The 57,048-nt window shown below is 74.4% G+C and carries 52 protein-coding genes and 1 tRNA gene (2 of these 53 running past the window's edge); 32 read left to right on the forward strand and 21 right to left on the reverse strand.

The genetic code is table 11. The features are described from left to right. The 4 genes from DQ241_RS18145 to DQ241_RS18160 all read left to right on the forward strand — a co-directional run. Positions 1-1,372 carry the 3' portion of an ABC transporter substrate-binding protein gene (locus DQ241_RS18145; protein WP_113831608.1) on the forward strand. The gene continues 272 nt to the left of window position 1, outside the view, so only the last 1,372 of its 1,644 coding nucleotides appear in the window; its start codon lies beyond the left edge, outside the window; the stop codon is at positions 1,370-1,372. A 103-nt stretch (positions 1,373-1,475) separates the two neighbouring features. Beyond that, a complete protein-coding gene (locus DQ241_RS18150) occupies positions 1,476-2,579 on the forward strand; it encodes an ABC transporter permease (protein WP_113831609.1) in 1,104 nt (367 codons plus the stop codon). A 1-nt stretch (position 2,580) separates the two neighbouring features. After that, complete coding sequence (locus tag DQ241_RS18155) at positions 2,581-3,645, forward strand: ABC transporter permease (RefSeq protein WP_113831610.1); 1,065 nt, start codon at positions 2,581-2,583, stop codon at positions 3,643-3,645. Then, positions 3,642-5,339 carry an ABC transporter ATP-binding protein gene (locus tag DQ241_RS18160; protein ID WP_113831611.1) on the forward strand — a complete coding sequence of 566 codons (1,698 nt, stop codon included), beginning with the start codon at positions 3,642-3,644 and terminating at the stop codon, positions 5,337-5,339. The genes DQ241_RS18155 and DQ241_RS18160 overlap by 4 nt, the downstream gene beginning before the upstream one ends. Positions 5,340-5,346: 7 nt before the next feature. Here the strand turns inward: DQ241_RS18160 and DQ241_RS18165 are convergent, their stop codons facing one another. After that, on the reverse strand, positions 5,347-5,721 hold the full coding sequence (locus DQ241_RS18165; protein WP_113831666.1) for a Rieske 2Fe-2S domain-containing protein: 375 nt from the start codon (positions 5,719-5,721) through the stop codon (positions 5,347-5,349). Positions 5,722-5,829: 108 nt separating this feature from the next. Between DQ241_RS18165 and DQ241_RS18170 the strand changes: the two genes are divergently transcribed. Further along, complete coding sequence (locus tag DQ241_RS18170) at positions 5,830-7,812, forward strand: TPM domain-containing protein (protein ID WP_158545973.1); 1,983 nt, start codon at positions 5,830-5,832, stop codon at positions 7,810-7,812. Between the two features lie 19 nt (positions 7,813-7,831). Here DQ241_RS18170 and DQ241_RS18175 read toward each other — a convergent pair whose 3' ends face one another. From DQ241_RS18175 to DQ241_RS21185, 3 genes are read right to left on the reverse strand one after another with little or no spacing between them, the layout of a single operon-like run. Further along, on the reverse strand, positions 7,832-10,339 hold the full coding sequence (locus tag DQ241_RS18175) for an FtsX-like permease family protein (protein WP_199584712.1): 2,508 nt from the start codon (positions 10,337-10,339) through the stop codon (positions 7,832-7,834). 3 nt (positions 10,340-10,342) lie between these two features. Then, positions 10,343-11,044 (reverse strand): ABC transporter ATP-binding protein, encoded by a 702-nt coding sequence (locus tag DQ241_RS18180; protein WP_370444387.1) that lies wholly within the window; start codon positions 11,042-11,044, stop codon positions 10,343-10,345. Positions 11,045-11,103: 59 nt separating this feature from the next. Beyond that, positions 11,104-11,322, reverse strand: coding sequence for a hypothetical protein (locus DQ241_RS21185; protein ID WP_233492541.1), 219 nt, complete (start codon positions 11,320-11,322; stop codon positions 11,104-11,106). Positions 11,323-11,477: 155 nt separating this feature from the next. Here DQ241_RS21185 and DQ241_RS18185 point away from each other — a divergent pair, with 155 nt between their 5' ends. The 3 genes from DQ241_RS18185 (at position 11,478) to DQ241_RS18195 (ending at position 14,215) form a co-directional block, all read left to right on the forward strand. Then, on the forward strand, positions 11,478-12,749 hold the full coding sequence (locus DQ241_RS18185) for a sensor histidine kinase (protein WP_199584713.1): 1,272 nt from the start codon (positions 11,478-11,480) through the stop codon (positions 12,747-12,749). Then, a complete protein-coding gene (locus DQ241_RS18190) occupies positions 12,737-13,393 on the forward strand; it encodes a response regulator transcription factor (RefSeq protein WP_113831614.1) in 657 nt (218 codons plus the stop codon). Before DQ241_RS18185 ends, DQ241_RS18190 begins: the two co-directional genes overlap by 13 nt. Positions 13,394-13,465: 72 nt before the next feature. Then, positions 13,466-14,215 (forward strand): VOC family protein, encoded by a 750-nt coding sequence (locus tag DQ241_RS18195; protein ID WP_113831615.1) that lies wholly within the window; start codon positions 13,466-13,468, stop codon positions 14,213-14,215. Here DQ241_RS18195 and DQ241_RS18200 read toward each other — a convergent pair. From DQ241_RS18200 to DQ241_RS18210, 3 genes are read right to left on the reverse strand one after another with little or no spacing between them, the layout of a single operon-like run. Further along, complete coding sequence (locus DQ241_RS18200; RefSeq protein WP_113831616.1) at positions 14,212-14,634, reverse strand: PPOX class F420-dependent oxidoreductase; 423 nt, start codon at positions 14,632-14,634, stop codon at positions 14,212-14,214. The genes DQ241_RS18195 and DQ241_RS18200 overlap by 4 nt on opposite strands. Positions 14,635-14,638: 4 nt before the next feature. Next, positions 14,639-15,607: a pirin family protein gene (locus DQ241_RS18205; protein WP_113831617.1), complete on the reverse strand. Its 969-nt coding sequence runs from the start codon at positions 15,605-15,607 to the stop codon at positions 14,639-14,641. A 9-nt stretch (positions 15,608-15,616) separates the two neighbouring features. Next, a complete protein-coding gene (locus DQ241_RS18210; RefSeq protein ID WP_113831618.1) occupies positions 15,617-16,621 on the reverse strand; it encodes a pirin family protein in 1,005 nt (334 codons plus the stop codon). Positions 16,622-16,826: 205 nt separating this feature from the next. Between DQ241_RS18210 and DQ241_RS18215 the strand changes: the two genes are divergently transcribed. The 4 genes from DQ241_RS18215 to DQ241_RS18230 are packed head-to-tail and all read left to right on the forward strand — an operon-like array spanning position 16,827 to position 22,116. Continuing rightward, positions 16,827-18,422: a circularly permuted type 2 ATP-grasp protein gene (locus DQ241_RS18215; protein WP_113831619.1), complete on the forward strand. Its 1,596-nt coding sequence runs from the start codon at positions 16,827-16,829 to the stop codon at positions 18,420-18,422. Beyond that, positions 18,416-19,366, forward strand: a complete 951-nt coding sequence (locus tag DQ241_RS18220; protein WP_113831620.1) for an alpha-E domain-containing protein — start codon at positions 18,416-18,418, stop codon at positions 19,364-19,366. The genes DQ241_RS18215 and DQ241_RS18220 overlap by 7 nt, the downstream gene beginning before the upstream one ends. Beyond that, entirely contained in the window at positions 19,363-20,259 is an 897-nt protein-coding gene (locus DQ241_RS18225) for a transglutaminase family protein (protein ID WP_199584714.1), read from the forward strand. Before DQ241_RS18220 ends, DQ241_RS18225 begins: the two co-directional genes overlap by 4 nt. Positions 20,260-20,304: 45 nt before the next feature. Next, positions 20,305-22,116 carry an ABC-F family ATP-binding cassette domain-containing protein gene (locus DQ241_RS18230; protein WP_113831621.1) on the forward strand — a complete coding sequence of 604 codons (1,812 nt, stop codon included), beginning with the start codon at positions 20,305-20,307 and terminating at the stop codon, positions 22,114-22,116. A gap of 108 nt (positions 22,117-22,224) precedes the next feature. On the opposite strand, the gene DQ241_RS18235 is transcribed toward DQ241_RS18230, so the two are convergent. Then, on the reverse strand, positions 22,225-22,932 hold the full coding sequence (locus tag DQ241_RS18235) for a hypothetical protein (protein ID WP_113831622.1): 708 nt from the start codon (positions 22,930-22,932) through the stop codon (positions 22,225-22,227). 147 nt (positions 22,933-23,079) lie between these two features. On the opposite strand from DQ241_RS18235, the gene DQ241_RS18240 reads away from it, so the two are divergent. The 8 genes from DQ241_RS18240 to mnhG all read left to right on the forward strand — a co-directional run bounded on the left by DQ241_RS18240 (position 23,080) and on the right by mnhG (position 31,546). Next, the gene (locus DQ241_RS18240) at positions 23,080-24,246 is read left to right on the forward strand and encodes a sensor histidine kinase (RefSeq protein ID WP_147252406.1); all 1,167 of its coding nucleotides are present in this window, start codon (positions 23,080-23,082) and stop codon (positions 24,244-24,246) included. After that, a complete protein-coding gene (locus DQ241_RS18245) occupies positions 24,243-24,902 on the forward strand; it encodes a response regulator transcription factor (protein WP_113831624.1) in 660 nt (219 codons plus the stop codon). Before DQ241_RS18240 ends, DQ241_RS18245 begins: the two co-directional genes overlap by 4 nt. An 88-nt stretch (positions 24,903-24,990) precedes the next feature. Beyond that, positions 24,991-27,867, forward strand: coding sequence for a Na+/H+ antiporter subunit A (locus DQ241_RS18250; protein WP_113831625.1), 2,877 nt, complete (start codon positions 24,991-24,993; stop codon positions 27,865-27,867). Then, entirely contained in the window at positions 27,864-28,394 is a 531-nt protein-coding gene (locus tag DQ241_RS18255) for a Na(+)/H(+) antiporter subunit C (RefSeq protein WP_113831626.1), read from the forward strand. Before DQ241_RS18250 ends, DQ241_RS18255 begins: the two co-directional genes overlap by 4 nt. Continuing rightward, positions 28,391-30,175 carry a Na+/H+ antiporter subunit D gene (locus DQ241_RS18260; RefSeq protein ID WP_199584715.1) on the forward strand — a complete coding sequence of 595 codons (1,785 nt, stop codon included), beginning with the start codon at positions 28,391-28,393 and terminating at the stop codon, positions 30,173-30,175. Before DQ241_RS18255 ends, DQ241_RS18260 begins: the two co-directional genes overlap by 4 nt. Continuing rightward, on the forward strand, positions 30,172-30,774 hold the full coding sequence (locus DQ241_RS18265) for a Na+/H+ antiporter subunit E (RefSeq protein WP_113831627.1): 603 nt from the start codon (positions 30,172-30,174) through the stop codon (positions 30,772-30,774). The genes DQ241_RS18260 and DQ241_RS18265 overlap by 4 nt, the downstream gene beginning before the upstream one ends. Further along, the gene (locus DQ241_RS18270; RefSeq protein WP_233492542.1) at positions 30,771-31,097 is read left to right on the forward strand and encodes a monovalent cation/H+ antiporter complex subunit F; all 327 of its coding nucleotides are present in this window, start codon (positions 30,771-30,773) and stop codon (positions 31,095-31,097) included. The genes DQ241_RS18265 and DQ241_RS18270 overlap by 4 nt, the downstream gene beginning before the upstream one ends. After that, the gene (gene mnhG / locus DQ241_RS18275; RefSeq protein ID WP_113831628.1) at positions 31,094-31,546 is read left to right on the forward strand and encodes a monovalent cation/H(+) antiporter subunit G; all 453 of its coding nucleotides are present in this window, start codon (positions 31,094-31,096) and stop codon (positions 31,544-31,546) included. The genes DQ241_RS18270 and mnhG overlap by 4 nt, the downstream gene beginning before the upstream one ends. A gap of 21 nt (positions 31,547-31,567) precedes the next feature. Here mnhG and leuA read toward each other — a convergent pair whose 3' ends face one another. After that, positions 31,568-33,307, reverse strand: a complete 1,740-nt coding sequence (gene leuA / locus DQ241_RS18280) for a 2-isopropylmalate synthase (RefSeq protein ID WP_233492543.1) — start codon at positions 33,305-33,307, stop codon at positions 31,568-31,570. A gap of 866 nt (positions 33,308-34,173) precedes the next feature. Continuing rightward, a complete protein-coding gene (locus tag DQ241_RS18285; protein ID WP_113831629.1) occupies positions 34,174-35,769 on the reverse strand; it encodes a phospholipase D-like domain-containing protein in 1,596 nt (531 codons plus the stop codon). Positions 35,770-35,843: 74 nt separating this feature from the next. On the opposite strand from DQ241_RS18285, the gene DQ241_RS18290 reads away from it, so the two are divergent. Continuing rightward, a complete protein-coding gene (locus DQ241_RS18290) occupies positions 35,844-37,109 on the forward strand; it encodes an aspartate kinase (RefSeq protein ID WP_113831630.1) in 1,266 nt (421 codons plus the stop codon). Further along, entirely contained in the window at positions 37,106-38,149 is a 1,044-nt protein-coding gene (locus tag DQ241_RS18295) for an aspartate-semialdehyde dehydrogenase (RefSeq protein WP_199584717.1), read from the forward strand. The genes DQ241_RS18290 and DQ241_RS18295 overlap by 4 nt, the downstream gene beginning before the upstream one ends. Before the next feature lie 62 nt (positions 38,150-38,211). On the opposite strand, the gene DQ241_RS18300 is transcribed toward DQ241_RS18295, so the two are convergent. The 3 genes from DQ241_RS18300 to DQ241_RS18310 all read right to left on the reverse strand — a co-directional run bounded on the left by DQ241_RS18300 (position 38,212) and on the right by DQ241_RS18310 (position 41,167). After that, positions 38,212-40,005, reverse strand: a complete 1,794-nt coding sequence (locus tag DQ241_RS18300; protein ID WP_199584718.1) for a prolyl oligopeptidase family serine peptidase — start codon at positions 40,003-40,005, stop codon at positions 38,212-38,214. Positions 40,006-40,068: 63 nt separating this feature from the next. Continuing rightward, positions 40,069-40,145: transfer RNA gene (locus DQ241_RS18305), tRNA-Pro, on the reverse strand. Between the two features lie 110 nt (positions 40,146-40,255). Beyond that, the gene (locus DQ241_RS18310) at positions 40,256-41,167 is read right to left on the reverse strand and encodes a metallophosphoesterase (RefSeq protein WP_199584720.1); all 912 of its coding nucleotides are present in this window, start codon (positions 41,165-41,167) and stop codon (positions 40,256-40,258) included. Between the two features lie 52 nt (positions 41,168-41,219). On the opposite strand from DQ241_RS18310, the gene DQ241_RS18315 reads away from it, so the two are divergent. Continuing rightward, positions 41,220-41,672 carry a GatB/YqeY domain-containing protein gene (locus DQ241_RS18315; protein ID WP_113831634.1) on the forward strand — a complete coding sequence of 151 codons (453 nt, stop codon included), beginning with the start codon at positions 41,220-41,222 and terminating at the stop codon, positions 41,670-41,672. A 1-nt stretch (position 41,673) separates the two neighbouring features. Here DQ241_RS18315 and DQ241_RS18320 read toward each other — a convergent pair whose 3' ends face one another. The 3 genes from DQ241_RS18320 to DQ241_RS18330 are packed head-to-tail and all read right to left on the reverse strand — an operon-like array spanning position 41,674 to position 46,129. Further along, entirely contained in the window at positions 41,674-43,887 is a 2,214-nt protein-coding gene (locus DQ241_RS18320) for a transglycosylase domain-containing protein (RefSeq protein ID WP_113831635.1), read from the reverse strand. Between the two features lie 41 nt (positions 43,888-43,928). Beyond that, positions 43,929-45,140 carry an ArsA family ATPase gene (locus tag DQ241_RS18325; protein WP_233492544.1) on the reverse strand — a complete coding sequence of 404 codons (1,212 nt, stop codon included), beginning with the start codon at positions 45,138-45,140 and terminating at the stop codon, positions 43,929-43,931. Continuing rightward, a complete protein-coding gene (locus DQ241_RS18330) occupies positions 45,137-46,129 on the reverse strand; it encodes an ArsA-related P-loop ATPase (protein WP_113831636.1) in 993 nt (330 codons plus the stop codon). Before DQ241_RS18330 ends, DQ241_RS18325 begins: the two co-directional genes overlap by 4 nt. 110 nt (positions 46,130-46,239) lie before the next feature. On the opposite strand from DQ241_RS18330, the gene DQ241_RS20915 reads away from it, so the two are divergent. Genes DQ241_RS20915 through DQ241_RS18340 form a run of 3 tightly spaced genes read left to right on the forward strand, consistent with a single transcriptional unit; the run spans position 46,240 to position 47,671 of the window. Further along, positions 46,240-46,410 carry a hypothetical protein gene (locus DQ241_RS20915; RefSeq protein ID WP_199584722.1) on the forward strand — a complete coding sequence of 57 codons (171 nt, stop codon included), beginning with the start codon at positions 46,240-46,242 and terminating at the stop codon, positions 46,408-46,410. Continuing rightward, complete coding sequence (locus DQ241_RS18335; RefSeq protein ID WP_113831637.1) at positions 46,407-46,880, forward strand: RidA family protein; 474 nt, start codon at positions 46,407-46,409, stop codon at positions 46,878-46,880. The genes DQ241_RS20915 and DQ241_RS18335 overlap by 4 nt, the downstream gene beginning before the upstream one ends. Next, positions 46,877-47,671, forward strand: coding sequence for an NUDIX domain-containing protein (locus DQ241_RS18340; RefSeq protein ID WP_113831638.1), 795 nt, complete (start codon positions 46,877-46,879; stop codon positions 47,669-47,671). The genes DQ241_RS18335 and DQ241_RS18340 overlap by 4 nt, the downstream gene beginning before the upstream one ends. 119 nt (positions 47,672-47,790) lie before the next feature. Here DQ241_RS18340 and DQ241_RS18345 read toward each other — a convergent pair whose 3' ends face one another. Together DQ241_RS18345 and DQ241_RS18350 are read right to left on the reverse strand one after the other, a co-directional pair. Further along, complete coding sequence (locus tag DQ241_RS18345; protein WP_113831639.1) at positions 47,791-48,465, reverse strand: Crp/Fnr family transcriptional regulator; 675 nt, start codon at positions 48,463-48,465, stop codon at positions 47,791-47,793. Positions 48,466-48,606: 141 nt separating this feature from the next. After that, entirely contained in the window at positions 48,607-48,846 is a 240-nt protein-coding gene (locus DQ241_RS18350; protein ID WP_113831640.1) for a hypothetical protein, read from the reverse strand. A 101-nt stretch (positions 48,847-48,947) separates the two neighbouring features. On the opposite strand from DQ241_RS18350, the gene nth reads away from it, so the two are divergent. The 5 genes from nth to DQ241_RS18375 are packed head-to-tail and all read left to right on the forward strand — an operon-like array spanning position 48,948 to position 52,734. Further along, the gene (gene nth, locus DQ241_RS18355; RefSeq protein ID WP_199584724.1) at positions 48,948-49,748 is read left to right on the forward strand and encodes an endonuclease III; all 801 of its coding nucleotides are present in this window, start codon (positions 48,948-48,950) and stop codon (positions 49,746-49,748) included. After that, a complete protein-coding gene (locus DQ241_RS18360; RefSeq protein WP_113831641.1) occupies positions 49,748-50,320 on the forward strand; it encodes a TlpA disulfide reductase family protein in 573 nt (190 codons plus the stop codon). The genes nth and DQ241_RS18360 overlap by 1 nt, the downstream gene beginning before the upstream one ends. After that, entirely contained in the window at positions 50,317-51,069 is a 753-nt protein-coding gene (locus DQ241_RS18365; protein ID WP_233492545.1) for a CoA pyrophosphatase, read from the forward strand. Before DQ241_RS18360 ends, DQ241_RS18365 begins: the two co-directional genes overlap by 4 nt. 20 nt (positions 51,070-51,089) lie before the next feature. Next, complete coding sequence (locus DQ241_RS18370) at positions 51,090-51,518, forward strand: plastocyanin/azurin family copper-binding protein (RefSeq protein ID WP_113831642.1); 429 nt, start codon at positions 51,090-51,092, stop codon at positions 51,516-51,518. A 34-nt stretch (positions 51,519-51,552) separates the two neighbouring features. Further along, positions 51,553-52,734 (forward strand): MarP family serine protease, encoded by a 1,182-nt coding sequence (locus DQ241_RS18375; RefSeq protein ID WP_113831675.1) that lies wholly within the window; start codon positions 51,553-51,555, stop codon positions 52,732-52,734. Positions 52,735-52,804: 70 nt separating this feature from the next. Here DQ241_RS18375 and DQ241_RS18380 read toward each other — a convergent pair whose 3' ends face one another. From DQ241_RS18380 to acs, 3 genes are all read right to left on the reverse strand, one after another. Then, positions 52,805-53,743 carry an alpha/beta fold hydrolase gene (locus DQ241_RS18380; protein WP_113831643.1) on the reverse strand — a complete coding sequence of 313 codons (939 nt, stop codon included), beginning with the start codon at positions 53,741-53,743 and terminating at the stop codon, positions 52,805-52,807. A gap of 11 nt (positions 53,744-53,754) precedes the next feature. Next, on the reverse strand, positions 53,755-54,258 hold the full coding sequence (locus DQ241_RS18385) for a phage holin family protein (protein WP_113831644.1): 504 nt from the start codon (positions 54,256-54,258) through the stop codon (positions 53,755-53,757). Positions 54,259-54,388: 130 nt separating this feature from the next. Beyond that, positions 54,389-56,341: an acetate--CoA ligase gene (gene acs / locus DQ241_RS18390; RefSeq protein WP_113831645.1), complete on the reverse strand. Its 1,953-nt coding sequence runs from the start codon at positions 56,339-56,341 to the stop codon at positions 54,389-54,391. A 150-nt stretch (positions 56,342-56,491) separates the two neighbouring features. Between acs and DQ241_RS18395 the strand changes: the two genes are divergently transcribed. Beyond that, positions 56,492-57,048, forward strand: the 5' portion of a protein-coding gene (locus DQ241_RS18395; RefSeq protein ID WP_113831676.1) for a (2Fe-2S)-binding protein. 133 nt of this gene lie beyond the right edge of the window; the window shows 557 of its 690 coding nt (coding positions 1-557); the start codon lies at positions 56,492-56,494; the stop codon falls past the right edge of the window.

Consider the following 57,048-nt stretch of genomic DNA (forward strand, 5'->3'; position numbering starts at 1 on the left):
CATCGCCGAGTCGGCCGAGTTCACCTCGCCGACCCAGTACACGGTCACCCTGAAGCCGGGCCTGAAGTGGGCCAACGGCAACGACCTGACCAGCTCCGACGTCAAGTTCACGTTCGACCGCCAGCTGGCGATCGCCGACGAGAACGGCCCGTCGTCGCTGCTCTACAACCTCGACAGCGTCGAGACGCCGGACGACACCACGGTCGTGTTCAACCTGAAGAGCGAGAACGACCAGGTCTTCCCGCAGATCCTGTCGAGCCCGGCCGGCCCGATCGTCGACGAGGACGTCTTCTCGCCGACCGAGGTCACCCCCGACCAGGAGATCGTCGACGGCAACGCCTTCCACGGCCCCTACGTCATCACCGGCTACGACCAGAACAACCTGGTCTCCTACGAGGCCTACCCGGACTACCAGGGCCTCCTGGGCGCGCCGAAGACCGAGCAGGTCAACGTCAAGTACTACGCCGAGGCCTCGAACCTGAAGCTGGACATCCAGCAGGGCAACATCGACGTCGCGTGGCGCAGCCTGACCGCGACCGACATCGAGGACCTGCGCGGCAACGACGACGTCCAGGTCGTCGACGGCCCCGGCGGCGAGATCCGCTACATGGTCTTCAACTTCAACACCCAGCCGTTCGGCGCCACCACCCCCGAGGCCGACCCGGCCAAGGCCCAGGCGGTCCGCCAGGCGATGGCCGACCTGCTCGACCGCGAGGAGATCGCCGAGCAGGTCTACAAGGGCACCTACACCCCGCTGTACTCCCACGTCCCCGAGGGCCTGACCGGCGCAGTCGAGCCGCTCATGGAGAAGTACGGCGACGGCAGCGGTGGCCCCGACGCGGACAAGGCCGCCCAGCGGCTCGAGGCCGCGGGCGTCGCCACCCCGGTGCAGATCAACCTGCAGTACTCGAACGACCACTACGGCCCGTCCTCGGCCGACGAGTACGCCCTGATCAAGGACCAGCTGGAGTCCAGCGGCCTGTTCACGGTGGAGCTGCAGACCACGGAGTGGACCCAGTACTCCGAGCAGCGCACCGCGGACGCCTACCCCGTGTACCAGCTCGGCTGGTTCCCGGACTACTCGGACGCCGACAACTACCTGACGCCGTTCTTCCTCACGGAGAACTTCCTCAGCAACCACTACGAGAACCAGCAGGTCAACGACCTGATCCTGCAGCAGGCGACCACGGCCGACCCGGCCGCGCGCCAGGCCCTGATCGAGCAGATCCAGGACCTGGAGGCCGACGACCTGTCGACCCTGCCGTACCTGCAGGGCGCTCAGGTGGCGGTCGTCGGCTCCGGCGTCGAGGGCACGGAGGACACGCTCGACGCGTCCTTCAAGTTCCGCTACGGGGCCCTGAGCAAGGGCTGATCCCAGCCCCTGGGACACTGAAGGCACCACGGCCCCGGGTGATCCGCCGCGTGCGGGTCGCCCGGGGTCGCCTGTGCAGGCACCAGTTCGACGAGTGGGAGCGATGACCACGACCACCACCGAGCTCACCGGCGGCGGGGCCGCCCCGGACGCCGCACCCGCTGCGGCGTCGCGGCGCCGCAGCGGCGGTGGGCTGGGCAGCTACCTGCTGATCAGGTTCCTGCTGATCTTCCCCACCGTCTTCATCCTGGTGACGACGGTCTTCGTGCTCATGCGCCTGACCGGTGACCCGATCACCGCCGCGCAGGGCGGCCGGCTGCCGGCCGAGGAGCTGGCCCGGCGGATCGCCGAGGCCGGCTACGACCGGCCGATCCTGGTCCAGTACTGGGAGTACCTCACGCAGATCGTGCGGGGCGACTTCGGGACGGCGATCAGCGACGGCCGCGAGGTCACCGACATGCTGACCACGTTCGGCGCGGCCACCCTCGAGCTGGCCTTCTACTCGCTGATCGTCGCCTTCGTCGTCGGCATCCCGCTCGGCCGGCTCGCCGCCTACCTGCGCGACCGCTGGCCCGACGCCGTCCTCCGCGTGTTCGCGATCCTCTGCTACGCCACCCCCGTCTTCTTCGCGGGTCTGCTGCTCAAGCTGGTGTTCGCGGTGAACCTCGGCTGGCTGCCCGTCGCCGGCCGGGCCTCCACCGGCGCGGAGATCCAGCTCCAGTCGCTCGAGGGCCGCACCGGCATCTACCTGATCGACGCGATCAGGCTCGGCGACGGCGAGGTGATCCAGGACGTGCTGGAGCACGCCGTCCTCCCGGCCATCGCGCTGGGCCTGCTCACCGCCGGCGTCTTCCTCCGGCTGGTGCGCACCAACGTCATCGGCACCCTCGGCAGCGGTTATGTGGAGGCCGCCCGGTCCCGGGGGGTCAGCGAGCGGCGGCTGCTGCGCAAGCACGCCTACCGGCCGGCGCTCATCCCGATCGTCACCGTCATCGGCCTGCAGATCGCGCTGCTGCTCGGCGGCGCCGTGCTCACCGAGACCACCTTCGAGTGGAAGGGCCTGGGCTTCCAGCTGGTCGAGTACCTGCAGGCCCGCGACTTCGTCGCCGTCCAGGGCATCGTCGTCCTGGCCGCCGTCATCGTGGCGATCGTCAACTTCGTCGTCGACGTCATCGCCGCGCTCATCGACCCCCGGGTGAGGTACTGAGATGGCCACCGCTGCCAGCACCGTCGAGACGGCGGCCGACGTCCCCGCCGCCGGCCGCCGGCCCCGCGGGTGGCGCGGCCTCCCGGTGGTCCGCCAGCTGCGGCAGAGCGTCGGGCTCCAGCGCGGCATGCTCGTCGCCGGTCTGGTGCTCACCGGGATCTTCCTGCTGACCGCGATCTTCGCGCCGCTGCTGGCGCCCTACGAGTACAACCAGCTGCGCGACCCGTCCGGCCCCTTCGGCGCCCAGCAGGAGCCGTCGTCGGCGCACTGGCTCGGGACGACGGTCGGCGGCTACGACGTGTTCTCCCGCGTCATCTGGGGCACGCGCACCGCGCTGCTGGTCATCGTGGCCGCGGTGCTCATGTCGATCGTCATCGGCGTGCTGCTCGGCCTGGTCGCCGGGTACTTCGGCGGCTGGCTGGACCGGGTCCTCGTCGTGGTGGCCGACGCCATCTACGCCTTCCCGTCGCTGCTGCTGGCGATCGTCGTCGGCATCGTGCTCAACGGCGGTGAGTCCAGCCTGCGCGGCGGCATCATGGCCGCGGCCATCTCGATCACCGTCGTCTTCGTGCCGCAGTACCTACGGGTGGTGCGGGCGGAGACGGTGCGGATCAAGGCCGAGGCCTACGTCGAGTCCGCCCGCGTCATCGGCGCCTCGCACTGGCGGATCATGTCGCGGCACGTCTTCCGCAACGCCACCCGGACCCTGCCGCTGATCCTCACGCTCAACGCCTCCGAGGCGATCCTCACGCTGGCCGGACTGGGCTTCCTGGGCTTCGGCATCGAGCCGACGGCGGCCGCCGAGTGGGGCTACGACCTGCAGAAGTCGCTGTCCGACGTGACCAGCGGCATCTGGTGGACCTCGCTGTTCCCCGGCCTGGCCATCGTGCTCGTCGTCCTCGGGCTGACCCTGGTCGGCGAGAGCCTCAACGACCTGGCCGACCCGCGGCTGCGCACCCGGCGGCGCGGCCCGGCCACGCCCGCCGACGTCGCCGAGACCTCGGTGATGCCGGGCGCCTACGCCGCGGACACCCTGTACGTGGACCAGAAGGGGTCCGAGCTGTGACCACCACCCCCGCCCGTGACGTCGTCGACATCGAGAACCTGTCGGTCACCTTCGCCACCGACGCCGGCGACGTCGCCGCCGTCCAGGACGTCAGCCTGGCCGTGACCGCCGGCGAGGTGCTGGCGATCGTGGGGGAGAGCGGCAGCGGCAAGACCGTCACCGCCCGCAGCATCCTGGGGCTGCTGCCCGAGACCGCGCTGACCCGCGGCGCGATCATGCTGACCAGCAAGGACGGCGGCAGCACCTCCGACGTCGTCACGCTCTCCCGCCGCGACCTGGGCCAGGTGCGCGGCCGCGACGCCGCCATGGTGTTCCAGGAGCCCTCCACCGCCCTGAACCCGGTGTTCCCGGTGGGCTGGCAGATCGCCGAGGGGCTGCGCGCCCACGGCGGTCTTTCCAAGAAGGAGGCGCGGGCCAAGGCGGTCGACGTGCTGCGCCGGGTCGGCATCCCCGACCCCGAGGTGCGCGTCGACCACTACCCGCACCAGTTCTCCGGCGGCCAGAAGCAGCGCATCGTCATCGCCCAGGCGCTGGCGCTCGACCCCGGCGTGATCATCGCCGACGAGCCGACGACGGCGCTCGACGTCACCGTCCAGGCCGAGATCCTCGACCTGCTGCGCCGCTGCCGCGACGAGTTCGGCGCCGCGATCGTGCTGATCACGCACAACATGGGCGTCGTCGCCGACCTCGCCGACCGGGTCGCGGTCATGTACCAGGGCCGGATCGTGGAGCAGGCCGACGTCCGCACGCTGTTCTCCGCCCCGCAGGACGAGTACACGCGGCAGCTGCTGGGCTCGGTGCCGCGGCTCGGCGAGGGCCGTGCCCGCACCGCCGAGCGGGCCGCCGCCCGGCCGGCCGGCTGGGCCGCGGCGACCCCGGTGGTGGAGGCCCGCGACCTGCGGATCGTCTACCCGGGGCGGCTGCGCCAGCCGGACTTCGTCGCCGTGAAGGGCGTCTCGTTCAGCATCCGCCCCGGCGAGGTGCTGGGCCTGGTCGGCGAGAGCGGCAGCGGCAAGACCACGATCGGCCGGGCGATCGCCGGGCTGACCAAGGTCACCGGCGGCTCGCTGCAGGTGCACGGCGTGGAGATGAACGGGGTCAAGGAGCGCCGGTTCCGGCCGGTCCGCGAGCGGATCGGGTTCGTCTTCCAGGACCCGGCGTCCAGCTTCAACCCGCTGCTCACCATCGCCGACGCCGTCGCCGAGCCGCTGGTCGTGCACGGGCGGGCGAAGAACCCGCACGAGGCCCGCGGCCGGGTCGACGAGCTGCTCGAGGCGGTGCAGCTGCCGAAGAGCTTCGGCGACCGCTTCCCGCACGAGCTCTCCGGCGGTCAGCGGCAGCGGGCCAGCCTCGCCCGCGCGATCGCGCTGGACCCCGAGCTGCTGATCGCCGACGAGCCCACCTCGGCGCTCGACGTCTCGGTGCAGAAGCGGGTGCTGGAGCTGTTCGACGAGCTGCAGCGCGAGCTGGGATTCGCCTGCCTGTTCATCAGCCACGACCTCGCCGTCGTCGATCTGCTGGCCGACCGGATCGCGGTGCTCTACAAGGGCGAGCTGGTCGAGGAGGGCACGGGGGAGCAGGTGCTCGGCGCGCCGCAGCACCCCTACACGCAGCGGCTGCTGGCCTCGCTGCCCGTGCCGGACCCCGACGCCCAGGCCCTCCGCCGCACCGAGTGGAACCGCCTCCGCTCGTAGCCCGCCCCTACTCGAGGACGACGTCGTCGCCGCGGCGCACGGCCCGGCGGACCCGCAGCCTGGCGATCCTCCCGGCCGCGGCGACGAGCTCGGTGTAGCCCGGCGTCGGCCCGTGGTAGCCGAGGAAGCCGCGCGGCCCCTCGACCATCTCGCCGGTGCGCACGTCGTAGCGGCTCTGGTGCCAGGGGCAGACCAGGCAGCCGTCGTCGTCGACCGTGCCCTGCGACAGGTCGGCGAGCTGGTGCCGGCACAGCCGGGAGACGGCGAAGTAGCGGTCGCGCCCGTCCGGGCCGGGGCCGCGGTTGCCCACCGCCCAGTCGCCGACGCGGCGCACCGTCCCCGGCGGCAGGTCGGCGGCGGGGATCCGGTCGGGCTCGGTCACGGGCGCTCCTCGTGGTGGGGTGGTCGGCCGCCGCTTACCCACAGCGGCCGGGCCGGACGCCTGCCCGCGTCGGTACTGTCGGATCCCCGTACCGATCTGCTCCCGGAGGTGGCCGTGCGCCGGCTGTTCGTGGTCCTGGGGGCATCCGCCCTGCTGGGCCTGACCGCGGCTCCGGCCCTGGCCGAGGAGCCGTTCCGGCTGCCCGACCAGATCGCGGACGAGGCCGGGGTGCTCGACGGCGGCGAGGAGTCGCAGGTCGAGGATGCGCTGCAGGAGCTGCAGACCGAGGACGGCATCCAGCTGTTCGTCACCTTTGTCGAGACCTTCGACCCCGGCACCGCCGACGAGTGGATCCGGGACACGTACACCCTCTCCGAGCTGGGCGGCAACGACGCGCTGCTCGCCGTCGCCGTCGAGGAGCGCGACTACCGGTTCTTCGTCCCGGACGGCGCCGACGTCACCCAGGCCGAGGCCGAGACCCTGGCCGGCCAGGCCGTCGAGCCGGAGTTCGCCGAGGGCAACTGGGGTGCGGGCGCCGTCGCCTTCGCCGACATCGTGCGCACCGGCGAGGCCCCGGGCGACGGGGGTGACGGCGGCGGGGGCGCGCTGCTGGTCGTCGGCGCGATCGCCGTCGTCGGCGGTGGCGCGTACCTGGTCTCCCGGAGCCGCCGCCGCAAGCGCGAGGCCGCGCCGCCGGTCCAGCGGCTGGAGCGGCCCGACCCCTACGCCGGCACCTCGACCGAGGAGCTGCAGGGCAAGGCCAGCGAGGCGCTGCTCGCGCTGGACGAGGCGGTCACCAGCTCCCAGCTCGACCTCGACTACGCCCGCGCCCAGTACGGCGCCGACGCGGTCACCGGCTTCGACCAGGCGCTGGCGGCCTCCCGCGACGAGCTCAACCGGGCCTTCCAGCTGCGCCAGCAGCTCGACGACGACATCCCGGAGGACGAGCCGACCACCCGGCGGATGCTGGCCGAGATGCTCGAGCTCACCCGGGCCGCCGACACCCGGCTCGACGAGCAGGCCGAGGCGTTCGCCCGGCTGCGCGACCTCGAGCGCAACGCGCCGCAGGTGCTCGAGGCCCTGGCGCCCCGGATCGCCGAGCTGCGCGACCGGATCCCGCGCGAGGAGCAGCAGCTGGCTGCGCTCGCCGAGCGCTTCGCCGACACCGCGGTGGCGCCGGTGCGCGACAACGTCACCGAGGCCCGCGCCCGGCTGGCTGCCGCCGAGGCCGAGGTCAACGAGGCGCTGGACGCCCTCGGCGCGGGCCGCAACGGCGACGCCGTCGGCGACGTGCGCGCCGCGGAGGACGCCGTCGCCTCGACGACCACGCTGCTCGACGCCGTCGGCCGGCTGGCCACCGACCTGCAGGAGGCGACCGGCCGGGTGGCCGCCGTGCGCGCCGAGACCGAGCGCGACCTGGCCGAGGCGCGCGCGTTCGTGGCCTCCGGCAACCGCGGCGGGCTGCCGCCGCAGATCGCCCGCGCCGAGCAGGCACTGACCGCCGCGGACGCCGCGCTCGCCGGGCCCCGCCCGGACCCGCTGGCCGCGCTGCGCCAGCTGGAGGAGGCCGACATCGCCCTGGAGCAGGCGCTGTCGGTGGCCCGCGACGCCGACGAGCAGCGCCGCCGGGCGGCCGCGGCCCTGGACCAGGCGCTGATGACCGCCCGCTCGACGATCGGATCGGCCCGCGACTTCATCGCCACCCGACGCGGCGCCGTCGGACCGGAGGCCCGCACCCGGCTGGCCGAGGCGCAGCGGCACCTCGACGTCGCGGTCGAGCGGGGCGGCGACGACCCGACGGCGGCGCTCGCCGACGCGCACCGCGCGATCTCCTTGGCCCGGCTGGCGCTGGAGCTGGCGCAGCGCGACGTCTCCGGCTGGGGCGGCGGCTACGGGCCCGGCGGGTACGGGCCCGGCGGCTTCGGCGGCGGGTACGGCGGCGGCTACCGCCGCGGCGGGGTCGACCTCGGCAGCCTCGTCCTCGGCGGGATCCTCGCCGGTGGGATGCGCGGCGGCTGGGGCGGCGGCGGCTTCGGCGGCTCCGGCGGTGGAGGCGGCGGCGGCGGTGGCTTCGGGGGCGGCCGGTTCTGACCCGACCGCCCCCCGGGCCTCACGTCGCCCGCGCCAGCACCTCGGCCGGCGGCGTGCGCAGCGCCAGCCGGGCGGGCACCTCGGTGCTGGCGAAGGCGATGACCACCACGACCGCGGCGGTGGCCGGCAGCAGCCACCACGGGCCCGCCGGCCACGGCCGTCCGGTGAACCCCAACCCGACCAGGACCAGCGGCACGGCGGACAGCAGGACCCCCGCGAGCACCGCCGCGGCCGACACCAGCGCCGCCTCACGGCGCACCACCGACCGGACCTGGCGGGGTGTCGTCCCGACCAGGCGCAGCGCGGCGAACTCCGCCCGGCGCTGCGCGGTGGACGCCACCAGGGCGTTCGCGATGCCCATCAGCACGTAGCCGAGCAGCACGACCAGCACCGCCACGTTGAGCCACACCTCCGGCGGGGTGCTGCTGTCGGGTCCGCCGTCGGCACCGAGCACCGCGATCCCGGGCCAGGACGCAGCCAGTCCGGCGAGGCGGTTCTGCGTCGCCGCGCTGCCGTCGGTCCGCACCAGCAGGCGCTGCGCCAGGTCGGTCGTCCGGTGGCCCTCCACCAGGTCGGCGGAGAGGACGACCGGCCCGACGCCGAGCTCGCGGTCGTAGACGGCGGCCACCCGTGCCTGCACCGGGGTGCCGTCGCCCAGGGTCAGCGCCACGTCGTCGCCGGCGCCGGCGTCCTGCGACCGCGCCAGGTCGTGCCCGATCGCGACGACCGGCCCCTCGAACCGGTCCACGCCGCCGGCCCGCACGTCGAGGTCGAGCACCGACGACACGTCGCCGGAGACCACCAGCGCACCGGCGGGCTCGACGACGGCGTCGCCGAGCGTGGTGCCCGTGAGCAGCACGGTCGTGTCGGCCGCCGGGACCACCGCGTCCACGCCGGGGACGGCGGCGACCTCCTCGGCCAGCCCCTCGGGGACGCCGCCGAGCGCGCCCGCGTCGATCGTCGTGCCGGCCAGGACGGTCTCCGCCCCGTCGCGGGACGCGGCGTCGGCGACCGTCGTCTGCGCGTACGCGTAGGTGAGGACGAAGACCACGGCCATCGCCAGGGTGGTGATCGCCCCGGCCGACCGTAGGGCGTAGCCGTGCAGGTTCGCCACCGCCAGCCAGCCTGGCGCGCCGCTGCGGGCCGGCAGCCGGCCGGCCAGCCCGCCGCTGACCCGGCGCAGCAGCGCCGGCCCGGCCAGGGCGAGGCCGATGGCGGCGAGCAGCCCGGCCATGGAGGTGGCCGCCGCGCCGAGCGCGTCTCGCACCAGCAGCGGCGGGACCGCCAGCGGCACGGAGGCGGCCATCAGCAGCAGCCCGGCCGCGGTGCGGATCCGGGAGGGCTCCCGGGGGCCGGTGCGCGACTCGCCGAGCACCGTGGTGACCGGCTCGCGCGAGGTGCGCCAGGCCGAGCTCCGGGCGGCGACCTGCACCACGAGCAGCATGAGCAGCACCCCGCCGAGCGCCGGGAGCGGTGAGGTGGTCAGCGGCAGCTCGTCGGGGAGCAGGCCGATGTGCACGAGCAGCGCGCGGAAGCGGCCGGCGAGCAGGTAGCCGAGCGCGACGCCGGGCACCACGGCGACGGCGGCGACCAGCGTCGCCTGCAGCGCGACCAGCCGGCGCAGCTGCCGCGGGGTGGTACCCACCGCCCGCAGCAGGGCGAGCTCGGGCCGCTGCCCGGTCATGGCGACGCCCAGCGCACCGGCGACCAGGAAGCCGACCAGCAGCAGCGGCACCCCGGCCAGCGAGCCGGCGATGACCACCAGGGTCGAGCGCGCAGCGGCCACGCCCGGGAGGACGACGTCGCCGCGGTCGCCGCCGGTGGAGATGACGAGGTCGGTGCCGGCCACCGCGTCCCGGGCGGCCTCGGCCACTCGCTCCGTCGCGCCGGGCTCGGTGGTCAGGCCGACGAGGTCGACCCGGCCGGCCAGCTCCGCCGCGTGCGCGTCGTCGAAGAGCACCCCGGCGCCGGCCGGGCGCACGATCGCGGTGACGCGGTACCCGCCCTCCCGGCCGTCGACGACGACGCGGGCGACGTCCCCGACGTCCAGGCCCGCCGCGGCGGCGAGCGACGCGTCCACCGCCACCTCGTCGTCGCCCTGCGGCGCTGCGCCGTCGACCTGCGGCCCGGGGAGCAGCGCGGTCGAGGACCAGCCGTGCCCGCTGGTGGCCGGGTCGTCGGCCGGGGCGACGCCGTCGTCACCGAGCACCGCGGCCGGGAAGCCGACGTCGGCCACGGCGGCGGTGACCCCGGGCAGGCCGGCCAGCTCCGCGGCCAGGTCGGCGGGCACCGCACGGCGCTCGGGCAACCCGACGTCGAGGTCCTCGGGGACGGGGGCGGTCTGGTCGGCCGACACGATCACCGACGCGCCGTCGAGCCGGCCGGCCGGCACGTCCGAGCGCAGCCCGGACTCGAGCAGCACACCGGTGCCGGTGACGATCGCGCTGCCCCCGAGCACCGCGCAGAGGACGGCGACCAGCGACGCCGGCCGGCGGCGGGCCATGCCCGCGGCGAGCCCGGTGAGCACGGCTCAGCCCTCCCCGAGCGCGACGAGGCGCGCGCCCAGGACCGCGGCGGTGGGGGAGTCGAGCGCGTCGACCACCCGGCCGTCGGCCATCACGAGGGCACGGTCGGCGCGGGCCGCGGCCGCGGGGTCGTGGGTGACCATGACGACGGTCTGGCCCAGCTCGTCGACGAGCTCGCGGAGCAGGTCGAGCACCTGCCCGGCGCTGGCCCGGTCGAGCGCGCCGGTGGGCTCGTCGGCGAAGACCACGGCCGGGCGGGCCACCAGCGCGCGGGCGATCGCGGCGCGCTGCTGCTGGCCGCCGGACAGCTCGCCGGGCCGGCGGGCCAGGTGGCCGCCCAGGCCGACGCGGTCGAGCAGGAAGCGGACCCACTCCGGCTCCGGTGCGCGACCGGCCAGCCGCAGCGGCAGGGTCACGTTGTCGGCCACCGACAGGGCGGGGAGCAGGTTGTAGGCCTGGAAGACGAAGCCCACGTGCACGCGGCGCAGCTCGGTGCGGCGGGTCTCGTCCAGCCGGCCGATCTCCCGGCCGGCGAGCAGCACCTGCCCGCTGGTGGGGGTGTCCAGCCCGGCCGCGCAGTGCAGCAGCGTGGACTTGCCGGAACCGGAGGGCCCCATGACGGCGAGGAAGCTGCCGCGCGGCACGACCAGGTCGACGCCGTCCAGCGCTCGGACGTCCGGCGGGTGGACGCGGGTGACGCCGGCCAGCTGGACGGCCGGGGTCCCGTCGGGAGCGGCCGGCAGCGGCGCGACCGCGGGTGCCGCGGTCACCGGCTGCGCAGGTGCGCGACGACGAGCGCCGCCACGCACACGGCCGTGACCGCGCCGAAGGCGACGGTCAGCGCGACGGGGAGGACGCCGAAGGACGCCAGGCTGTTGCCGGCGACGCTCAGCGCCAGGAGGGTCCACAGCAGCGCCCGCAGCGGGCTGCCGGGCACGAGGGGTGCGGCGGGCGGGGCCGCCTCGAGGCGGTGGGGATCGGGCACGGGGAGCTCCTCGGGAATCGGGTTCGGGTGCTCCTCGAGCCTTCGTCGGCCGACCCCGATCGCCCATGCGGCCAGCAGGTCTTCCCTGGTACAGCAGGCTGTACTTCCTCGTCCCGGGTGATGACGCAGGGCCCGTGGCCTCCTAGCGTCGGGGCGTGCCGATCCCGCCGTCCCCGGGGCGTGCCCGGGCCACCGGCGTGCGCCCGGCTCCCGACTCCGTCGCCCGGAGGACGCTGGCGGCGCTCGAGCGGCTCGGTGGGGCGCTCGGCACGGCGCTGCTCGCCCTGCTCCTGCTGGTCGGGGTGGCGGCCGTGGCCGCGGCGTCCCTGGCGGGGGTGGGGCTGTTGCTGGTCCCCGCCACGCTGCGCGCCGTGCGCGCGCTGGCCGACCGCGAGCGGGCCCGGCTGGGCCGGTGGGGTGCCGAGCTGCCCTCGCCCGGCCCGGTGCCCGACGGGCTGCGCACGGCGCTGACCGACCGCACCGTCCTCCGCGACGTGGGCTGGCTGGCCGCGCACGCGACGGCGGGCTTCGCGGTGAGCCTGCTCGGCATCTGCCTGCCGATCTACGCGGTCCGCGACGTCACCTACCCGCTCTGGCGGTCGCTGCTGCCCGCCGACCTCGCCGACGACCGGCCGTGGTGGTGGGCGGTCGACACCGGCGCCGGCCAGCTCGCCGTCGCCCTGCTGGGGCTGGGCTGGGCGGCGCTGACCGTGGGCCTCGCGCCGGTCCTGGCGCGGGCGCTGGACGCGGCCGCCCGCCGGCTGCTCGCCCCACCGCCCGGAGCGGACCTGTCGTTGCGGGTGGCCCAGCTGACCACCAGCCGGGCGGCGGCGCTGGACGCGCACGTCGCCGAGCTGCGCCGCATCGAGCGCTCGCTGCACGACGGCGCGCAGAACCGGCTGGTGGCGGTCACCGTGCTGCTCGGCGCGGCGCGCCGGTCGCTTGTCCGCGACCCCGCGGCGGGCGAGGAGCTGCTGGCGCGGGCGCAGGACGCCGCCGAGCTGGCGCTGGCCGAGCTGCGCGGGGTGGTCCGCGGCATCCTGCCGCCGGTGCTCGCCGACCGCGGGCTCGCCGAGGCGCTCGACGGGCTCGCCGCCGGGTGCCCGGTGCCGTGCTCGGTCGCCGTCCACCTGCCGGTGCGCTGCCCGGCCAGCGTCGAGGCCACCGCCTACTTCGTCGTGGCCGAGGCGCTGACCAACGTGGCCCGGCACAGCGGCGCGCGCAACGCCGCCGTGGACGTGCGCCGGGAGGGCGCGCGGCTGCGGGTGCGGATCTCCGACGACGGCCGGGGAGGCGCCGACGAGCGCAGCGGATCGGGGCTGGCCGGCATCCGCAGCCGGGTGGAGGCGCACGACGGCACGCTGCAGGTGACCAGCCCGGCCGGCGGGCCGACCGTGGTGGAGGCGGAGCTGCCGTGCGGATCGTGATCGCCGAGGACGACGCCCTGCTGCGCGAGGGGCTGGCGCTGCTGCTGCGGGCCGAGTCCCTGGACGTCGTCGCCACCGCGAGCAACCCCGCGGAGTTCCTGGCCGCCGTGGACGAGACCCGGCCCGACGTGGCGATCGTCGACGTCCGGATGCCGCCGACGCACACCGACGAGGGCATCGTCGCCGCGGTCGAGGCGCGCCGGCGGCACCCCGGGCTGGCGGTGCTGGTGCTCTCGACCTACGTCGAGCAGGCCTTCGCCACAGAGCTGCTCGCCGACGGCGCGCACGCCCTGGGCTACCTGCTCAAGGAGCGCGTGGGCCGGGTGGAGCAGTTCCTCGAGGCGCTGCACCGGGTGGCCGACGGCGGCAGCGCGATCGACCCCGACGTCGTCGCGCAGCTGTTCGCCCGCAGCCGGCCCGATCCCGGGCTGGACCGGCTGAGCGCCCGCGAGCGCGAGGTCCTGGCGCTCATGGCCGAGGGCCTGGGCAACACGGCGATCGCCGGGCGGCTGTTCGTCACCGAGGGCGCGGTGCACAAGCACATCCGGAGCATCTTCGCGAAGCTCGACCTGCCACCCACCGACATCACCGACCGCCGGGTCAGCGCGGTCCTCCGGTACCTCGACGCCGTGCCCGGGCGCTGACGCGACGGAGCCGCTCGGAATCGTCGGACCCCGGTGCCATCGTGACCTCGCCCACACATCAGAGGAGGAGCGATGCCCACTCGAGACACCCCGTGGCCGGCCGGGACACCGTGCTGGATCGACTACGCGGCCCGCGACATCGAGGCGACGAAGGAGTTCTACGGCCGGCTGCTGGGCTGGACGTGGTCCGGCGGCGAGCCGGAGTTCGGCGGCTACACCAACGCCGAGAAGGACGGACGGCGGGTCGCCGGGCTCGGCCCGCTCATGGGCGAGGACGACCAGCCGTCCTGGACCACCTACTTCGCGACCGACGACGCCGCGGCGACCGCGACCAGGATCCGGGAGGCGGGGGGCACGGTGCTCGTGGAGCCCATGGAGGTGGGGCCGTCGGGCACGTTCGCCATCGCGCTCGACCCGCAGGGCTCGGCGTTCGGGCTCTGGCAGGCCGCCGAGCACACCGGTGCCCAGCTGGTCAACGAGCCGGGTGCGCTGGTCTGGAACGAGGCCGCGGTCGCCGACCCGGACGCGGCGCAGGCGTTCTACACGGCGGTCTTCGGCTTCGCGTGGGACCCGGTCGAGGGCATGGCGCCCTACGCCACGTTCCGCACCGACGACCGTCCGCTGGGCGGGCTGGGGAGGACCGAGCCCGGGCTGCCGAGCGGCTGGGCGGTCTGCTTCGCGGTGAGCTCCACGGACGAGACGGTCGCCGCCGTCGAGGCCCAGGGCGGCAAGGTGCTGCACCCGGCCGAGGACACCGAGTTCGGCCGGTTCGCCGTGGTCGAGGATCCGTGGGGCGCCGCGTTCTCGGTGATGCAGATCTAGGAGGGAACCTGGCCGTAGGCGTGCTCGGGCCGGAACCGGACGACCAGCCGCCGGTCGGCGACCATCGCCGCCCGGTACTCGTCCCAGTCCGGGTGCTCGCCCGAGACGCCGCGGTAGTAGGCGACCAGCTCCTCGACCGTGGCGTCGTGCGGGTCCGCGGCCACGGGCGTGAGCTCCGCGGTGCCCTCGACGGCCACCCACGTCCAGAAGTCGCGAGAGGTCACGTGCAGCGTGACGCGCGGATCCCGGCGCAGGTTGCCGGTCTTCGCCCGGGCGTCGGTCACCGAGACCCGGATCAGCCCGTCGTCCCAGGCGTAGCCGACGTTGGACAGCTGCGGCCGGCCGTCACGCTTCAGGGTGGCCAGCACCCCGGCTCGGTTGCCGGCGACGAACTCGAGCATGCGCAGGTCCAGGGTCATCGGCTCACCGCACCCGGCCGCGGGCCTTGAGCGGGATGGCCGGCAGCGGCGGGGCCTCGAGCCGGTCGCCGTCGAAGCCGACCACGGTGCCGAAGCGCTCGTCCTCGGCGTTCCACTGCTCCGCGTACCGGGAGATCTCCTCACCGGTTCGCCCGACGAAGTTCCACCACATGACCAGCTGCTCCTCGAACGGCTCGCCGCCGAGCAGGAGCAGCGTCGCCGGCTCGTCCGCGCGCAGCCGCACCGTCCGCCGTCCGGTGCCGAGGTAGACCATCGAGCCGTGGGCCAGCGGCGCCCCCTCGACCGTCGCCGACCCGCCGGCGGCCAGCACCGCGTGCTCGAAGTCCGGCTCCAGCGGCACCTCGACGTCGGCTCCCGCGGCCAGCCGCAGGTCGACGCCGACGAGCGGGGAGTAGGCGGTGCCCGGCGAGGTCGCCCCGCCGAAGGAGCCCATGAGCACCGTCGTGGTCAGGCCGTCGGAGGTGAAGCCCGGCAGCGTCGCGTGGTGCTCGAAGTGCGGGGCCACCTCGCGGTGCGCGTCGGGGAGCGCCACCCACAGCTGGGCGCCGTGCAGGAACCGCGGGTGCACGGCCGGGGACTGCTCGGAGTGCGCGATGCCGTGCCCGGCGGTCATCAGCGCCAGCTGGCCGGGGCCGAAGGTGACGTCGCTGCCGACCGAGTCGCGGTGGTGCACCTCGCCCTGGAGCAGCCAGGACACGGTCTGCAGCCCGGTGTGCGGGTGCGGCGCCACCTGCATGCCGGGGGAGGAGGTGACGTCGTCGGGGCCGTAGTGGTCGACGAACGCCCACGCGCCGACCATCCGCCGGCCCAGCGTCGGCAGCAGCCGGCGCACGGAGGTGCTCTCGCCGAGCAGCACCTCCTTGCCGGGGAGGAGGTCCAGCGCAGGGCCTGCGGCGGTCACCTCGAGGCCGCCCATCTCGCGGGCGGCCGGACGGCGATCGAGGTTGCTCATCGGATCCCCCTAGTCGTCCTGGCCAGTCTCGCCCCGGACGTCGTCGTGCGGAACACGTCGGCCGTAGCTCGCCGGGATCGCGCCCAGGCGGCCGGCCTGGAAGTCGGTGAAGGCCTCCATGACCTCCTGCCGGGTGTTCATCACGAACGGCCCGTACATCGCGATCGGCTCGCGGATCGGCAGCCCGCCGAGGACCACCACGTCCAGCGCCGGCGTCCGCGACTCCTGGTGCACGGCGCCGTGGATCGTCACCGTGTCGCCCGGGCCGAGGACGGCGAGCTGCCCGGTGCGGACCGGTGCGCCGTCGATGCCCACGGAGCCGGCCCCGGAGAGCACGTAGACGAGGGCGTTGAAGTCCGGTCGCCAGGGCAGGTCGAGGGTCGCGCCGGGGGAGACGGTGGCGTGCACCATGGCCATCGGCGTGTAGGTGGAGCCCGGGCCCGTGTGCCCGGCGACGTCGCCGGCGATGACCCGGAGCAGGGCGCCGGCGTCCGCGCTCGCCAGCAGCACCGACTCGTGGGCCCGCAGGTCCTGGTACCGGGGTTCCACCCACTTCTGCGCGCGGGGCAGGTTCACCCACAGCTGCAGGCCGTGGAACAGGCCGCCGCTGACCACCAGGTGCTCGGGCGGCCGCTCGATGTGCAGGACGCCGCCGCCGGCGGTCATCCACTGGGTGTCGCCGTTGCTGATCGTGCCGCCGCCACCGTGGGAGTCGGCGTGCTCGAAGGTGCCGTCGATGATGTAGGTGACCGTCTCGAAGCCCCGATGCGGGTGCCACGAGGTGCCCTTGGGCTCGCCCGGCGCGTACTCGACCTCGCCCATCTGGTCCATGTGGATGAACGGGTCGAGGGCGCGGAGGTCGACGCCGGCGAAGGCCCGGCGGACCGGGAAGCCCTCGCCCTCGAAGCCCGAGGGTGCCGTGGTGACCGTCCGGGTCCGGCGACGGACCGTGCGCGGCTGCGGGAGCGGGACGCGCGGCAGGGTGGTGGTGTCCTCGACGGTCACGGCAGGCATGGCAGCCTCCTTGGTTGAGGTCTCAACTAGTGGCCACCGTAACGGCGCCGGCCGCCGTTGTCTTCCCCCGAGATCTGCGCACTCGTGGCGTCCTGCCCGCGGAAAGGCCCGACTGCGCAGATCTCGCGGGGAAGGGAGGCGGCCGCGGTCCCCGGACCTGCGGCTTCGACACGCGCGCGCAACACTGCCGATCTAGGTTCGGCTCATGGCGGACCTCTTCGACGGCTACCCCCTGGGTGGGCAGTGGGACGAGATGTTCGGCGCGGCCGGGGAAGCACGCCCCGCCTACGCCGGGCTGTTCGCCTCGCTGCAACCGATCGACGGCGAGGAGCTGGCCGCGCGCGCCGACCTGCTGAGCCAGACCTACCGCGACGCCGGCGTCACCTTCGCGCACGCCGGTGAGGAGCAGCCGTTCCCGCTCGACATCGTGCCGCGGGTGATCGGCGCCGACGAGTGGGACGTCATCGAACGCGGCGTCGCCCAGCGGGTGCACGCGCTGGAGGCGTTCCTGGCCGACGTCTACGGCGCCGGCCAGGTGTTCACCGACCGCGTCGTCCCGCGCAGCGTCGTCACCACCAGCGCGCACTTCCACCGCCAGGCGCACGGGCTGGTCCCGCCCAACGGCGTGCGGGTGCACGTGGCCGGCATCGACCTGGTGCGCGACGAGGCCGGCGACTTCCGGGTGCTCGAGGACAACCTCCGCTCCCCGTCCGGCGTGAGCTACGTGATCACCAACCGGGCGGCGATGAGCCAGGTGCTGCCCGAGCTGTTCGCCGACCACCGCATCCAGCCGGTCGACGACTACCCGACCCGGCTGCTGGCCGCGCTCAAGGCCGCCGCGCCACCGAACGTCGCCGACCCGACCGTCGTCGTCCTCACCCCGGGCGTCTACAACTCCGCCTACTTCGAGCACGCGCTGCTGGCCCGCCAGATGGGCGTCGAGCTGGTCGAGGGCCGCGACCTGGTCTGCGCCGGCAACCAGGTGAGCATGCGGACGACGGACGGCCAGCGCCGCGTCGACGTCATCTACCGGCGGATCGACGACGAGTTCCTCGACCCGGTGCACTTCCGGCCCGACTCGGTGATCGGCTGCGCGGGCGTCCTCAACGCCGCGCGCGCCGGGCGGGTGACGATCGCCAACGCGGTGGGCAACGGGGTCGCCGACGACAAGCTGCTCTACACCTGGGTCCCCGACCTGATCCGGTACTACCTCAACGAGGAGCCGGTGCTGCAGAACGCCGAGACCCACCGGCTGGACGACGAGGACACCGTGCAGTGGGTGCTCGGCGCGCTGGACCAGCTGGTGCTCAAGCCGGTCGACGGCTCGGGCGGCAAGGGCATCGTCATCGGCCCGCGGGCCGACGAGAAGACGCTGGAGGAGCTGGCGGTGAAGGTGGCCGCCCGGCCGCGGGACTGGATCGCGCAGAAGCCGATCGGGCTGTCCACCTGCCCGACCCTGGTCGGCGGCCGGATCGCCCCGCGGCACGTGGACCTGCGCCCGTTCGCGGTCAACGACGGCGACAAGGTGTGGGTGCTGCCGGGCGGGCTGACCCGGGTGGCGCTGCCCGAAGGGGAGCTGGTGGTCAACTCCAGCCAGGGCGGCGGCTCCAAGGACACCTGGGTGCTCAGCCGGCCGCGGCAGAGCGCCGACGTCCCGCCCGAGCCGGACCTCACCACGATCGAGTTCACCGCCGCGGACCTCCCCGAGGAACCGCCGGCGCAGGACCCGGGCCCCCTCAACGACAACGCGCTGGCCCAGTCCCAGCAGCAGCAGCAGCAAGGGAAGGACGCCGCATGCTGAGCCGGATCGCGGAGTCGCTCTTCTGGATCGGCCGCTACGTCGAGCGGGCCGACGACACCTCGCGCATCCTCGACGTGCACACCCAGCGGCTGGTCGAGGACCCGTGGATCGACGAGCGCCGCGCCTGCGCCAACCTGCTCGCGCTCATGGGCACGCCGGTCCCCGACGACGAGGCCGACACCGAGCGGGTGCTGGCCACCCTGGCCTTCGACCGGTCCAGCCCCAGCTCGATCGTCGGGGCGCTCTCGGCCGCCCGGGAGAACGCCCGGGGGGCCCGCGAGGTGCTCAGCGCGGAGATCTGGGAGTCGCTCAACGTCACCCACAACGCGCTCCCGCAGCAGCGCACGATGGCCCGCCGGTACGGCCCGCACTCGCTGTTCCGGTTCGTCCGCGAGCGCTCGGCGATGGTGTTCGGGCTGGCCGACGCCACGATGAGCCGCGACGAGAGCTGGCTGTTCCTCATCCTGGGCCGCTCGCTGGAGCGGGTGGACATGACCTCGCGGATGCTCTCCACCCGGGTGCTGGCCGGCGACGCCGCGCCGTCGTGGACCCTGGTGCTCCGCTCGACCGGCGCCTACGAGCCCTACCTGCGCACCTACCGCGGCGTCGTCGACTCCAGCCGGGCCGCCGAGTTCCTGCTGCTGGACCGGCTCTTCCCGCGCTCGGTGTTCGCCTCGCTGGAGCAGGCCGAGGCGTGCCTGGCCGAGCTGGAGCGCTCGCCGGTCCGCGACGCGATCCGGATCGGCGTGGCCGGCGAGGCGCACCGCATCGTCGGCCGGGCCCGCACGATGCTCGAGTTCATGAGCACCCCGGAGCTGCTGGCCCAGCTGCCCGCCCGGCTGGAGGAGCTGCAGCGCACCTGCTCGGCGGCGAGCGCAGCCGTGACGCACCGGTTCTTCACCGAGCAGGCGCCGCAGGTGTGGGTGCCGGAGGAGGCAGGGTGAGCCCGACGCAGGGGCAGGTCCAGACGACGTCGCCGGTGCGGTCGCCGGGTTCCCGGTGGCGGCTGCAGGTCGTGCACCGCACCCGGTTCTCCTACAGCGGCCCGGTCCGCTCGTCGTACAACGAGGCGCGGCTGACCCCGGAGAGCAGCACCCGCCAGACGACGCTGCGCTCCCGCGTGGAGATCGAGCCCGCGGCCAGCGCCTACGCCTACCGCGACTACTGGGGCTCCACGGTCACCGCCTTCGACCTGCACACCCCGCACGCGGAGCTGGTGGTCACCGGCACCTCGATCGTCGAGGCCGGCCCGGACCTGCTCAACCACGACCGGCTCGGCTGGGCGGCGCTGGGGTCCCGCGAGGTGCGCGACCAGTTCGGCGAGCTGCTGGCGCCCACGGCGCTCACCGCCGTCGACGAGGACGTCGTCGCCGCGGTCCGGGACTTCGTCGGCGGCGCGCACCCGCACGAGGCGGGCCCGCTGGTGTGCCGCTTCGTGCGCGACTCCATGGAGTACCTGTCGGGCTCGACGAACGTGAAGACCAACGCCATGCAGGCGTGGCGGTCGGGCAAGGGCGTCTGCCAGGACATCTCGCACGTCACCGTGGGTCTGCTGCGTGCCCTCGGGCTGCCGGCCCGCTACGTGTCCGGCTACCTGCACCCGAAGCCGGACGCCGCGATCGGCGCCGCGGTGACCGGCGAGAGCCACGCCTGGGTGGAGTGGTGGGACGGCGGCTGGAACGGCTTCGACCCGACCAACTCCGTCGAGATCGGCACCCGGCACGTCACGCTCGGCCGGGGCCGCGACTACGGCGACGTGCCGCCGTTCAAGGGGCTGTTCAGCGGGCCGTCCAGCGAGGGGCACGCCGTGACCGTGGAGGTCACCCGCCTCGCCTGATCCTGCTTTATCGCGGGAAAGCGGGACGGCGGATACTGGTCGGCGATGAGCGCACCCCTGAACCTGGTCAACTTCGAACGGGTGCACAAGGCCTTCGGCACGACGGTCGTCCTCGACGACGTCTCCCTCGGCCTCGCCGCCGGCGAGCGGATCGGCGTCGTCGGCCGCAACGGCGGGGGCAAGTCGACGCTGCTGTCGCTGCTGACCGGTGCCGACGAGCCCGACTCCGGGCGGGTCACCCGCCGCGGCGACCTGGCGATGGGGGTGCTCGACCAGCTCGGCACCCTGCCGGCGGGGACGACGGTGCGCGACGTCGTCCTCCCGGAGTCGATGTTCGCCGCCGAGCACGAGTGGGCCGCCGACCCCGCGGTCCGCAGCGTGCTCGCCGGGCTGGAGCTGGACCGGATGGGCCTGGACGCCCCGGTCGCGCCGATGTCCGGTGGCGAGCGCCGCCGGGTGGCGCTGGCCGCGCAGCTGATCCGGCCGCTGGACCTGCTGGTCCTGGACGAGCCGACCAACCACCTCGACGTCGAGGGCGTCGCCTGGCTGGCCGAGTACGTGCGCGGCCGCGCCGGCGGGCTGGTGGTCGTCACCCACGACCGGTGGTTCCTCGACGAGGTCTGCACCACCACGTGGGAGGTCGCCGACGGGAACGTGCACTCCTACGAGGGTGGCTACTCGGCGTACACCCTGGCCCGGGCCGAGCGGGCGCGGATCGCCTCGGTCACCGAGGAGCGCCGGCTGAACCTGGTCCGCAAGGAGCTGGCCTGGCTGCGCCGCGGCCCGCCGGCCCGCACCAGCAAGCCGAAGTTCCGCATCGAGGCGGCCCAGGCCCTGATCGCCGACGAGCCGCCCGCGCGCGACTCGATGGCGCTGAAGGGCTTCGCCGCCCGGCGGCTCGGCAAGACCGTCTACGACGTCGAGGACGTCGACTACGCCGTCCCCACCGACGACGGCCCCCGCACCCTGTTCAGTGACCTGACCTGGCACGTCGGCCCGGGCGACCGGATCGGCATCGTCGGCGTCAACGGCGCGGGCAAGACCTCGCTGCTCAAGCTCCTCGTGGGCGAGACGCAGCCGGACTCCGGCCGGGTGGTGGTCGGGCAGACCGTGGCGCCGGCCTACCTCTCCCAGCACGTCACCGAGCTGCCCGGCTCGCTGCGCGTGGTCGAGGCGGTGCAGGACGTCGCCCGCATCGCCCGGATCGGCAACCAGGAGATCTCCGCGTCGTCGCTGGCCGAGCGGTTCGGCTTCGCCGCCAACCGCCAGTGGACGCCGGTCGGCGACCTCTCCGGCGGCGAGCGGCGGCGGCTGCAGCTGCTGCGGCTGCTCATGGCCGAGCCGAACGTGCTGGTGCTCGACGAGCCGACGAACGACCTGGACATCGACACGCTCACCGCGCTCGAGGACCTGCTCGACAGCTTCCCCGGCACGGTGCTGGTGGTCAGCCACGACCGCTACTTCGTCGACCGGGTCTGCGACAAGGTGGTCGCGCTGCTGGGCGACGGCTCGCTGGCCGAGCTGCCCGGCGGGGTGGACGAGTACCTGGCCCGCCGCGCCGCCGGCGGTGCGCCGCTGACCACGGCGGCGGGCGGCGGCTCCGGGACCGCGTCGGCACCGGCCCGCTCGGGGCCGTCGGCGGCCGACGCCCGCGCGGCGAAGAAGGAGGCGGCCAAGCTGGAGCGGCGGATGCTCAAGCTGGACGCGGACGAGAAGAAGCTGCACGAGGAGCTCGCGGCCGCCGCCGTCGACTACGCCCGGGCCGCCGAGCTCGACGCCCGGCTGCGGGCGCTGCGGGCGGAGAAGGAGCAGGTCGAGGAGGAGTGGCTGGCCGCCGCGGAGGTCGCCGAGGGCTGACGCCGGCCCGGCCGCTCCTGGCTCACCGTGAAGGGTCCTGGCTCACCACCGACGGTGAGCCAGGACCCTTCGTGATCAGGAGACCTGATCGTTCCGGCCGCCACGCGGTCAGGCGAGGGCGGCCTCGGCGCGGGAGCGCTGGATCATCCGGAGCCCGACGACCACGGTCGGGACGGCGCCGACCAGGGCGAACGCGGCGAACGGCAGCGGGGCGAACGCCATCGAGGCCGAGGCGACCAGGGCGGCGACGGCCGGCGCGAACAGCCACCAGCTGGTGACGCCGGCGCGAGCCAGGCCGGCGAGGACCACGAGCGGGCCGAGCAGGCCGAGCAGGGTCAGCGTGCCGACGACGGCCACGGCGGGGGAGCCGGAGACGTCCTCGAACAGCGCCAGTGCGGCGCCCGGCTCCAGGTGCCGGCCGATCGCGCCGGTCCAGAAGTCGTACAGCACCATGCCGGTCACGCTGACCAGGCCGACGGCCGAGAGCAGCGCGCCGGTGATCGTGGTCGCGCCGCCGCGCCGGCCGCGGACCAGCGCCGGAGCCGCGAGCCAGGCCAGCGCCATGACCAGGTTGCCGTAGTGCAGCAGCAGCGCCGACAGCGCCGTGCGGCCCTCGTCGCGGGCGAGTGCGGCGATGTAGTCGGCGTTGGCCATGGAGTCCTGCGGCGGGGAGGTCGCCATGCCCGCGACGTAGAGCAGCGAGCCGGCGATCAGGGCGCCGCCGGCGATCGGCAGCAGCCGGGCGCCGGCGCTGCGGGGGGTCGGGGCCGCGTCGGCGGCCGGGGGGACGGGCGGGGTGCGGAGTTCGGTCGTCATGGCCGGAGAAGCTAGGAACGGCGGGACCCCCTCGGCGTCCGCCGCCCGGGACCGATCGCCGTCCGCCGCGCGGGGGAGGCGGGAGGAGCCCGGCGTCCGTCGCGAGAGGGATGCCCGGGGGGCCACGCGGCCCCTAGCGTGCTCGCCATGCCCCGCTGGCCCGTCTCGTCCACCGGTCGCAGCCGCCTGATCTGGGCCGCCGTCGGTCTGGTGCTGGGCGGCATGTCCGTCGTCGAGACCGCGACCGACACCGTCTTCGACTACGGCATGGCCACCGCGCTGCCGGGGGTCGCCGTGGGCGTGCTGCTGGCGCTCAGCCCGCGGTGGCCGGCGGTGGCCGCGCTCGCGGGTTCCCTCTCCGTGCTCGGCAACTACGCGCTGGACACCCCCGGGCCCGGCGGCGCCCAGCTGATCGGCATGGGCGTCCTCGTGGGTCACGCCGCCGCGGTGCTGCCGGCCCGGCGCGGGGCGATGGTCGCCGCCGTCGCGGCGCTGGTGGTCGTGGGCTCGGGCTTCGCCTTCATCCCCTCGCCGTGGGAGGGCGTCTTCTACCTGCTGGTCGCCGCCGCCGCGTGGGGCGTGGGCGCGCTGGTCCGGCAGGTGCAGGCCCGGTCGCGCGAGCTGCAGGTGCTGGCCGGGCGGCTGGCCCAGCAGCAGGAGGCGGTCGCCGCCGCGGCCGCCGTCGCCGAGCGGTCGCGGATCGCCCGGGAGGTGCACGACTCCGTCGCCCACTCGGTGAGCGTCATGGTGCTGCAGATGGGCGGCCTGCGCCGGCTGCTGCCCGACCACCCCGAGGCCCAGGACGTGCTGCTCGGCCTCGAGCGGCTCGGTCGCGAGGCGGTCGACGAGATGCGCCGGGTCGTCGGCATCCTGCGGGAGGAGTCCGTCGGGGACCCCGCGCCGCAGCCCTCGCTGTCCCGGCTGGACACCCTGCTCGACGAGCTGCGCGCCGGCGGCATGCCGATCGAGCTGGTCGTCACCGGGGAGCCGGCCACGCTGCCCCAGCTGGTGGACGTCAGCGCGGTGCGGGTGGTCCAGGAGGCGCTGTCCAACGTGGTCCGGCACGCCGGTGCCGCGGCCACCCGGGTGGAGGTCGCGTGGAGCGGGGACCGGGTCGCGGTCACCGTCTGCGACGACGGCCGGCCTCGGGTGCCGGCGCAGCGCACCACCGGCACCGGGGTCGGCGGGCACGGGCAGCTGCACATGCGGGAGCGGGTGGCGGTCGCCGGCGGCAGGCTCGAGGTGGGCCCGGTGCGCGGTGGCGGCTACCGGGTGCGGGCGGAGTTCCCGGTGCCCGCGGCGGTGCCGGCGTGACGATCCGGGTGGTGCTCGTCGACGACCAGGCGATGGTGCGCACCGGGCTGCGCATGGTGCTCGCCGCCGAGCCCGACATCGAGGTGGTGGGGGAGGCGGCCGACGGCGCCGACGGGGTCCGCACCGTCACCCGGCTGCGCCCCGACGTCGTGCTGCTCGACGTCCGGATGCCGGGGGTGGACGGGCTGGAGGCGGCGCGGCGGATCCTCGCCGCCGACCTGCCCACGCGCGTCGTCGTCCTCACCACGTTCGACGAGGACGAGTACGTCGCCGCCGCGCTCCGGGCCGGGGTGAGCGGGTTCCTGCTCAAGGTGGCCCCGCCGGAGGACCTCGTCGCCGCCGTCCGCACCGTCGCCGCGGGCCAGGGGCTGCTCGACCCGGCGGTGACCCTGCGGGTGATCGAGTCCTTCGCCGCCGCGCCGGCCCCCGATCCGGCGCGGGCCGGCGCGCTGGCGCAGCTGACCGACCGGGAGACCGACGTCCTCGCGCTGGTCGCGGCGGGCCTGTCCAACGCCGAGATCGCCGCCCGGCTCTACCTCGGCGAGGCGACGGTCAAGACCCACGTCAGCCGCGTGCTGCTCAAACTGGCGCTCCGTGACCGGGTCCAGGCGGTCGCCTTCGCCTACGAGAGCGGGCTGGTCACGCCGGGCGGGTAGTTGAAGGTGGCCGGTAAGGTGGGGCTCACCGCCGGCTGTCGACCGACGTCAGTGGTGTCCGAGAAGCCCCCTGACTCCCCGGAGACCCGTGCTCGAACTCCTGCTTCTCCACCTCGTCGCCGCGACGGTCGCGCCGCTGCTCGTGCGCTGGTGGGGGCGGCAGGCGTTCCTGGTGCTGGCGCTGGTGCCGGCCGCCGGCTTCGCCTGGGTGGTGGCGCAGGCGGGGGCCGTGTCCGACGGCGGCGAGGTCGTCGAGACGACGCCGTGGGTGCCGGCCCTGGACCTCGACGTCGCGCTGCGGCTGGACGCCCTGTCGCTCACCCTCGCCGCGCTGGTCACCGGCGTCGGTGCGCTGGTGCTGCTCTACTGCGCCCGCTACTTCGAGCCCGACGACGAGGGCTCCGGCCGGTTCGCCGGGACGATGACCGCCTTCGCCGGCTCCATGCTCGGTCTGGTCCTGGCCGACGACCTGCTCCTGCTCTACGTGTTCTGGGAGCTGACCACCGTCTTCTCCTACCTGCTGATCGGCGGGTCGGGCGCGCGGCTGGCGGCGCGCCGCGCGGCCGGCCAGGCGCTGATCCTCACCACCGCCGGTGGGCTGGCGATGCTGGTCGGCCTGATCATGCTGGGCGAGACCAGCGGCAGCTACCTGCTGTCCGAGGTCGTCGCGAACCCCGGCGACGGGCCGTTCCTGGTCGCGGGCACCGTGCTGGTGCTGGTCGGCGCGATCACCAAGTCGGCCATGGTCCCGTTCCACTTCTGGCTGCCCGCCGCGATGGAGGCGCCCACGCCGGTCAGCGCCTACCTGCACGCGGCGGCCATGGTGAAGGCCGGCATCTACCTGGTCGCCCGCCTCGCCCCCGGCTTCGCCGACGTCCCCGGCTGGCGGCCGGTCGTGCTCGGGCTCGGGTTGGCGACCATGCTGGTCGGCGGCTACCGGGCGCTGCGGCAGAACGACCTGAAGCTGCTGCTCGCCTTCGGCACCGTCAGCCAGCTCGGCTTCCTGGTGGTCCTGGTCGGCGGTGGCAGCTACGAGCTGGCCGCCGCGGGCCTGGCGATGGTCGTGGCGCACGCGCTGTTCAAGTCCACCCTGTTCCTCTCCGTCGGCGTCGTCGACCACGCCACCGGCACCCGCGACCTGCGGGCCCTGTCCGGCCTCGGCCGGCGGCTGCCGGTGCTGGCGGTGGTCGCCACGCTCGCCGGGGCCTCGATGGCCGGCGTGCCGCCGATGATCGGGTTCGTCGGCAAGGAGGCGGCGTTCACCGCGCTGTGGGAGGGCGGGCTGCCCGACCGGACCGCCGCGGCCTTCGAGCTCGCCGGGCTGGTGCTGGGCTCGGTGCTCACCGCCGCCTACACCGTCCGCTTCCTGTGGGGCGCCTTCGCCCGCAAGCCCGACTGCGCGGAGACCGAGCTGGCGCACCCGCCCGGTCCGCTGTTCCTGGCCGCGCCGGCGGTGCTGGCCCTGGCGAGCCTCGTCGCCGGCCCGGCCAGCCCGGTGCTGGACCCGCTGGTGTCCGCCTACGCCGAGGACCTGCCGCTCATCGCCCCCGAGGCCGAGCACCTCGCGCTGTGGCACGGCCTGCAGCCCGCGCTGGCGCTGTCGGCGGTCACCCTGCTCGGCGGGTACGCGCTGTTCGCCCTGCGCGCGCCGATCGGCCGGTTCCAGCGGCGCGTCGCCGTCGGGGCGTCGGCCGACGAGGGCTACTGGAACGTGATGCAGGCGCTGGACCGGTTCGCGGTGCTGGTCACCGGCACCACGCAGCGCGGCTCGCTGCCCGCCTACCTGGGCACGATCCTCGTCGTCGTGCTCGCCCTGCCGGGGTCGGTGCTGCTGTTCCGTGCGCCGTGGCCCGACGAGTGGCGTGCCTGGGACACCCCGATCCAGGCCCTCGTCGGCGCGGTCGTGCTGATCGCCGCGGTGCTCGCGCTGCGCATCCGGCAGCGGCTGTCGGCGGTCCTGGTCGTGGGGGTCACCGGCTACGGCCTCGCCGTGCTCTTCGCGCTCCAGGGCGCGCCCGACCTGGCGCTCACCCAGTTCCTCGTCGAGACCCTGACCCTCGTCGTCTTCGTCCTGGTCCTGCGCAAGCTGCCGAAGGACATCACCGAGCGGCACCGTCCGCGCGAGCGCGCGGTCCGCGGTGCCATCGCCGTCGGCGTGGGGCTGTTCATGGGTGCCGTCGGTGCGGTCACGCTGAGCGCGCGGACCGCCACCCCGGTGTCGGTCGACTTCCCGGACGAGGCCTACGAGTTCGGCGGCGGGCAGAACGTCGTCAACGTGACCCTGGTCGACATCCGCGCCTGGGACACCCTGGGCGAGATCTCGCTGCTCGTCGTGGCCGCCACCGGTGTCGCCAGCCTGGTGTTCCTGCGCCGGCGGACCGGCTCGGTGGAGCGGCTGGACCCGGTGCGGATGGCCCGGGACGCCCGGAGGTCACGGCGCGCCCCCCGGCGGCGGTGGCTGGCCGCCACCGCGGCGCTGGCCCCCGAGCGCCGCTCGGTGGTGCTCGAGGTGATCACCCGGATCCTGTTCCACACCATCGTCGTCTTCTCGATCTACCTGCTCTTCAGCGGCCACAACGAGCCCGGCGGCGGGTTCGCCGGCGGGCTGGTCGCCGGCCTGGCGCTGGTGCTGCGCTACCTGGCCGGTGGGCGCTACGAGCTGGGCGAGGCCGCACCGGTGGACCCGGGGCTGCTGCTGGGCGCCGGCCTGCTCTTCGCCGGGGGCACCGGCGCGGTCGGGCTGGCGCTGGGCGCCGACGCGCTCCAGACGGCCATCCTCGAGACGACGCTGCCCGTGCTCGGCGACGTGAAGCTGGTGACGTCGCTGTTCTTCGACATGGGGGTGTACCTGATCGTGGTCGGCCTGGTCCTGGACGTGCTGCGCAGCCTGGGCGCCGAGCTCGACCGCCAGCTCGACGAGGACGACCCGATCGACGTGGCCCCCGACGAGGTGATCGTGCGATGACCCCCACCGTCGTCCTGCCGGTGATCACCGCCGGCCTCTACGCCGCGGGTGTCTACCTGCTGCTCGACCGCAGCCTGACGCGGGTGCTGCTGGGCTTCCTCCTGCTGGGCAACGCCACGAACCTGCTGCTGCTCTCGGCGGGCGGTCCGTCCGGGCTGGCGCCGATCCTCGGCTACGCCGAGCCGGAGGAGATGAGCGATCCGCTGCCGCAGGCGCTGATCCTCACCGCCATCGTCATCACGTTCGGCATCGCCGCCTTCCTGCTCGCGCTCATCTACCGCTCGTGGCGGCTGGTGCGGCAGGAGGTCGTCGGCATCGACGAGGAGGACCGCCGCGTGGCGTCGCGCTCCGGCATGGACGCCGACGAGATCGACCCCGACGACCTGGCCCCCGAGGACCGGCCGGCCGGGCACGCCGACAGCCTGCACGGGGAGGGGGACGACGTGGAGGAGCTGCTCGCGCGGCACTACGCGGGCATCCCGTCCGACGACGTCGACCTGCCGCCCACGCGGCGGAGCCGCTCGTGATCAGCGTCCTGACGCCGCTGCCGGTGCTGCTGCCGCTGCTGGGGGCGGCGGCCGCCCTGCTGGTCGGCGGCCGACACCCGCGGGTGCAGCGGTCGCTGAGCATCGCGGTGCTCAGCACGGTGCTGGCCGTCGCGGTCGCGCTGCTCTTCCTCGCCGACGAGCAGGGTGCGGTGGCGGTGTCGCTCGGCGGGTGGGACGTCCCGCTGGGGGTCGTGCTCGTCGTCGACCGGCTGTCCGCGCTGATGCTGGTGGTCGCGGCCACGGTGGGCCTCGGCGTGCTCGTGTTCGCCGTCGGCCAGGGTGCCGCCGACGGCGACGAGGAGACGCCGCTGTCGATCTTCCACCCGACGTTCCTGGTGCTCATGGCCGGCGTCGCCAACGCGTTCCTGGCCGGCGACCTGTTCAACCTCTACGTCGGCTTCGAGATCCTGCTGACCGCCAGCTACGTCCTGCTGACCCTGGGCGGCTCGGCCCCCCGCATCCGCGCGGGCGTCACCTACATCGTGGTGAGCCTGCTCAGCTCGCTGCTGTTCCTGGCCGCGATCGCGCTGGTCTACGCCTCGACCGGCACGGTGAACATGGCGCAGCTCGCCGGCCGCCTCGCGGAGCTGCCCGAGGGCACCCAGCTGCTCATCCACGCGCTGCTGCTCATCGCCTTCTCGATCAAGGCCGCGGTCTTCCCGCTGTCGGCCTGGCTGCCCGACAGCTACCCGACGGCACCCGCGCCGGTCACCGCGGTGTTCGCCGGGTTGCTCACCAAGGTCGGCGTGTACGCGATCATCCGCACCCAGACGCTGCTGTTCCCCGGCGGCAGCCTGGACACGGTGCTCATGTGGGCGGCGCTGGCGACCATGGTCATCGGCATCCTGGGCGCGGTGGCGCAGACCGACATCCGCCGCATCCTGTCCTTCACGCTGGTCAGCCACATCGGCTACATGGTGTTCGGCATCGCCCTGGCCAGCACGGCGGGGCTGGCCGGCGCCATCTTCTACGTCGTCCACCACATCGCCATCCAGACGACTCTGTTCCTCGTCGCCGGGCTGGTCGAGCGGCAGGGCGGCTCCACGGCGGTCGACCGGCTCGGCGGGCTCGCCAAGGCGTCCCCGCTGCTGGCGGTGCTGTTCTTCGTCCCGGCGATGAACCTGGCCGGGATCCCGCCCCTGTCCGGGTTCATCGGCAAGCTGGGGCTGCTGGAGGCGGGTGTGGCCGACGGCGGGTGGCTGCCGGTGGTGCTCGTCGCCGGAGGTGCGCTGACGAGCCTGCTCACGCTGGTCGCGATCTCGCGTGTGTGGAGCCGGGCCTTCTGGCGGCCGCCGGCCGATGCGCCGGCCGGCGACACGAACGCCGCGGCCGCCGACGACGCCGGACCGGAGCTGAACGCCGAGCCGCTGCCCCAGCCGCCGTCGTCGCACCCCGGCGAGCCGCAGGCGGACGGACCCGGTCCGAACGACGACGCCACCGGGGAACCGGTCGGCGCCGGTCCCGCCCAGGGGCGCGCCGGCACGCGGGCCCTCGCCCGCCGGGAGGCGTGGGAACGCCACGCCGCCGTGGCCACCGCCACCACCCCGGCCACCGACGGGCTCGGGGACGGCCCGGATGCGGTCCGGCCGGACCGGCCGTTGCCGCGGGTGATGCTCGCGTCGACGACGGCGATGGTTACCGTGACCGTCGCGCTCACCGCGCTCGCGGGCCCGTTGTACGCGGTGGCCGATCGCGCCGCGGACGACCTGCGCGACCGCACGCCCTACGTGCAGGCGGTCTTCGGCGAGGAGGCACCGTGACCGGCCAGGCGCCCGGGGGCGGCGCCGCCGCGGTCGGCCACCAGCTCCGGCACCAGCTGCCGCTGCTGCTGTGGCTGGTCCTCGTCTGGAACCTGCTCTGGGGCACGTGGTCCTGGGCGAACCTGCTGTCGGGCGTCGTCGTCGCGCTGGCGGTCACGCTGCTGCTCCCGCTGCCGCCGGTGGTGGGCGGGCTCACGGTGCGCCCGCTGCAGGTCCTGGCGTTCGCCGGCGCCTTCCTCGTGGACCTGGTGAGCTCGGGTGCGCAGGTGGCCTGGCAGACCCTGCGGCCCCGCGGGATCGACCGGAGCGCGATCATCCGGGTCCAGCTGCGCACGGACTCCGACCTGCTGCTGACCATCATCTCGGAGGCGGTGACCCTCGTGCCCGGGTCCATGGTGATCGACATGGACCGGGAGAACCGGACGCTGGCCATGCACATCCTGCACGCCGAGGACGAGCAGGACCTCGAGCGCCAGCGCGCCTCGGTGCTCACGGTGGAGGAGCGGGTGGTGCGCGCGTTCGGGTCGCCGGACGAGGTGGCCGCCCTGTCCGCCGGCGCGTCGGCGCGCGACCTCGGCGAACGGCGGCGGACGCCGTGACCGCGGTCTCCTGGGCGGCCTACCTGCTGCTCGGTTCCGGTGCGCTGCTGACCCTGGTGCGGCTCGCGCTGGGGCCCTCGCTCCTCGACCGGGTGGTCGCCACGGACACCCTGCTGGTGATCATCGCCGCCGGCCTGGCGGTGCACGCGGCGCTGCAGCGCGATCCGACGGTCGTGCCGGTGCTCGTCGTCGTGTCGCTGCTGGCGTTCGTCGGCTCGGTGTCGGTGGCCCGGTACATCGGCGGGATGCTCATCCACTCCCACCTCGGCACGGAGAGCCCGGACGCCGAACCGCCGGCCGGGGAGACGGGGGAGTCGCGGTGAGCGGCATCGACGGCGTGGCGGACGGCATCGCGATCGTCCTGGTGCTGCTCGGGGCGCTGCTGTGCCTGACCGCCGGGCTGGGGCTGGTGCGGTTCCCCGACGTGCTCGCGCGGATGCACGCCGGCACCAAGCCCCAGGTGCTCGGCGTGCTGCTGATCATGGTCGGCGGCGCCATCCGGCTGCAGGGCTGGTCGGCGACCTGGATGCTGCTCCTGGTCGCGGTCTTCCAGATGCTCACCGCTCCGGTGAGCGCGCACATGATCAGCCGGGTCGCCTACCGCAGGCGGCACGTCCGCCGCGACCGGCTGCTGGTGGACGAGCTGCACACGGGGGAGCGCTCCGACCGGGTGTACCGCGGCGACGAACCGGCCGATGCGCCACCGGAGGAGCCCGGCCGGGCGCTGGCGGAGAGCCGGCGCGAGGAGCAGGCGGAGGACGGCGCGGGCTGACCCGCGCCGCCCTCCCCGGGCTCAGCGCTGGGCGCGGTTGACCGCCGACACGACGGCCCGCAGCGACGCGGTGACGATGTTGGCGTCGATGCCGACGCCCCACAGCACCCGCTCGCCGACGGCGCACTCGACGTAGGCGGCGGCACGGGCGTCGCCACCGGCGGACAGCGCGTGCTCGGCGTAGTCGAGCACGCGGACGTCGACGTCGATGCCGGCCAGCGCGTCGACGAAGGCCGCGATGGGGCCGTTGCCCCTGCCCTGCAGGGTCATCGGGACGCCGCCGTCGGTGATCTCGACGACCATCTCGTCCAGCTGCTCGCCGTGGGCGGTGTGCCGGTGTCCGGTCAGGGCGAAGCGGCCCCAGGGAGCGGCGGGGTCGGGCAGGTACTCGTCGGCGAACGCCGTCCACATCTGCTCGGCGGTGACCTCGCCGCCCTCGTCGTCGGTGTGCCGCTGGATGACCGCGCTGAACTCGATCTGCAGCCGGCGCGGCAGGTCCAGGTGGTTCTCGGTCTTCATGATGTAGGCGACGCCGCCCTTGCCGGACTGGCTGTTCACCCGGATCACGGCCTCGTAGCTGCGGCCGACGTCCTTGGGGTCGATCGGCAGGTAGGGGACCGCCCAGGCCTGCTCCTCCACCGGTACGCCGGCGGCCTGCGCGTCGACCGCGAGCGCCGTGAAGCCCTTGTTGATGGCGTCCTGGTGGGAGCCGGAGAACGCGGTGTAGACCAGGTCGCCGCCGTAGGGGTGGCGCTCGTGCACGCCCAGCTGGTTGCAGTACTCGACGGTGCGGCGGATCTCGTCGATGTCGGAGAAGTCGATCTGCGGGTCGATGCCCTGGCTGAACAGGTTCAGGCCCAGGGTGACCAGGTCGACGTTGCCGGTCCGCTCGCCGTTGCCGAACAGGCAGCCCTCGATGCGGTCGGCGCCGGCGCGGTAGCCCAGCTCCGCGGCGGCGACGGCGGTGCCCCGGTCGTTGTGCGGGTGCAGGCTGAGGACGACGGCGTCGCGCCGGCCCAGGTTGCGGTGCATCCACTCGATCTGGTCGGCGTAGACGGTCGGCTCGGCCATCTCGACGGTGGCCGGCAGGTTGAGGATGGTCGGCCGGTCGGGGGTGGGCTCCCAGACGTCGGTGACCGCGTTGCAGACCTCGACGGCGAAGTCGAGCTCGGTGCCGGTGAAGGACTCGGGGGAGTACTCGAACCGGATCTCGGTGTCGCGCATCTGCTCGGCGAACTTGCGGACGACCTGCGCGCCGTGGACGGCGATGTCGACGATGCCGGCGCGGTCGGAGGCGAACACGACGCGGCGCTGGAGGGTGCTGGTCGAGTTGTAGAGGTGCACGATCGCCTGCTTGGCACCCTGCAGCGACTCGTAGGTGCGCTCGATCAGCTCGTCGCGGGCCTGGGTGAGGACCTGGATCGTGACGTCGTCGGGGACCAGGTCGTCCTCGATCAGCTGGCGGACGAAGTCGAAGTCGGTCTGGCTGGCCGCCGGGAAGCCGACCTCGATCTCCTTGTAGCCCATGCGGACCAGCAGCTCGAACATCCGCTTCTTGCGGTCGGGCGTCATGGGGTCGATCAGTGCCTGGTTGCCGTCGCGCAGGTCGACCGCGCACCAGCGGGGCGCGACGGTGGTGACCTTCTCCGGCCAGGTGCGGTCGGGCAGGACCACCGGGGTGAAGGGCGCGTAGCGGTGGATCGGCATCCGCGAGGGCTGCTGCGGGTTGCGCGCGTGCGGGTGCTGGGGGTGGGTGCTCACGGTCTCGGGCTCCTCTGGCGCGGGCTGGACTCAGCTCCGGTGGGGCGGTCAGCAGGCGCCGGGGACGCACTCCGTCGTCGGAGGGTCGCGGCAGATCACCGCGGCGAGGGGGCCGACCTAGGAGAGGGCCTCGCCGCGGCGGATAAGCAGGAGGCTGCCGCGCACGGGCCCACGGTAGCAGCGACTCAGCCGATGTCGCAGGCACACGGGCAGTCCTCGGCGTGGACGGGGCGGCCGGACCAGTCGTCCAGCTCGTCGCACGTCGGCGGGCAGGCGCACGTCGGGCCGCCGCCCGCTCGGAGGGCGAGTCGCCGGGCTGCGGGACCAGGTGGTCGGACGGGACGCCGTCCCGGCGGGTCCACCTGTCCCTCGTCGGGCGGTGCCGGTCGAACGTGTACCGCGGCCGGGTCCTCGAGTACCGCTCGCGGCCGTGCCACCAGTCCTCGTCGCCGTACCTGGTGTCGAGGTGGGCCGGAAAGCGCCGGTGGGCACCGTCCCGCACCGTGTCCGGGCGCATGGGCGCGACCTCCCCGCCGTCGGCGTCGAGCAGCGCGAGCCGCAGACCGGCCCGGGCGGCGGCCCGGGCCAGCAGCCGGGCGTCGAGGCCCTGCGCCCCGCTCTCCGCTCGCCCCAGCGCGGACTTCGACACGGCGAGGATCGCGGCCAGCTCCCGCTGCGAGAGGTCGGCGACGCGGCGGATCCGGCGCAGGCAGCCGGGCAGGTCGAACTCGTGCACGGGGCCGAGCATGGGCCGGCACCCGGCCCGCCGGGCTCGGCCGAACTCTTCTGTGGACAGTTGTGCTCTGCCCCACCGGGCGGGGCAGAGCACAACTGCCGTCGTGGTAGGTGTGCGACCCCCGGGGTTGTCAGAAATCCTTGCGCAGCCGGAGCTTCAGCGGGCGGCCGTCGGGGTCCACCAGGAGCCGGTAGACCGGGGTGGCCCACAGCCGCGTCAGCCGGGAGAGCTTCTCGGGTCGGTGCGGGCGCAGCCGACCGGGCGGTCGCGGGCCTCGCCGCCCGTCCTCGTGCCAGGCGGCGAGCGCGGCCGCCCGCTCCTCGAGCGTGGCCACGAAGCGCTCGGGATCGAGCGCCAGGTGGTCCTCGCTGCCGTCGGGTGCGAGGTCCAGGTGCTCGCGGGCCAGGGCCAGCCGCAGATCGCGGGCGAACACCCGCGCGCCGTCGCCGACGCCGCTGGGGTCCCGCGGTTCCCGGAGGTCGGGGGTGGTGTCGAGGACCGCCGTCGACAGCTCGCTGTCGTGCGTCCACGACCGGCGGTTGAAGTTGTCGCTGCCGATGCTGGCCCACACGTCGTCGACGACGCACACCTTGGCGTGCACGTAGACCGGTGTGCCCGCGTGGTTCTCGACGTCGAAGACGTGCACCCGCTCCTCGCCCCCGGCCCGCACGCACAGGTCGATCGCCTGCCGGCGGCCCACGTACTGGGGCGTCGCGTTGAACGACCCGCTCTGGTCGGGCAGCCGCGGCACCACGACGACCAGGTGCAGGTCGGGCTTGGCCTCGAGGGCGTCGGCGAACAGCTGCGCCACCTCGGCCGACCACAGGTACTGGTCCTCCAGGTAGATCAGCCGCCGGGCCCGCTTGACCGCCTTCGAGTAGCCGCGGGCGATCGAGCGCTCGCCGTCGGGGGCGAAGTCGTACGGCGGCCGGATCTTGGGGTAGCTGCGCAGCGTCTGCACCAGGTGCGGGCCGCACGGGGGCGGCGGCGGCAGCTCCGGCGGCAGCGGGTCGGCGTGCAGCCGCGCCCGCCGGAACCGGTCGATGACGTAGGAGATGGGGTTTCCGCTGTCCGGGTTGGTCGGGTCGGCCCACCGCTGGCGGAACACCGTCTCCAGGACGGCGACGGCCGGCCCGCGGATCTCCGCCTGGACGTCGTGCCACGGCGGCGTGGGCCCGTACGCCGAGGACATGTTCACCGCCTGCGGGTCCCCGCCGTGGTCGGCGTCGTCGCGACGGCTGTGGCACAGGTCGATCCCGCCGGCGAAGGCGACGTCCCGGGACGGGTCCGCCGGGCAGCGGATGACCACGATCTTCTGGTGGTGGCTCCCCGCGCGGCGCACCCGCTGGTCGAGGATGACCTTGCCGCCGTCCTCCTCGATCTCCACGTCCAGCGATCGGTTCTCCTCCGCGCTGAAGGACATGGCGTCGGTGTGGGAGCGCCAGACGAGGCCGCGCACGTCGACCCCGCGATGCGAGGCGGCGCTGAAGAGCTCGTCCACGGTGGGGCCGTCGGGACGCAGCCGCTCGTCCGGATCCCCCCGCCAGTCGGTGAACCACACGCGGTCGCCCGCACCCAGCTTCTCGACCTCCTCGACCAGCCGGTCGAAGTAGGTGACGCCGTGCACCAGCGGGCGGACGAGGTTCCCCTCCGTCCACGCCGGGAGCCTGCCGGCGGGGTTCCCGCGCTCCTCCGAGGTCAGCAGCCACTCCGACGGGTCGTCCACCCGGAGATCCCACCCCGTGGGATCTCCGGACGCAAGCGCCGGGATCGCCGGGTTCGTCGGTAGCCTGTGGACCCGTGGCCCTCGTCGTCCAGAAGTACGGCGGCTCCTCCGTCGCCTCCGCCGAGCACATGAAGCGTGTCGCCGAGCGGATCGTCGCCGCCAAGAAGAACGGCGACGACGTCGTCGTCGTGGTCTCCGCCATGGGGGACAGCACCGACGAGCTGCTCGACCTCGCCGGCCAGATCACCGACGAGCCGCCCGGTCGTGAGCTCGACATGCTGCTGACCGCCGGCGAGCGGATCTCCATGGCCCTGCTGGCCATCGCCATCTCCACGCACGGCTACGAGGCGCGGTCGTTCACCGGCTCGCAGGCCGGCGTCATCACCACCGGCAGCCACGGCAAGGCCCGGATCATCGACGTCACCCCGGGGCGGCTGCGCTCCGCGCTGGACGAGGGCTCGATCGTGATCGTCGCCGGCTTCCAGGGCGTCAGCCAGGACACCAAGGACATCACCACGCTGGGCCGCGGCGGCTCCGACACCACCGCCGTCGCCGTCGCCGCCGCCCTGCGCGCGGACGTCTGCGAGATCTACACCGACGTGGACGGCGTGTTCACCGCCGACCCCCGCATCGTCCCGAACGCCAAGCGGCTGGACACCATCACCTACGAGGAGATGCTCGAGCTCGCCGCCTCCGGCGCGAAGGTGCTCATGCTCCGCTGCGTCGAGTACGCCCGCCGCTACGGCATCCCCGTGCACGTCCGCAGCTCCTACTCACAGCTCCCCGGCACGACCGTGACCGGCTCGATGGAGGACCTCCCGGTGGAACAGGCGATCATCACGGGCGTCGCGCACGACCGCTCCGAGGGCAAGATCACCGTCTACGGCGTGCCGGACCGCCCGGGCGAGGCCGCCCAGCTGTTCCGCGTGCTGGCCGACGCCGAGATCAACATCGACATGATCGTGCAGAACGTGTCGGCCGAGGCCAGCAAGCTCGCCGACATCTCCTTCACGCTGCCCAAGAGCGACGGGCCCACGGCGCTGGCCGCGCTGGAGAAGGTGAAGCACACCGTCGGCTACACGGACGTGCGGTTCGACCAGCACATCGGCAAGGTCTCGCTGGTCGGCGCCGGCATGCGCTCGCACCCCGGCGTCTCCGCCAAGTTCTTCGGGGCGCTCGCCGACGCCGGCGTGAACCTCGAGCTGATCAGCACCTCGGAGATCCGCATCTCCGTGGTGTGCCGCGACACCGACGTCGACATCGCCGTCCGCGCGGTGCACGACGCGTTCGACCTCGGCTCCGACGTCGAGGCGGTCGTCTACGGAGGGACCGGACGATGAGCATGCGCCCGCTCAACATCGGCATCGTCGGCGCGACCGGTCAGGTCGGCGCCGCGATGCGGTCGATCCTCGCCGAGCGCGAGCTGCCGATCGCGTCGATCCGCTTCTTCGCCTCGGCCCGGTCCGCCGGCACCACGCTGCCCTGGGGCGACGGCGAGATCACCGTCGAGGACGCCGCCACGGCCGACCCCACCGGGCTCGACGTGGCGCTGTTCTCCGCCGGCGCGACCACCTCGCGCGCCCAGGCGCCCCGCTTCGCCGCGGCCGGTGTCATCGTCATCGACAACAGCTCCGCGTTCCGCCGCGACCCGGAGATCCCGCTGGTGTGCAGCGAGGTGAACCCGGCCGACATCGCGAAGGCGCACGGCCGGATCATCGCCAACCCGAACTGCACCACCATGGCCGCGATGCCGGTGCTCAAGCCGCTGCACGACGAGGCCGGCCTGGTCCGCATCGTCGCGAGCACCTACCAGGCCGTCTCCGGCTCGGGCATCGCCGGCGTGCAGGAGCTGCACTCGCAGGCCAGGGCCGTCGTCGACAAGGCCGACGAGCTGGCCTACGACGGCAGCGCGGTGGCCTTCCCCGACCCGGTCAAGTACGTCGCGCCGATCGCGTTCAACGTGCTCCCGATGGCCGGCTCGGTCGTCGACGACGGCTCGTTCGAGACCGACGAGGAGCAGAAGCTCCGCAACGAGAGCCGCAAGATCCTCGGCATCCCCGACCTGCGGGTCTCCGGGACCTGCGTGCGCGTCCCGGTCTTCACCGGGCACTCGCTGTCGCTGAACCTGGAATTCCAGCGTGAGATCCGGCCGGAGCGCGCCACCGAGCTGCTCTCCACCGCGCCCGGCGTCCAGCTGGTCGACGTCCCGACCCCCCTGCAGGCGGCGGGCAAGGACCCGAGCTACGTCGGCCGGATCCGCCAGGACCCGGGTGTCGACGGCGGCCGTGGCCTGGCGCTGTTCATCAGCAACGACAACCTGCGCAAGGGTGCCGCGCTCAACACCGTCCAGATCGCCGAGCTCATCGCCGCCCAGCGCTGAACGAGCTTTCTGTACCGAAAGCTGCCGTTCACCCCTCAGCTTTCGGTACAGAAAGCTGACGTTCAGGGCTGGACGTGGCGCAGGGCGAAGGAGAGCGCGACCTCGACCTGGCGGATCGTCTCCTCGATCACCAGCGAGCCGTGCCCGGCGTCGAACCGGTACACCTCGTGCGGCTTGCCGAGCTCCTCGAGCCGGCCCAGGTAGTTGTCGATCTGCCGGATCGGGCAGCGCGGGTCGTTGGCGCCCGCCACCACCAGCACCGGCGCGGCGACGGCGTCCACGTAGGTGATGGGGGAGGAGCGCACGTACACGTCGCGCACCTCGTCGGGTGAGCCGCCGAACAGCGCCCGGTCGTAGGCCCGCAGGCCCTCCATCTCGTCCTCGTACGCGGCCAGGTAGTCGGCGACCGGGACCTCGGCGATGCCCGCGGCCCAGCGCTCCGGCTGGGTGCCCAGGCCGAGGAGGGTGAGGAACCCGCCCCACGAGCCACCGGAGAGGATCGCGCGCCGCGGGTCGACGACGCCCTCGGCGACCAGCGCGTCGTACACCGCCCCGATGTCCTCGAGCTCGGTCAGCCCGGGCCGGCCGGTGAGCGCGTCCCGCCAGGCCGAGCCGTAGCCGGTGGAGCCTCGGTAGTTCACGTGCACGACCGCGTAGCCGGCGTCCACGTAGGCCGCGCGGCGGGCGCGGTAGGAGTCGTCGTCGGCCGCCTCGGGGCCGCCGTGGACCAGGAACGCCGTGGCGTGCGGGCCCTCGCCGGCGGGGCGCACCAGGAGCGCGTGCACGTCGCCGCCCGGCCCGGGCACCCAGCGGTCCTCCACCGGGTAGGCGGCCGGCGGCTCCTCGTCGGAGACGGAGAGGACGACGGGGCCGTCGGCGCGACGGATCACCGGCGGCTTCTCGGCGTTGGACCAGGCCAGCTCGACGGTGCCGTCGGGGCGGGCCGTGGCGCCGCGGACGACGCCGGTCGGGGTGTCCAGCTTCTCCAGCGCGCCGGTGGCCAGGTCGTAGCGGTACAGCTCGCTGCGCGCGGCGTGGTCGTGGCCGACCAGCAGGGCCGTGCCGTCGGGGTACCAGCCGGCGGTCACGTCGCCGGGCAGGTCGAGCACCAGCTCGGTCTCGGTGTCGGCCGCGACGTCCCAGACCAGCAGCTCCTCGCGGCCGCGGCGCTCGTGGCCCACCAGCAGCCGCCGGTCGCCCGGCAGCGGGGCGAACTCCAGCGCGTGCAGCCCGCGGCCCTCGCCGTCCCACTTCTCGGCCACCACGGAGTCGTCGCCGGTCCGCAGCACCCGCAGCGCCGGGTAGCGCGGGTCGCCGTGCTCGGAGTGCGACAGGACCAGCAGCTCGTCGTCGAGGGTGAGCGCGTCCACCGAGGCCGGGTCGGGGTGCCGGTAGAACACCCGGGGCCCGCCGTCGCGCGGGGCCAGCCACAGCTCGCTGCCGTCGTCGGTGCTGCGGCCGATCGCGACCAGCGTGCGGCCGATCTCCAGCCCGGCGGGGTAGGCCGGGCCCACCTCGGGGACGGCGACGGTGTCCTCGCCGCCCTCGAAGGGCTGGGTCATCCAGACGCCGAACTCGTCGCCGTCGGTGTCGGCGAACCACCAGACGGTGGCGCCGTCGGGGCTCAGCGTGCCGATCAGGGTGCCGTTGGGCCGGTCGGTGACCTGCCGGTGGGTGCCGGTCTCCCGGTCCCAGGCGTACTGCTCGACGACGCCGCTGACGTCGGAGCTGTAGAGGTTGCGGTGCGGGGCCTCGAGCGCCCAGTCGGGCAGCGAGACGCGGGGCGCGCGGAACCGCGCCTGCCACCGTGCGGTGACCTCGGGGGACAGGGCGGGGGCGGTCTGCTCGGCGGTCACGCCACCCATCTTCGCAGCGCCCCGGAACGACTCAGGGGCCGCCTTCCGGCGGCCCCTGAGTGCTGGTCGGGGTGACAGGATTTGAACCTGCGGCCTCGTCGTCCCGAACGACGCGCGCTACCAAGCTGCGCCACACCCCGAGGTGCGCCTGACGAGTCTAGCGCGAGGCCATCCGCTTCCCGTCGGTGGGTACGGCCCCCTCCCGACGCTCCCCCGGAGCGTGCGAGGGGTGAGGAGGAGGGGTCCCTCCTCAGGCCGGGCGCGCGGTGAGGGTCAGGAGCGTGGCCTCCGGCGGGCAGGCGAACCGGTACGGCGCGTACGGGCTCGTGCCCAGGCCGGCCGAGACGTGCAGCCAGGTGCCGTTCGGGCGGTCCGGCCCGGGCGGCGCCCACCGGTGCAGCCAGCGCACCCGGTCGCGGTCGATCCCGCAGTTGGTCACCAGCGCCCCGTAGAAGGGCACCCGCAGCTGGCCGCCGTGGGTGTGCCCGCACAGCAGCAGGTCGTGGCGGTCGGCGGCGAACCGGTCGAGCACCCGGGGCTCCGGGGAGTGGGCGAGGCCGATGCGCACGTCGGCGGTCGGGTCGGCGGGGCCGGCGACGAGGTCGTAGCGGTCGCGCTTGAGGTGCGAGTCGTCCACCCCCGCGAACGCGATCCGCCGCCCGCCCACGACCAGCTCGCCGGCGGCGTTGGTGAGGTCCAGCCAGCCGCGGTCGCGCATCCGGTCGCGCAGGTCGCGCCAGGGCAGCTCGCTGCCGTGCACCCGCTTGTGGTCGGGGAAGAAGTACTTCAGCGGGTTCTTCGGGCGCGGGGCGTAGTAGTCGTTGCTGGCCAGGACGAAGGCGCCGGGCCGGTCCAGGAGGGGGTCCAGCGCGCGCAGCGTCCCCGGGACGGCGTCGGCCCCGGCCAGGTTGTCGCCGGTGTTGACGACCAGGTCCGGCTCCAGGTCGGCCAGCCCGGCGACCCACTCCTGCTTGGACCGCTGGTCGGCGGTCATGTGCAGGTCGGAGACGTGTAGCACGGTCAGCGGCGCCGATCCCGGGGCGAGCACCGGTACGTCGAAGCGGCGCAGCGTCCAGCGGGTGCGCTCGTACAGGCTCGCGTAGGCAGCCGTCGCGGCTCCGGAGGCGAGGACGGCGGTCGGGACGGCGGTGTACCAGCGCACGCAGCCGAGCCTACGGGCGCTGCGCCTCGCGGTGGCGTGCAAGGCTGGAGGGGTGCCCGACCTCAAGGAACAGCTGCGCGCCGACCTGACCACCGCCATGAAGGCCCGCGACGAGCTGCGCACCGCCACGCTGCGCATGGTCCTCACCGCGGTCAGCGCCGAGGAGGTGTCGGGCAAGGAGGCCCGCGAGCTCAGCGACGACGAGGTGCAGGCGGTGCTGCGCCGCGAGGCGAAGAAGCGCCGGGAGGCCGCCGAGGCGTTCGCCGCCGCCGGCCGGTCCGAGCAGGCGCAGCGCGAGCAGGCCGAGGGCGAGGTGCTGGCCGGCTACCTGCCCGCGCAGCTCGAGGACGCCGACCTCGCCGCGATCGTCGCCGACGTGATCACCCGGACCGGCGCCTCCGGGATGAAGGACATGGGCAAGGTCATGGGTGCGGCGAACGGCGCCGTCGCCGGGCGGGCCGACGGCGGCCGGGTGGCCGCGGAGGTCCGCCGCCAGCTCGGCTGAGCTAGTCGCCGGCCGGCTCCTCGGGGGTGCCGGCTCCCTCCGCGGGAGCGTTCGGGTCCGGCGCCGCGCCGCCCTCCGGCTGCTGCGGGGCCTCGGGGGCCTGCGGTGCCTCCGGCGTCGAGGGCGTCGAGGGCGTCGACGGAGCCGGCCGGCGGGGCGCCGTGGGCGTCGGCCGGTAGCCCCCGCCCTTGGTGCCCGCGGCGACCGCCGGGTCCGGGGCCGCGAAGGGCGTGTTCGGCTGGCCGGCCAGGATGGGCGCCATCGCGTCGTGGAAGATCTGCGCCGGCGTGCCGCCGCCGTGGCTCCCGACGTTCACGTTGCCGAGCGGGTCGAAGTACATGACGGAGACCGCGTAGTTCGGCGTGATCCCGCCGAAGGCGGCCGTCGCGTTGTCCTGCGTGGTCCCGGTCTTGCCGGCGATCGTGTGCCCCGGGACGCGGGCGCGGGTGCCGGTGCCGTTCTCCACGACGCCGACCATCATGTTGGCCAGGGTGTTCGCGACCCCGGCGGGGATCGCCTCCGGCGTGCACCTGTTCCCGGTGTCGAGGACGTTGCCGTCGCTGCCGACGAACGGCTCCCCGTTGCGGTCCAGGACGCCGGTCACCGGCACCGGGTCGCACTGCGTGCCGCTGGCGGCGACGGTGGCGTAGGCGGTGGCGAGGTCCAGCGGGCTGGTGGCCTCCGGGCCGAGGGTGAAGGTGCCGTTCTCGTGCTCCTTCCACCACTCGGCGCCCTGCTGAGTGACCGGGTCCTCGAAGTTCATCCCCATGGCCACGGCGGTGTCGACGACCGGGTCGACGCTGCCGAGGGCGTCCTCGAGGGCGACGAAGTAGGTGTTCGACGAGGCCACCAGTCCCGAGGTCATGTTGTAGGTGGCGGCGTAGCCGGCGTTGTCGTTGCTCACGACCAGCGGGCCGTAGCGCTCGTCCCGGTACCCCTTGAAGACGCGCGAGGTGTAGGGCTGGGGGGCGTTGATCGTGTAGCCCGCCCCGAAGCCCTCCTTGAGCGCCGCGGCGGCGGTGAAGACCTTGTAGGTCGAGCCGGCGCCCTTGCTCGGGCGCACGGCGAGGTTCACCGACTCGCAGTCAGGGGCGTCGCAGCCGTACCGGCGGTTGAGGCTCATCGCCAGCACGTGCCCGGTGCCCGGCTCGACGGCGTCGAAGGCGGCGACCAGGGGGTCGCCCATCGGCGCCTGGTTCAGCACGCTCTGGTCGGCCGAGCGCTGCAGGTCCGGCCGCAGGGTGGTCTGGACGGTGAGGCCACCGTTCTTCACGTCGGCGTCGGTGAGCCCCAGCGTGCCGATCAGGTGGTCGTAGACGAAGGCGCAGAAGAAGCCGCCCAGCGAGGCGTCGATGCAGCCGTTGGGCGGGTTCACCCCGGGCGCCACCGCGACCGGCGTGGGGGTGATCTCGTCGAACTCCTGCTGCGTGATGTGGCCGAGGTCGAGCATCCGCTGCAGCACCTGGTTGCGGCGGACCTGCGCGTTCTCCGGGTTGTTGATCGGGTCGTCGTTCGTCGGGCTCTGCACCAGGCCGGCGAGCATGGCCGCCTGCGGGAGCGTCAGGTCGATCGCGTTGACGCTGAAGTACTTCTGCGCGGCGGCCTGGATGCCGTAGGCGCCGTTGCCGAAGTACACGAGGTTCAGGTAGCGGGTGAGGATCTCGTCCTTCTCGTACTTCTCCTCGAGCGCCATCGCCATGCGCGCCTCGCGCAGCTTGCGGGCCGGGGTCTGCTCCTGCGCCGCGGCGCGGTCCTCGGCGGAGGTGGCCGTCTGGATCAGCGTCTGCTTGACCAGCTGCTGGGTCAGCGTCGAGCCGCCCTCGCGCACCTCGCCCGCCGCCAGGTTCTTCACCAGGGCGCGCATGGTGCCCTCGACGTCGAGCCCGTTGTGCTCGTAGAACCGCGAGTCCTCGATGTCGACCAGCGCCTGCTTCATGACCTCCGAGATCTGGTCGGGCGCCACCGGCGTCCGGTTCTTCTCGTAGAAGTTCGTGATCAGCGAGCCGTCGGCGGCGAGCACGCGGGTCATCCCGGCGGGGGTCGCGTCGGTGAGCTCGTCGGGCAGCGAGTCGATCATGTTCGCCGAGTTGCGGGCCACCAGCCCGCCACCGCCCACCACGGGCATCAGGAGACCGGCCAGCAGCAGTCCGGCGATCACGATCGCGAGGGCCAGCCGGCCGACGATTCGACCCTTGGAGAGCGTGTTCTCGGGCATCGCGGCCCAGGATACGGCGGCGAGGCGCCCCGGACGCCGGGTCAGCCGCGGCGCGCGGGCAGGACCCGCGTCCGCGGCGTGCCGGTCGGCGTGTCACCGTCCGGACCGGTCAGGGCCTCGCCCATCACGCGCAGCCCGTCGAGGTCGTGCACGTCGCCGGCGGCGGCCGGGACGGTTCGGACGGCGACCTCCGGGTGGGCGCTGGTGAACCGGTCGGCCAGGTGCTGCTCGCGCGCGGCCAGGGTCATCCGCTCGGCGTGCACCCGCAGCGCGGCGGCGGCCAGCTCGGACTCGGGCCCGCCCGCCTCGAGGACCTCCTCGGCCGCGCCCTCGGCGCGCGTGGCCGACAGGGCCGCCGTCGCCGGTGGGTGCGTCCGGTTGACGACCAGCCCGGCCAGCGGCATGCCCTCGGCCGAGAGCCGGTCGACGAAGTACGAGGCCTCGCGCAGCGCGTCCGGCTCGGGGGAGGCGACCACGACGAACCAGGTCCCGGGGCGGCGCAGCAGCTCGTAGGTCGCCGTCGCCCGCTCCCGGAAGCCGCCGAACATCGTGTCCAGCGCGGCGACGAACGCGGAGATGTCGCGCAGCAGCTGGCCGCCGAGGATCTTGCTGACGATCCGGCTGAACAGCAGGAACCCGGCGCTGGCGAACTTGAAGCCCGTGCGGCTGGGCGCCATGAGCAGCCGGATCATCGTGCCGTCGAGGAACCGGCTCATCCGGTTCGGGGCGTCCAGGAAGTCCAGCGCGGACCGGGACGGCGGGGTGTCGACGATGATCAGGTCCCACTGCTCGCTGGCCCGCAGCTGGCCCAGCTTCTCCATCGCCATGTACTCCTGCGTCCCGGAGAACGAGGAGCTCAGCGCCTGGTAGAAGGGGTTCTCGAGGATCGCCTGGGCTCGCTCGGGCGTGGAGTGAGCGGTGACGACGTCGTCGAACGTCCGCTTCATGTCCAGCATCATCGCGTGCAGCTCGCCCGGGGCCCCCGGGACGTCCACCCGCCGCGGCTCGTTGTCCAGCTCGACCAGGCCGAGCGACTGGGCCAGCCGCCGGGCGGGGTCGATGGTGAGGACGACGACGGTCCGGCCGGCCTCGGCCGCGGCCAGCGCCAGCGCCGCCGACGTCGTCGTCTTGCCCACGCCCCCGGCGCCGCAGCAGACGACGATCCGGGTCTCCCGGTCGGCGATGAGCGCGCCCAGGTCCATGGCCGGCGCCTGCCGGCGGGGGCGGTCCGCGGCCGCGGCCGCGGCGCTCACGCGGCGACCTCCGCGCCCAGGTGGTCCTCGATGCGGCCGGCCAGCTCGAACAGCGAGCCGAGGTCGACGGGCCCGGTCAGCAGCGGCAGCTCGACCGTGGGCAGGCCGAGCGCCTCGACGTCGTCGCGCAGCTCGTCCTGCGCGGCCCACCGCTGGGCGTGCTCGACGGCCTCGGCGGCGAGGGCGTCGGCCAGCCCGTCGGCGCCGGGCAGGTGCGCGGCGGCCAGCGCCGGGGCGAGGTCGGCGCCGGTGAGCTTCCCCGCCGCCGCGCGCTCCATCCGGTCCACCGGCAGCACCGGGTCGGTGACCAGGTTGACCAGCACCGACCCCAGCGGCAGCTGCGCGGCCCGCAGTTCCGCGATCGCGTCGGCGGTCTCCTGCACCGGCATGTCCTCCAGGATCGTGACCAGGTGGACGGCGGTCTGCGGCGAGCGCAGCACGGCCATGACGCCGTCGCTCTGCGTCTTGATCGGGCCGGAGCGGGCCAGCTGCGACATCTCGCCGGTGACCCCGAGGAAGCGGGTGATCCGGCCGGTCGGCGGGGCGTCGACGACGACGGCGTCGTAGACCGGCCTGCCGTCGTGCCGGCGGGTGACCGCCTCCTTGATCTTGCCGGTGATGAGCACGTCGCGCAGGCCCGGCGCGATGGCGGTGGCGAAGTCGATCGCGCCCATCTTGCGCAGCGCCCGGCCGGCCCGGCGCAGGTTGTAGAACATGTCGAGGTAGTCGAGGAGGGCCTCCTCGACGTCGATCGCCAGCGCCTTGACCTCGCCGCCGCCGCGGGCGACCGCGATCCGCCGCTCCTCGTAGGGCAGCGGCGCGGTGTCGAACAGCTGGGCGATGCCCTGCCGGCCCTCGGTCTCCACCAGCAGCACCGAGCGCCCGTCGGCGGCCAGCGCCAGGGCCAGCGCGCCGGCGACGGTGGTCTTGCCGGTACCGCCCTTGCCGGTGACGACGTGGAGGCGCACGGGCGACGGGTCTGGGCTCACCGCTCCAGCCTAGGTGAAGGACCCCCCTCCCACCCGGGCCTCGCAGGCTCGCCCCGGGGCCCTGGAGGGGGGCCGTTCCAGCAGGTCGCCAGGGGCGCTAGCGTCGCCCCATGACCGAACCGGCCCGCCAGCGGTGGGAGTACGCCACGATCCCGCTGCTCGTCCACAACACCAAGGCGATCCTCGACTCCTGGGGCGTCGACGGGTGGGAGCTGGTGACCGTGCTGCCGGGCCCCGGTGGGGTCGAGCAGCTGGTCGCCTACCTCAAGCGCCCGGCATGACCGCGCCGGCCCAGGGCTGGCACGCCCGCCTCGCCGAGCTGGGCATCCGGCTGCCGCCCGTGGCCGCTCCCGTCGCCTCCTACGTGCCGGCCGTCCGCGCCGGCTCGCTGGTGTACACCTCGGGTCAGCTGCCGTTCGTCGACGGCGGGCTGCGCCGCACCGGCAAGGTCGGCGGCTCGGTCGAGATCGAGGACGCCGCCGCCGACGCGAAGGTGTGCGCGCTCAACGCGCTCGCCGCGATCGACGACCTGGTGGGCCTGGACAGCATCGCCCGGGTCGTGAAGGTGGTGGGCTTCGTCGCCAGCGCGGAGGGCTTCACCGGCCAGCCGCGCGTGGTCAACGGGGCCAGCGAGTTCCTCGGCAAGATCTTCGGCGAGGCGGGCAAGCACGCCCGCAGCGCCGTCGGCGTCGCGGAGCTGCCCCTGGGGGCGCCCGTCGAGGTCGAGCTCGTCGTCGAGCTGCGGGGATGACCCCGGCGGAGCCCAAGCAGGCGGCCACCGTCCTCCTGCTCCGCGACGGTGCCCCCGGGCTGGAGGTCTACCTCCTCCGGCGCACCCAGGGCATGCCGTTCGCCGGCGGGATGACCGCCTACCCGGGCGGCGGGGTCGACCCGCGCGACGGCGACACCGAGATCGGCTGGGCCGGTCCCGCGCCCGCGCAGTGGGCCGAGGCCTTCGGCTGCGACGAGCGCACCGCCCGCGAGCTGGTCTGCGCGGCGGTGCGCGAGACGTTCGAGGAGGCCGGTGTCCTCCTCGCGGGGCTGCCGGACGGCGCGGTCGTGCCGGACGTCTCCGGCGACGACTGGGAGGAGCAGCGCCAGGCCCTGCTCTCCCGGGAGCTGTCGCTGGCCGAGCTGCTGGCCGGGCGCGGGCTGGTGCTGCGGTCGGACCTGCTGCGGCCCTTCGCGCACTGGATCACCCCGCCCGTGGAGCCGCGGCGCTACGACACCAAGTTCTTCGCCGCGGCGCTGCCGGCCGGCCAGGAGGCGCGCGACGTCTCCGGCGAGGCGGACGAGGCGGACTGGCTCGCCCCCGCGGCCGCGCTGGCCGAGATGAACGGCGGCTCGCGGCCCATGCTGCCGCCCACGTCGCACACCCTCGACCAGCTGACCGCGTTCCCCGACGTCGCCGCGGCGCTGACCGGCTCGCCGCCGCAGCCGCTGCATCCGATCAGCCCGCGGTTCGAGGAGACCCCCGACGGCCGGTGGGCGGTGCTGCCCGACGGCACCCGGATCAGGCTGGTCGTGCCATTGCCTTCGTGATCCTCCGGATCACACCGCGGCCAGGAGCCGTTCCCCGGCCGCGCTGAGCCGTGCCGCCGCAACCGGCGGGGACCCTCCGGGACCGCCACCGGTCGCGCCCCCTCGCAGGGGCGCCTCCGTCACCTCGCGCGGCGGCGCAGCCGGTCCTCGTCCAGGACGACGACCGACTTGCCCTGCAGCTGGATCCAGCCGCGGTGCACGAAGTCGGCCAGGGCCTTGTTCACCGTCTCGCGGGAGGCGCCGACCAGCTGGGCCAGCTCCTCCTGGGTGAGGTCGTGCTTGACGCGCAGGCCGTCGGAGTCGCGGCTGCCGAAGCGGTCGGCCATCTGCAGCAGCGCCTTGGCCACGCGGCCGGGGACGTCGGTGAAGATCAGGTCGGCGACCGAGTCGTTGGTGCGGCGCAGACGGCGGGCCAGCACGCGCAGCAGCTGCTCGCCGATCTCCGGGTGCGCCTCGATCCAGGGGCGCAGCACCGACTGCGGCATGCGGGCCAGCTTCACGTCGGTGACCGCCGTGGCCGTCGCCGTCCGCGGGCCCGGGTCGAAGACCGAGAGCTCGCCGAACTGGTCCGACGGACCCATGACGGCGAGCACGTTCTCGCGGCCGTCGGGGGAGCGGCGGGACAGCTTGATCTTGCCGCTCATGACGATGTAGAGGCTGTCGCCGGGCTCGCCCTCGTTGAAGACCACGCGACCGCGGGGGAGGGTGATCGTCTCGAGACGGCTGATGACGGGGTCCACCGCGTCCTCGGAGAGCCCCTGGAAGAGCCCCGACTGGGCCAGCACCTCGTCCACTGCACGTCCTCTCACGCTGTTGCGCGGGCACAGCGGTGCCCGGTTCCGGAGCGAGTCTAGGCGGCTGTGCGGTCGGTCACCCGTTCGGCTGGTGGACGAGTCCCCCTTGCGAGCGAGTCGGGTCGCTCCGGGGAGGCGCGCTCAGACCAGTGGCGGGTTCGACGTGGCGCCGCGTCCGCGCCGGCGGCGGCGCCAGCGGAACAGCGCCCGCCGGATGCCGGAGTGGGCCAGCGTGTCGACCTCGCCGGGGGTGGCCGTGCTGAGGAACTCGCTGACCTCGCGCTGCGACGGCGGGCGCCGCAGGGGCTCCTCGACCCGCTCCATGACCAGCAGGAAGGCGATCAGCAGAGGGGGGAAGAGGATGACGCTGAGCGCGACCACTCCGACCTCCTGGTGAGTCCTGCCGTGTCCCGGACCGCCGTGTCCGCCGTCCATGGTCCCACGGACGGTCGCTGTCAGCAGGGCCGCCTACGCTCGACCGCGTGTCCGCCCCCGCCTCGCCGCCGGTCTACGCCCGCCCGGCGCCGCCCCGTCGGCCCACGCTCGCGGCCCGCACGGGGGCGTCGCCCTTCGACCCGGACGAGACGCCGCTGAGCCGCACCCGCCGGGCCCGCCGGATGGCGCGGGAGCTCGCCGCCATCCACCCCGACGCGCACTGCGAGCTGGACTTCACCAACGCCTTCGAGCTGCTCGTGGCCACCGTCCTGTCGGCGCAGACCACCGACAAGATGGTCAACAAGGTCACGCCCACGCTGTTCGCCCGCTACCCCGACGCCGTCGCGCTGGCGGGCGCCGACCGGGCCGAGCTGGAGCAGATCCTCAAGCCCACCGGGTTCTTCCGGGCCAAGGCCAACTCGGCGCTGGGTCTGGCCCAGGCGCTCGTCGAGCGCTACGACGGCGAGGTGCCCGGGCGGATGGCCGACCTCGTGACCCTGCCCGGGGTCGGCCGGAAGACCGCGAACGTCGTCCTGGGCAACGCGTTCGGCGTGCCCGGGCTGACGGTGGACACCCACTTCGGCCGGCTCGTCCGCCGCTTCGGCTGGACCGGGGAGGAGGACCCGGTCAAGGTCGAGGCGGAGATCGGCGAGCTGATCCCGAAGAAGGAGTGGACCGACTTCTCCCACCGGGTGATCTTCCACGGGCGGCGGGTGTGCCACGCGAAGAAGGCCGCCTGCGGCGCCTGCGGGCTGGCGAAGTGGTGCCCCTCCTACGGCATCGGCCCGGTCGACCCCGAGGTGGCCGCGAAGCTGGTGAAGACCCCGGCCGCCTCGGACACCGAGTGATGCGCCGGTCGGCCGTCCTGGCCGCCGCGCTGCTGGCGCTCACCGCGTGCACCTCCGACGACGGTCAGGACGACGACGGGGCGGCCCAGCCGTCGCCGGGCCCGTCGTCGCTGGTGGCCTGCGCCGAGCAGCCCGACCAGCCGGCCCGCGGTGCGGAGCTCATGCCGGCGCTGGTCCTCGACTGCCCGGGCGGCGGCACGCTGGACCTGGGCCGGGCGCCCGGGGTGCCGACGGTGGTCAACCTGTGGGGCACCTGGTGCCCGCCGTGCCGCGAGGAGATCCCGCTGCTCGAGGAGTTCGCGGGGACGGCCGGAGACGCGGTGCAGGTCGTCGGGGTGATCAGCAAGGACGGCCGGCCGCAGTCCGAGTCCTTCGCCGAGGACGCGGGCATCACCTACCCGAACGCGTTCGACGGTGACGGGGAGCTCATGACCGAGCTGGGCCTCAACGTGCTGCCCTTCACCTACCTCCTCGACCCCGAGGGCGGCGTCGCGCACGTGCAGACCGGTCCGGTGCGCTCGGTGCAGGAACTGCGCGACCTGGTGGCACAGCACCTGGGCGTGCAGCTGTGACCTCCGCCGACGGGCTGCCCGACTACCTGCTCCGCCTGCTCGAGCGGGCCGACGACCTCCCGCTGCGCCACCGGATGCCCCAGGCGAGCTCCACCGCCCGGCGCTCGGCGGTGCTGATCCTCTTCGGCGAGGGGCCCGACGGCCCCGACCTGCTGCTGATCGAGAAGTCGGCGCACCTGCGCAGCCACGCCGGCCAGCCGGCGTTCCCCGGCGGCGGCGTCGACCCGGGCGACGACTTCCCCGTGGGCACCGCGCTGCGCGAGGCCCAGGAGGAGGCCGGCATCGACCCGGCCGGCGTCCGCGTGCTCACCACGCTGCAGGAGCTCTACCTGCCGCCGTCGGACCGCCTCGTCGTCCCCGTCGTCGGCTGGTGGGACGACCCCCGCGACGTGACCGTCGGCGACCCGCACGAGGTCGCCCGGGTCGCCCGCGTGCCCTTGGCCGACCTCACCGACCCGGCCAACCGGTACCGGCTGCGCCACCCCAGCGGCTACCTCGGCCCGGCGTTCTGCGTCGCGGACATGGAGGTCTGGGGGTTCACCGCCGGCCTGCTCGACGCCGTCCTGGAGGCCGCGGGGCTGGCCCGGCCGTGGGACACCACCGACGTGCGGCCGATGGAGCTGGAGAAGGTGCGGCCCTACACGCTGCCGGGCTCGGGCGACGACGACCCGGCGGGCGACTCCGCCGCGCCGACCGTCGCCGATCCCGCGCCGGACGGGGCTCCGGCGCGTACGGTTCCGCCCCGATGACGGGGCGTTCTCGGAGACGGATGACGGCGGCCGGCGCAGGGGTCGCGCTCGCGCTCGCGCTGACGGGCTGCGGCGGCTCAGGGGACGACGGCCGGTCCTCGGCTCCCTCCTCGGCGGCCGAGGAGTTCGGCGTGGTGACCATCGCGGAGGACGGCGTCCAGGAGGTCACGCTCCGGACCCAGGACGACTTCGTCTTCACCCCCGACCGGTTCACCGTCGCCCCGGGCGAGGTGCGGCTGACCGTGGTGAACGCCGCCGAGGAGATGACCCACAACCTCGAGTTCGACGAGGGGGCCGGTCCCGAGCCGATCGGGGCGGGCATCGACTTCCTCGCCCCCGGCCAGGAGATGACCATCGACTTCACGGTCACCGTCCCCGGCGACCACCCGTTCACCTGCACCTTCCACACCCGGCAGGGGCAGGTCGGCACGATGACGGTCCGCGGCTGATGGCGGCCGCGCGCGGCCGGCGGGGGTGCTGACCGTGTCCTTGGCGGACGTGCTGCTCATCGTCCTCGCGATGGTCTTCGCCCTGTCCGGGTTCCGGCAGGGGCTGGTGGTGTCGGCCGCCTCCATCGCCGGGTTCCTCGTCGGGGCCGTCGTCGGCGCGCAGCTGTCCGGCGCGGTCGCGGACCGCATCGACGGTTCCAGCGTGAGCCGGGTCTTCGCCGCGCTGGTCGTGGTCCTCGCCGGCGCGCTGCTCGGCCAGATCCTGTTCGGTGCCGTCGGTCGCGCGCTGCGCCGCAGGATGACCTGGGAACCGGCGAAGCTCGCCGACTCGGTCGCCGGTGCGGTGGTGTCCGCCGCCGCCGTCCTGCTCGTCGCGTGGATGGTCGCCTCGCCGCTGGCCAGCTCACCGTTCCCCGCGGTGGCCAGCCAGGTGCGCCAGTCGGCCCTGGTGCAGGCCGTGGACCACGCCATGCCCGACGGCCTGCGCGCGGTCTACGACGACCTGCGCGACGCCATCGACCGGCGCGGGCTGCCCGACGTGCTGGACCCGCTCACGCCCACCCAGGTCCGCGACGTCCCCGCCCCCGACCCGGCGCTGCAGAACAGCCCGGTCGTGGCCGGGGTGCAGGACTCGGTGGTCAAGATCAGCGGGGTCGCCCCGTCGTGCTCGCGGCAGATCGACGGCTCCGGCTTCGTGTACGCGCCCGAGCGGGTCATGACCAACGCGCACGTGCTCGCCGGCGTCACCGAGCCCACCGTCGAAGCCGACGGCGAGCGGTACGACGCCACGCCGGTGTACGTCGACGAGGAGATCGACGTCGCCGTCCTGGCCGTCCCCGGGCTGCCCGAGACGGCCCTGACGTTCACGCCGCAGCCGGCCGCGGCCGGGGACGACGCGATCATCATGGGCTTCCCCGGGGGCGGTGACTTCTACGTCGGCGCGGCCCGCGTGCGCGACCGCGTGGACATCCGGGGTCCCGACTTCCGCGACACCCGCACGGTCGTCCGCGACGTCTACGCGCTGTTCGGCAGCGTCCGCGCCGGCAACTCCGGCGGGCCGCTGTTCGCCTCCGACGGCACGGTGCTCGGCGTCGTGTTCGCCTCGGCCATCGACGACCCGAACACCGGCTACGCCCTGACCGGACCGCAGGTGGCGGAGGCGGCGACGGCCGGCAGCCAGGCGCGCACCGCCGTCAGCACCGGCCCGTGCGAGTAGAAGGACCCCTTCGCCCCCCACCACTCGCTCCGCTCGCGGCGGGTCCCTGCGAAGGGGCCGCTCCAGCACGTCACGCCGGGCGCTGGCGCGCCCAGTCGGCGATGAGCCGGGTGATCTCGTCGGGGGTCTCCTCGGGGAGGAAGTGCCCGAGCCCGGGGAGCTCCCGCCACTGGTACTCGCCGGCGACGTAGCGGCCCGAGCCCCGCGCGCTGTCGGCGAGCACGCAGGGATCCAGCGAGCCGTGCACCTGCAGGGTGGGGGCGGTGATCGGCGCGGCCATCCGGCGCGCGTAGCGCAGCCCGTCGGGACGCAGCTGCGAGCGACCGGCCCACCGGTAGTACTCCATCGCCCCGTACGCGGCCTGCGGGATCCGGGCGGCGGAGCGGTAGCGCTCCACGGCGGCCGCGAAGTCGGCGGTCCGGGCCCACTCGGGCCCGGCCCAGCGCTGCAGGAGGTCGGCGACCGGGTCGTCGTCCACGCGGGTGAGCCGCCGCTCCGGCAACCGCGGCACCTGGAAACCCAGCGCGTGCCGCAGCGCCTTCCGCTGCCGGGCATCGGTCATGGCGGCCCGCAGCCGGCGCGGGTGGGCCATCGACAGGACGACGAGCCGGCGGACCGTGCGCGGGTGCAGCGCCGCCATCGTCCAGGCCAGCAGACCGCCCCAGTCGTGGCCGACGACGACCGCCTCCCGCTCGCCCAGCGCCCGGACCAGGGCGGCGACGTCTGCCGACAGGGTGGGCAGGTCGTAGCCGCGCGGCGGCTTGTCGCTGGCGCCGTAGCCGCGCAGGTCCGGGGCCACGACGTGGAACCCGGCGTCGGCCAGCCCGGTGATCTGGTGCCGCCAGGTCCACCAGAACTGCGGGAAGCCGTGCAGCAGCAGCACCAGCGGCCCCTGCCCCGCCTCGGCGGCGTGCAGGCTGATGCCGTTGGCGGAGATGTCGCGGTGGGTCCACGGCCCCGGCAGCAGGACGCTGGTGGCGTCCGGGGGGCCGTCCGGCAGAACGGTCACGCGGCGGTCGGCTACAGCTGGTAGTTCTCGGTGCCCTGCCGCCGGACCTGCCCGTTGCTCACCTCGGGGACGGCGCGGTGGCGCTCACCGGGGGCCTCGCGGTGCAGCACCTCGGGCAGGTCGTGCAGCGTCTCCAGCGTCCGCTCGGGCTTCTCGATCTTCTTCAGCATCCGCTTGCCGATCATCGCGGCGATGCCGGCGACCAGCAGGAGGAAGACGGTCACGATGAGGAAGGCCACCCACCGGGGCATCCAGAGGTCGAGCACCTCGGCCAGGGTGATGAACAGGTAGATGCTGGCGAAGGCGGCCAGGACACCGGCGGCGCCGAACAGGCCGACGCTGATGCCGGCCTTCTTCGCCGAGCTGCTGATCTCGGCCTTGGCCAGCTCGACCTCGCCGCGGAGCAGCGTGGACAGGTCGCCCATGGCGCTCTGCACGAGCGTGCCGATCGAGGGCTCGTCGGATCCGGTGGAGACGGTGGACCCGGTGGTCCGGCCGGTCACGCTGTGGGCCACGGCGGGGCCTCCTCGTCGGTCTGCTCTGCGGGCGGGAACTGCTGTCCGGGAAATCCTGCCCCACGCGGCGCCCCGGCGCGCCCTCACCTCCCCGGGTGGGGTGACCCCACCCGGGGGGGCGCGGCGTCGTTCAGTCCTCGGACGGCGTCGCCGGCAGCTTCTCCTTGATCAGCTCCATGACCGAGGAGTCGGTGAGCGTGGTGACGTCGCCCAGCTCCCGGTTCTCCGCGATGTCGCGGAGCAGGCGGCGCATGATCTTGCCGGAGCGGGTCTTCGGCAGCTCCTGCACGACCATGATCTGCCGCGGCTTGGCGATCGGCCCGATGTCGCGGGCGACGTGGTTGCGCAGGGTCTGCACCAGCTCGTCGCCGGAGTCCTCGGCGGTGCCGCGCAGGATGACGAAGGCGACGATGCCCTGGCCGGTGGTCGGGTCGCTGGCGCCCACCACGGCCGCCTCGGCGACGGTCGGGTGACCGACCAGCGAGGACTCCACCTCGGTGGTGGAGATGCGGTGGCCCGACACGTTCATCACGTCGTCGACCCGGCCGAGCAGCCAGATGTTGCCGTCGGCGTCCTTCTTCGCGCCGTCGCCGGCGAAGTAGACGTTCTTCCCGAACCGCGACCAGTACGTGTCGACGTAGCGGTCGTCGTCGCCCCAGATGGTGCGCAGCATCGACGGCCACGGCTCGGTGAGCACCAGCAGCCCGGTGGAGTCGTCGCCGAGCTCGTTGCCCTCGTCGTCGACGACCTTGGCGGAGATGCCCGGGAACGGGTGCTGCGCCGAGCCGGGCACCAGGCTGGTGACCCCGGGCAGCGGCGTGATCATGTGCGCGCCGGTCTCGGTCTGCCACCAGGTGTCCACGATCGGGCAGCGGCCCCCGCCGATGTGCTCGTGGTACCAGAGCCAGGCCTCCGGGTTGATCGGCTCGCCCACCGAGCCGAGCAGCCGCAGCGTGGTCAGGTCGAAGCCGGCGGGGATGTCCTCGCCCCACTTCATGAACGTCCGGATCACCGTCGGCGCGGTGTACAGGACGGTGACGCCGTACTTCTGGATCAGCTCGAACCAGCGGCCCCGGTGCGGGGTCTCCGGCGTCCCCTCGTACATGACGCTCGTCGCCCGGTTGGCCAGCGGCCCGTAGACGATGTAGCTGTGGCCGGTGACCCAGCCGACGTCGGCCGCCGTCCAGTAGACGTCGGTGTCCGGCTTGAGGTCGAAGGTCGCCCAGTGCGTGTAGGCGACCTGGGTCAGGTACCCGCCGGTGGTGTGCAGGATGCCCTTGGGCTTCGCCGTCGTCCCGGACGTGTACATGATGTAGAGCGGGTGCTCGGCGTCGAACGCCTCGGGCGTGTGCTCGGGGGACTGGCGGTCGACCAGGTCGTGCCACCACACGTCGCGGCCCTCGGTCCACTCGACGTCCTGCTCGGTGCGGCGGACGACGAGCACCGAGCGGACCCCCTCGGTGCGGGTGAGCGCCTCGTCGACGTTGGGCTTGAGGGCGCTGGGGGCCCCGCGCCGGTAGCCGCCGTCGGCGGTGATGACCACCTGGGCGCCGGCGTCGGTGATCCGGCTGGCCAGCGCGTCGGGGGAGAAGCCGCCGAAGACCACCATGTGGACGGCGCCGATGCGGGCGCAGGCCAGCATCGCGATCACCGTCTCCGGGATCATCGGCATGTAGATGGCGACCCGGTCGCCGGCCTGGACGCCGAGCTCGAGCAGGGCGTTGGCGGCCCTGCTGACGTCGTCCTTGAGCTGGGCGTAGGTGATGGTCCGGGTGTCGCCGGGCTCGCCCTCCCAGTGGTAGGCGACCTGCTCGCCGTGCCCGGCCTCGACGTGCCGGTCGACGCAGTTGTAGGCGACGTTGAGCTTGCCGCCGACGAACCACTTGGCGAAGGGCGGGTTGCTCCAGTCGAGCACCTCGTCCCAGGGCTGCTCCCAGTGCAGGCGCTCGGCGGCCTTCGCCCAGAACGCCAGCCGGTCGCGGGAGGCCTCGTCGTAGACGTCGGGGCCGACGTTGGCCTGCGCGGTGATCTGCTCGGGCGGGCTGAACGTCCGGCCCTCCGTCGAGGTCGTCGTCTCGCTCATGCGGTACCTCCCCTTCCGGCGGCGCGCCCTCTCCGGCGCTGCCACGCACGCGTTGTGGCTCCCGCCACACGGTAGGGCGCGCCGGCCTGCACGTCTGCCCCGGGGACGGTGGGCGGCTGGTTCCGCGCGACGGCCGGTCAGACTGACCCCGTGACGGCGCGGGTGCAGCAGGCGGTGGCGGCCCGCATCCCCGGCGCCGCCGCCCTCGGGCTCGTCCCGCCGCCCGGCGCGGAGGCGGTGCCGGCCAGCCGCCTCGCCGACAGGGAGTGGACCGCCGCGGTGGTGCGCGGTCGCGGCGGGGACGCACGGGTCGCCGCCACGGTGTGGTGGTACTCGGCGTCGGCGGTGCTGCTCAGCCCTCCGCTGGCCGGGTTGGTGGCCGGGCAGCCGCTCTCGGCCCGGCTGGCCGACACCGCGCTGTGGCTCTCGCCGGCCGGGCTGCCGGTCGCGGCGGTGTCGTCCGCCCCGGCCGGGGACCTCGGCGCCGAGCTGCGCGGGTCACTGGGCGCGGTCGTCGCGGCGGTGGCCTCCGCCGCAGGGATGCGGCCGCGGCCGCTCTGGGCGATCGCCACCGACTCGCTGGCCAACGGGCTGCTCGCGCTCGGCCGGGCGGTCGGGGACGTCCCGGGCGCGACGGCGCTGGCCGGCCGGGTGGCGGCGGCGGTCGGGCCGCCCCTGCCGGCGCCCCGCTACGAGGACGTGCGGGG

This window comes from Blastococcus sp. TF02A-30 (genome assembly GCF_003319185.1).
Classification (GTDB): domain Bacteria; phylum Actinomycetota; class Actinomycetes; order Mycobacteriales; family Geodermatophilaceae; genus Blastococcus.

What these genes read in the sequence shown, in the direction of transcription:
- DQ241_RS18150 (WP_113831609.1), top strand. Translation starts at nt 1,476, where the DNA reads ATGACCACGACCACCACCGAGCTCACCGGCGGCGGGGCCGCCCCGGAC.
- DQ241_RS18155 (WP_113831610.1), top strand. Translation starts at nt 2,581, where the DNA reads ATGGCCACCGCTGCCAGCACCGTCGAGACGGCGGCCGACGTCCCCGCC.
- DQ241_RS18195 (WP_113831615.1), top strand. Translation starts at nt 13,466, where the DNA reads ATGCCCACTCGAGACACCCCGTGGCCGGCCGGGACACCGTGCTGGATC.
- DQ241_RS18200 (WP_113831616.1), bottom strand. Translation starts at nt 14,634, where the DNA reads ATGACCCTGGACCTGCGCATGCTCGAGTTCGTCGCCGGCAACCGAGCC.
- DQ241_RS18205 (WP_113831617.1), bottom strand. Translation starts at nt 15,607, where the DNA reads ATGAGCAACCTCGATCGCCGTCCGGCCGCCCGCGAGATGGGCGGCCTC.
- DQ241_RS18210 (WP_113831618.1), bottom strand. Translation starts at nt 16,621, where the DNA reads ATGCCTGCCGTGACCGTCGAGGACACCACCACCCTGCCGCGCGTCCCG.
- DQ241_RS18215 (WP_113831619.1), top strand. Translation starts at nt 16,827, where the DNA reads ATGGCGGACCTCTTCGACGGCTACCCCCTGGGTGGGCAGTGGGACGAG.
- DQ241_RS18220 (WP_113831620.1), top strand. Translation starts at nt 18,416, where the DNA reads ATGCTGAGCCGGATCGCGGAGTCGCTCTTCTGGATCGGCCGCTACGTC.
- DQ241_RS18230 (WP_113831621.1), top strand. Translation starts at nt 20,305, where the DNA reads ATGAGCGCACCCCTGAACCTGGTCAACTTCGAACGGGTGCACAAGGCC.
- DQ241_RS18235 (WP_113831622.1), bottom strand. Translation starts at nt 22,932, where the DNA reads ATGACGACCGAACTCCGCACCCCGCCCGTCCCCCCGGCCGCCGACGCG.
- DQ241_RS18240 (WP_147252406.1), top strand. Translation starts at nt 23,080, where the DNA reads ATGCCCCGCTGGCCCGTCTCGTCCACCGGTCGCAGCCGCCTGATCTGG.
- DQ241_RS18255 (WP_113831626.1), top strand. Translation starts at nt 27,864, where the DNA reads ATGACCCCCACCGTCGTCCTGCCGGTGATCACCGCCGGCCTCTACGCC.
- DQ241_RS18295 (WP_199584717.1), top strand. Translation starts at nt 37,106, where the DNA reads ATGAGCATGCGCCCGCTCAACATCGGCATCGTCGGCGCGACCGGTCAG.
- DQ241_RS18320 (WP_113831635.1), bottom strand. Translation starts at nt 43,887, where the DNA reads ATGCCCGAGAACACGCTCTCCAAGGGTCGAATCGTCGGCCGGCTGGCC.
- DQ241_RS20915 (WP_199584722.1), top strand. Translation starts at nt 46,240, where the DNA reads ATGACCGAACCGGCCCGCCAGCGGTGGGAGTACGCCACGATCCCGCTG.
- DQ241_RS18335 (WP_113831637.1), top strand. Translation starts at nt 46,407, where the DNA reads ATGACCGCGCCGGCCCAGGGCTGGCACGCCCGCCTCGCCGAGCTGGGC.
- DQ241_RS18340 (WP_113831638.1), top strand. Translation starts at nt 46,877, where the DNA reads ATGACCCCGGCGGAGCCCAAGCAGGCGGCCACCGTCCTCCTGCTCCGC.
- DQ241_RS18360 (WP_113831641.1), top strand. Translation starts at nt 49,748, where the DNA reads ATGCGCCGGTCGGCCGTCCTGGCCGCCGCGCTGCTGGCGCTCACCGCG.
- DQ241_RS18370 (WP_113831642.1), top strand. Translation starts at nt 51,090, where the DNA reads ATGACGGCGGCCGGCGCAGGGGTCGCGCTCGCGCTCGCGCTGACGGGC.
- acs (WP_113831645.1), bottom strand. Translation starts at nt 56,341, where the DNA reads ATGAGCGAGACGACGACCTCGACGGAGGGCCGGACGTTCAGCCCGCCC.